This is a genomic window from Streptomyces sp. NPDC048696, from assembly GCF_043198895.1.
Taxonomy (GTDB): Bacteria; Actinomycetota; Actinomycetes; order Streptomycetales; family Streptomycetaceae; genus Streptomyces.
Window position 1 is genome coordinate 112,555 of sequence record NZ_JBICVJ010000012.1, and the last position, 56,425, is coordinate 168,979.

General features: G+C 69.6%; 53 protein-coding genes, 3 tRNA genes and 1 pseudogene. 22 read left to right on the top strand and 35 right to left on the bottom strand.

Annotated features, from left to right (window positions below; genetic code table 11):
- Positions 1–119: 119 nt before the first annotated feature.
- Complete coding sequence (locus ACGFRG_RS25230; protein WP_361428888.1) at positions 120–779, bottom strand: pirin family protein; 660 nt, start codon at positions 777–779, stop codon at positions 120–122.
- Between the two features lie 93 nt (positions 780–872).
- Here ACGFRG_RS25230 and ACGFRG_RS25235 point away from each other — a divergent pair, with 93 nt between their 5' ends.
- The 5 genes from ACGFRG_RS25235 to fabF all read left to right on the top strand — a co-directional run bounded on the left by ACGFRG_RS25235 (position 873) and on the right by fabF (position 5,724).
- Positions 873–2,069, top strand: coding sequence for a helix-turn-helix domain-containing protein (locus ACGFRG_RS25235; protein ID WP_361428890.1), 1,197 nt, complete (start codon positions 873–875; stop codon positions 2,067–2,069).
- 89 nt (positions 2,070–2,158) lie between these two features.
- Positions 2,159–3,073, top strand: a complete 915-nt coding sequence (locus ACGFRG_RS25240) for an ACP S-malonyltransferase (RefSeq protein ID WP_361428892.1) — start codon at positions 2,159–2,161, stop codon at positions 3,071–3,073.
- 13 nt (positions 3,074–3,086) lie between these two features.
- Positions 3,087–4,085, top strand: a complete 999-nt coding sequence (locus tag ACGFRG_RS25245) for a ketoacyl-ACP synthase III (protein ID WP_361428894.1) — start codon at positions 3,087–3,089, stop codon at positions 4,083–4,085.
- Positions 4,086–4,141: 56 nt separating this feature from the next.
- Positions 4,142–4,390: an acyl carrier protein gene (locus ACGFRG_RS25250; RefSeq protein WP_188277950.1), complete on the top strand. Its 249-nt coding sequence runs from the start codon at positions 4,142–4,144 to the stop codon at positions 4,388–4,390.
- 71 nt (positions 4,391–4,461) lie between these two features.
- On the top strand, positions 4,462–5,724 hold the full coding sequence (gene fabF / locus ACGFRG_RS25255) for a beta-ketoacyl-ACP synthase II (protein WP_361428896.1): 1,263 nt from the start codon (positions 4,462–4,464) through the stop codon (positions 5,722–5,724).
- An 84-nt stretch (positions 5,725–5,808) separates the two neighbouring features.
- On the opposite strand, the gene ACGFRG_RS25260 is transcribed toward fabF, so the two are convergent.
- Positions 5,809–6,303 (bottom strand): DUF3145 domain-containing protein, encoded by a 495-nt coding sequence (locus ACGFRG_RS25260; RefSeq protein WP_188277952.1) that lies wholly within the window; start codon positions 6,301–6,303, stop codon positions 5,809–5,811.
- A gap of 315 nt (positions 6,304–6,618) precedes the next feature.
- Here ACGFRG_RS25260 and ACGFRG_RS25265 point away from each other — a divergent pair, with 315 nt between their 5' ends.
- The 3 genes from ACGFRG_RS25265 (at position 6,619) to ACGFRG_RS25275 (ending at position 10,199) form a co-directional block, all read left to right on the top strand.
- The gene (locus tag ACGFRG_RS25265) at positions 6,619–7,542 is read left to right on the top strand and encodes an SGNH/GDSL hydrolase family protein (protein ID WP_361428899.1); all 924 of its coding nucleotides are present in this window, start codon (positions 6,619–6,621) and stop codon (positions 7,540–7,542) included.
- Positions 7,543–7,842: 300 nt separating this feature from the next.
- Positions 7,843–8,820 (top strand): aldose epimerase family protein, encoded by a 978-nt coding sequence (locus ACGFRG_RS25270; protein WP_393267664.1) that lies wholly within the window; start codon positions 7,843–7,845, stop codon positions 8,818–8,820.
- 167 nt (positions 8,821–8,987) lie between these two features.
- Positions 8,988–10,199, top strand: coding sequence for a pyroglutamyl peptidase (locus ACGFRG_RS25275; RefSeq protein ID WP_393267667.1), 1,212 nt, complete (start codon positions 8,988–8,990; stop codon positions 10,197–10,199).
- A 90-nt stretch (positions 10,200–10,289) separates the two neighbouring features.
- On the opposite strand, the gene ACGFRG_RS25280 is transcribed toward ACGFRG_RS25275, so the two are convergent.
- From ACGFRG_RS25280 to ACGFRG_RS25290, 3 genes are all read right to left on the bottom strand, one after another.
- Positions 10,290–11,093, bottom strand: coding sequence for an EI24 domain-containing protein (locus tag ACGFRG_RS25280; RefSeq protein WP_393267446.1), 804 nt, complete (start codon positions 11,091–11,093; stop codon positions 10,290–10,292).
- A gap of 208 nt (positions 11,094–11,301) precedes the next feature.
- Complete coding sequence (locus ACGFRG_RS25285; RefSeq protein WP_361428903.1) at positions 11,302–11,727, bottom strand: organic hydroperoxide resistance protein; 426 nt, start codon at positions 11,725–11,727, stop codon at positions 11,302–11,304.
- A gap of 125 nt (positions 11,728–11,852) precedes the next feature.
- Entirely contained in the window at positions 11,853–12,881 is a 1,029-nt protein-coding gene (locus ACGFRG_RS25290; protein ID WP_393267449.1) for an NADP-dependent oxidoreductase, read from the bottom strand.
- Between the two features lie 92 nt (positions 12,882–12,973).
- On the opposite strand from ACGFRG_RS25290, the gene ACGFRG_RS25295 reads away from it, so the two are divergent.
- Positions 12,974–13,399, top strand: a complete 426-nt coding sequence (locus ACGFRG_RS25295) for a MarR family transcriptional regulator (protein ID WP_361428907.1) — start codon at positions 12,974–12,976, stop codon at positions 13,397–13,399.
- A 151-nt stretch (positions 13,400–13,550) separates the two neighbouring features.
- Here ACGFRG_RS25295 and ACGFRG_RS25300 read toward each other — a convergent pair whose 3' ends face one another.
- Positions 13,551–14,264 carry a hypothetical protein gene (locus ACGFRG_RS25300; RefSeq protein ID WP_393267452.1) on the bottom strand — a complete coding sequence of 238 codons (714 nt, stop codon included), beginning with the start codon at positions 14,262–14,264 and terminating at the stop codon, positions 13,551–13,553.
- Positions 14,265–14,409: 145 nt separating this feature from the next.
- Here ACGFRG_RS25300 and ACGFRG_RS25305 point away from each other — a divergent pair, with 145 nt between their 5' ends.
- The 5 genes from ACGFRG_RS25305 (at position 14,410) to ACGFRG_RS25325 (ending at position 20,743) form a co-directional block, all read left to right on the top strand.
- Positions 14,410–15,000 (top strand): hypothetical protein, encoded by a 591-nt coding sequence (locus ACGFRG_RS25305; protein WP_393267455.1) that lies wholly within the window; start codon positions 14,410–14,412, stop codon positions 14,998–15,000.
- A gap of 259 nt (positions 15,001–15,259) precedes the next feature.
- Positions 15,260–16,297 (top strand): rod shape-determining protein, encoded by a 1,038-nt coding sequence (locus ACGFRG_RS25310; protein WP_361428913.1) that lies wholly within the window; start codon positions 15,260–15,262, stop codon positions 16,295–16,297.
- Entirely contained in the window at positions 16,294–17,850 is a 1,557-nt protein-coding gene (locus ACGFRG_RS25315) for a GAF domain-containing protein (protein ID WP_393267458.1), read from the top strand. The genes ACGFRG_RS25310 and ACGFRG_RS25315 overlap by 4 nt, the downstream gene beginning before the upstream one ends.
- 72 nt (positions 17,851–17,922) lie before the next feature.
- Positions 17,923–19,374: an acyl-CoA synthetase gene (locus ACGFRG_RS25320; RefSeq protein WP_361428917.1), complete on the top strand. Its 1,452-nt coding sequence runs from the start codon at positions 17,923–17,925 to the stop codon at positions 19,372–19,374.
- A gap of 28 nt (positions 19,375–19,402) precedes the next feature.
- Complete coding sequence (locus ACGFRG_RS25325) at positions 19,403–20,743, top strand: carboxyl transferase domain-containing protein (protein WP_393267670.1); 1,341 nt, start codon at positions 19,403–19,405, stop codon at positions 20,741–20,743.
- Positions 20,744–21,064: 321 nt separating this feature from the next.
- Here ACGFRG_RS25325 and ACGFRG_RS25330 read toward each other — a convergent pair whose 3' ends face one another.
- The 5 genes from ACGFRG_RS25330 to ACGFRG_RS25350 form a co-directional block, all read right to left on the bottom strand.
- Positions 21,065–22,288: an MFS transporter gene (locus ACGFRG_RS25330; protein ID WP_393267672.1), complete on the bottom strand. Its 1,224-nt coding sequence runs from the start codon at positions 22,286–22,288 to the stop codon at positions 21,065–21,067.
- A 221-nt stretch (positions 22,289–22,509) separates the two neighbouring features.
- Positions 22,510–23,250: a class I SAM-dependent methyltransferase gene (locus tag ACGFRG_RS25335; RefSeq protein ID WP_393267461.1), complete on the bottom strand. Its 741-nt coding sequence runs from the start codon at positions 23,248–23,250 to the stop codon at positions 22,510–22,512.
- 722 nt (positions 23,251–23,972) lie between these two features.
- Positions 23,973–24,046: transfer RNA gene (locus ACGFRG_RS25340), tRNA-Ile, on the bottom strand.
- A gap of 165 nt (positions 24,047–24,211) precedes the next feature.
- Positions 24,212–24,284 (bottom strand) — tRNA-Asn (locus ACGFRG_RS25345).
- A 5-nt stretch (positions 24,285–24,289) separates the two neighbouring features.
- Positions 24,290–24,362 (bottom strand) — tRNA-Asn (locus ACGFRG_RS25350).
- Positions 24,363–24,557: 195 nt separating this feature from the next.
- Here ACGFRG_RS25350 and ACGFRG_RS25355 point away from each other — a divergent pair.
- From ACGFRG_RS25355 to ACGFRG_RS25370, 4 genes are all read left to right on the top strand, one after another.
- Entirely contained in the window at positions 24,558–24,869 is a 312-nt protein-coding gene (locus ACGFRG_RS25355; protein ID WP_361428923.1) for a YtxH domain-containing protein, read from the top strand.
- A gap of 103 nt (positions 24,870–24,972) precedes the next feature.
- Positions 24,973–26,424, top strand: a complete 1,452-nt coding sequence (locus tag ACGFRG_RS25360) for an FGGY family carbohydrate kinase (protein WP_361428925.1) — start codon at positions 24,973–24,975, stop codon at positions 26,422–26,424.
- A 189-nt stretch (positions 26,425–26,613) separates the two neighbouring features.
- Positions 26,614–28,347, top strand: a complete 1,734-nt coding sequence (locus ACGFRG_RS25365; RefSeq protein WP_361428926.1) for an ABC transporter ATP-binding protein — start codon at positions 26,614–26,616, stop codon at positions 28,345–28,347.
- Positions 28,344–30,272, top strand: coding sequence for an ABC transporter ATP-binding protein (locus ACGFRG_RS25370; protein ID WP_393267466.1), 1,929 nt, complete (start codon positions 28,344–28,346; stop codon positions 30,270–30,272). Before ACGFRG_RS25365 ends, ACGFRG_RS25370 begins: the two co-directional genes overlap by 4 nt.
- A 35-nt stretch (positions 30,273–30,307) precedes the next feature.
- Here the strand turns inward: ACGFRG_RS25370 and ACGFRG_RS25375 are convergent, their stop codons facing one another.
- From ACGFRG_RS25375 to ACGFRG_RS25395, 5 genes are all read right to left on the bottom strand, one after another.
- Positions 30,308–31,540: an RNA polymerase sigma factor gene (locus ACGFRG_RS25375; RefSeq protein WP_361428930.1), complete on the bottom strand. Its 1,233-nt coding sequence runs from the start codon at positions 31,538–31,540 to the stop codon at positions 30,308–30,310.
- A gap of 177 nt (positions 31,541–31,717) precedes the next feature.
- Positions 31,718–33,613: a DNA primase gene (gene dnaG / locus ACGFRG_RS25380; protein WP_393267471.1), complete on the bottom strand. Its 1,896-nt coding sequence runs from the start codon at positions 33,611–33,613 to the stop codon at positions 31,718–31,720.
- Positions 33,614–33,670: 57 nt separating this feature from the next.
- Positions 33,671–34,951, bottom strand: coding sequence for an NAD(P)/FAD-dependent oxidoreductase (locus ACGFRG_RS25385; protein WP_393267474.1), 1,281 nt, complete (start codon positions 34,949–34,951; stop codon positions 33,671–33,673).
- 153 nt (positions 34,952–35,104) lie between these two features.
- Positions 35,105–36,406, bottom strand: a complete 1,302-nt coding sequence (locus tag ACGFRG_RS25390; protein ID WP_393267477.1) for a deoxyguanosinetriphosphate triphosphohydrolase — start codon at positions 36,404–36,406, stop codon at positions 35,105–35,107.
- A gap of 47 nt (positions 36,407–36,453) precedes the next feature.
- A complete protein-coding gene (locus ACGFRG_RS25395; protein ID WP_393267480.1) occupies positions 36,454–37,380 on the bottom strand; it encodes a sirohydrochlorin chelatase in 927 nt (308 codons plus the stop codon).
- 197 nt (positions 37,381–37,577) lie between these two features.
- Here ACGFRG_RS25395 and ACGFRG_RS25400 point away from each other — a divergent pair.
- Positions 37,578–37,982 (top strand): annotated as a pseudogene (locus tag ACGFRG_RS25400) (vancomycin high temperature exclusion protein); the annotation flags it as partial.
- A 106-nt stretch (positions 37,983–38,088) separates the two neighbouring features.
- Here ACGFRG_RS25400 and ACGFRG_RS25405 read toward each other — a convergent pair.
- The gene (locus tag ACGFRG_RS25405) at positions 38,089–38,523 is read right to left on the bottom strand and encodes a DUF732 domain-containing protein (RefSeq protein WP_393267482.1); all 435 of its coding nucleotides are present in this window, start codon (positions 38,521–38,523) and stop codon (positions 38,089–38,091) included.
- 286 nt (positions 38,524–38,809) lie between these two features.
- Positions 38,810–38,989, bottom strand: coding sequence for a hypothetical protein (locus ACGFRG_RS25410; RefSeq protein WP_393267485.1), 180 nt, complete (start codon positions 38,987–38,989; stop codon positions 38,810–38,812).
- A gap of 347 nt (positions 38,990–39,336) precedes the next feature.
- On the opposite strand from ACGFRG_RS25410, the gene ACGFRG_RS25415 reads away from it, so the two are divergent.
- Positions 39,337–39,624, top strand: coding sequence for a GntR family transcriptional regulator (locus ACGFRG_RS25415; protein ID WP_393267488.1), 288 nt, complete (start codon positions 39,337–39,339; stop codon positions 39,622–39,624).
- A 50-nt stretch (positions 39,625–39,674) separates the two neighbouring features.
- On the opposite strand, the gene ACGFRG_RS25420 is transcribed toward ACGFRG_RS25415, so the two are convergent.
- From ACGFRG_RS25420 to ACGFRG_RS25435, 4 genes are all read right to left on the bottom strand, one after another.
- Positions 39,675–40,418 (bottom strand): class I SAM-dependent methyltransferase, encoded by a 744-nt coding sequence (locus ACGFRG_RS25420; RefSeq protein WP_393267491.1) that lies wholly within the window; start codon positions 40,416–40,418, stop codon positions 39,675–39,677.
- On the bottom strand, positions 40,415–41,782 hold the full coding sequence (locus ACGFRG_RS25425) for an asparagine synthase-related protein (RefSeq protein WP_393267494.1): 1,368 nt from the start codon (positions 41,780–41,782) through the stop codon (positions 40,415–40,417). Before ACGFRG_RS25425 ends, ACGFRG_RS25420 begins: the two co-directional genes overlap by 4 nt.
- Positions 41,783–41,956: 174 nt before the next feature.
- Positions 41,957–42,079, bottom strand: coding sequence for a hypothetical protein (locus ACGFRG_RS25430; protein ID WP_386134912.1), 123 nt, complete (start codon positions 42,077–42,079; stop codon positions 41,957–41,959).
- Between the two features lie 337 nt (positions 42,080–42,416).
- Entirely contained in the window at positions 42,417–42,920 is a 504-nt protein-coding gene (locus ACGFRG_RS25435; RefSeq protein ID WP_393267497.1) for a hypothetical protein, read from the bottom strand.
- Positions 42,921–43,077: 157 nt separating this feature from the next.
- Between ACGFRG_RS25435 and ACGFRG_RS25440 the strand changes: the two genes are divergently transcribed.
- The gene (locus tag ACGFRG_RS25440; RefSeq protein WP_393267500.1) at positions 43,078–44,382 is read left to right on the top strand and encodes a multiprotein-bridging factor 1 family protein; all 1,305 of its coding nucleotides are present in this window, start codon (positions 43,078–43,080) and stop codon (positions 44,380–44,382) included.
- 17 nt (positions 44,383–44,399) lie between these two features.
- On the top strand, positions 44,400–44,759 hold the full coding sequence (locus ACGFRG_RS25445; RefSeq protein WP_393267503.1) for a hypothetical protein: 360 nt from the start codon (positions 44,400–44,402) through the stop codon (positions 44,757–44,759).
- A gap of 57 nt (positions 44,760–44,816) precedes the next feature.
- Here ACGFRG_RS25445 and ACGFRG_RS25450 read toward each other — a convergent pair whose 3' ends face one another.
- The 13 genes from ACGFRG_RS25450 to ACGFRG_RS25510 all read right to left on the bottom strand — a co-directional run bounded on the left by ACGFRG_RS25450 (position 44,817) and on the right by ACGFRG_RS25510 (position 56,261).
- The gene (locus ACGFRG_RS25450) at positions 44,817–45,053 is read right to left on the bottom strand and encodes a hypothetical protein (protein ID WP_393267506.1); all 237 of its coding nucleotides are present in this window, start codon (positions 45,051–45,053) and stop codon (positions 44,817–44,819) included.
- A complete protein-coding gene (locus ACGFRG_RS25455) occupies positions 45,050–45,226 on the bottom strand; it encodes a hypothetical protein (RefSeq protein WP_393267509.1) in 177 nt (58 codons plus the stop codon). Before ACGFRG_RS25455 ends, ACGFRG_RS25450 begins: the two co-directional genes overlap by 4 nt.
- A 636-nt stretch (positions 45,227–45,862) precedes the next feature.
- A complete protein-coding gene (locus ACGFRG_RS25460; protein ID WP_393267512.1) occupies positions 45,863–46,672 on the bottom strand; it encodes a sigma-70 family RNA polymerase sigma factor in 810 nt (269 codons plus the stop codon).
- Between the two features lie 501 nt (positions 46,673–47,173).
- Positions 47,174–49,027: a DNA polymerase gene (locus tag ACGFRG_RS25465; protein WP_393267515.1), complete on the bottom strand. Its 1,854-nt coding sequence runs from the start codon at positions 49,025–49,027 to the stop codon at positions 47,174–47,176.
- Between the two features lie 67 nt (positions 49,028–49,094).
- Positions 49,095–51,530, bottom strand: a complete 2,436-nt coding sequence (locus tag ACGFRG_RS25470) for a phage/plasmid primase, P4 family (RefSeq protein WP_393267518.1) — start codon at positions 51,528–51,530, stop codon at positions 49,095–49,097.
- Positions 51,517–52,050, bottom strand: coding sequence for a hypothetical protein (locus tag ACGFRG_RS25475; RefSeq protein WP_393267520.1), 534 nt, complete (start codon positions 52,048–52,050; stop codon positions 51,517–51,519). Before ACGFRG_RS25475 ends, ACGFRG_RS25470 begins: the two co-directional genes overlap by 14 nt.
- Positions 52,051–52,295: 245 nt before the next feature.
- Complete coding sequence (locus ACGFRG_RS25480; protein WP_393267523.1) at positions 52,296–52,580, bottom strand: hypothetical protein; 285 nt, start codon at positions 52,578–52,580, stop codon at positions 52,296–52,298.
- Positions 52,573–53,055 carry a DNA (cytosine-5-)-methyltransferase gene (locus ACGFRG_RS25485; RefSeq protein ID WP_393267526.1) on the bottom strand — a complete coding sequence of 161 codons (483 nt, stop codon included), beginning with the start codon at positions 53,053–53,055 and terminating at the stop codon, positions 52,573–52,575. The genes ACGFRG_RS25480 and ACGFRG_RS25485 overlap by 8 nt, the downstream gene beginning before the upstream one ends.
- 52 nt (positions 53,056–53,107) lie before the next feature.
- A complete protein-coding gene (locus ACGFRG_RS25490; protein WP_393267528.1) occupies positions 53,108–53,572 on the bottom strand; it encodes a DNA cytosine methyltransferase in 465 nt (154 codons plus the stop codon).
- Positions 53,573–53,686: 114 nt separating this feature from the next.
- Positions 53,687–54,382, bottom strand: a complete 696-nt coding sequence (locus ACGFRG_RS25495) for a hypothetical protein (RefSeq protein WP_393267531.1) — start codon at positions 54,380–54,382, stop codon at positions 53,687–53,689.
- Between the two features lie 81 nt (positions 54,383–54,463).
- Positions 54,464–55,300 carry a hypothetical protein gene (locus ACGFRG_RS25500; protein ID WP_393267534.1) on the bottom strand — a complete coding sequence of 279 codons (837 nt, stop codon included), beginning with the start codon at positions 55,298–55,300 and terminating at the stop codon, positions 54,464–54,466.
- Between the two features lie 146 nt (positions 55,301–55,446).
- Positions 55,447–56,028 (bottom strand): hypothetical protein, encoded by a 582-nt coding sequence (locus ACGFRG_RS25505; RefSeq protein ID WP_393267536.1) that lies wholly within the window; start codon positions 56,026–56,028, stop codon positions 55,447–55,449.
- Positions 56,025–56,261, bottom strand: a complete 237-nt coding sequence (locus ACGFRG_RS25510) for a hypothetical protein (RefSeq protein WP_393267539.1) — start codon at positions 56,259–56,261, stop codon at positions 56,025–56,027. The genes ACGFRG_RS25505 and ACGFRG_RS25510 overlap by 4 nt, the downstream gene beginning before the upstream one ends.
- Positions 56,262–56,425 lie beyond the last annotated feature (164 nt).

The following is a 56,425-nucleotide window of genomic DNA, read 5'->3' on the forward strand; positions in this document are numbered from 1 at the left end:
GCCGGGGTATTCGGCTGCGGACCGTGCCGGGTTGCTCGCGCCCACGCGGCGGAGCCGCACAATGTCACAGCCCCGCGCCCCTGAATACCTGTGGCTGAGCCGGTCGAAAACGCCGCCCCCTACACCTCGTTCAGTTCCCAGAACAGCAGCTCCGCCGGGGTTTCGGCGGTCAGGGCCAGGCCGAGTTCGGCGGTGAGCCGGGCCGAGTCGCCGGGGCCGAGTCGCTCGCCCCGCAGCGCGACCTCGCCCCGGACCACGTGGACGTACACGCCGGGCGCGTCCGGCACCGCCGTGCGCTCCCCGGCCGCGAGGCGGCGGACGTACAGCATCGCCCCGGCCGCCAGCACCGCGTACGGCGTCGAGTCGGCTATGCCCCGGACGATCTCGTACGACGGGGTGCCGCCGGGCTCCCGGGGGGCCAGCCACATCTGGACGAAGACCAGCGGGCCGGAGCCGTCGTTGCGTTCCTCGTGCCGCACGCCCCCGGCCGAACTGAGGTGCTGGACGTCCCCCGCCCGTACGACCGTCGCGTGGCCCGCCGAGTCGCGGTGGGTGAGCTCGCCCGCCACGACCCAGGTGACGATCTCGGTATGGCTGTGCGGGTGCTCGTCGAAGCCCGCGCCCGGCGCCAGGCGCTCCTCGTTGCAGGCCAGGACCGGGCCGAAGCGCAGGTTGTCCGGGTCGTAGAAACGGCCGAAGGAGAAGGCGTGCAGGGACTCGATGCCGGCCGCCGCCTCACCGCCCCGGTAGCGCTCGTCGGCGCGCCTCACGGAAATCACGGGATCCACGGTAGCCCCGGCCCCGGGCCACTGAAACGCCCCATGAACCCCCGGCAGGGCACGTACCCGTCCTGATAAGGCAGTCTTGTCCCCGTGCCCGAACCCGAATCGCCACCCCCGCCGAACGCCGCCCATCCGCACGCAGCGACCCTGAAGCGTCTTGAGCAGTCGTCCGGCAGGCTCGCCGCGAACGCCATCGCCCGCATGGACGAGACGCTGCCGTGGTACCGGGCGATGCCGCCGGAGAACCGGTCCTGGATCGGTCTGGTCGCCCAGGCCGGCATCGCCGCCTTCACCGAGTGGTTCCGGCATCCCGACACCCCGCAGGCGATCTCCACGGACGTCTTCGGGACCGCTCCGCGCGAGCTGACCCGGGCGATCACCCTGCGCCAGACCGTGGAGATGGTGCGCACCACGATCGAGGTCATGGAGGCCGCGATCGAGGAGGTGGCGGCGCCCGGCGACGAGTCGACGCTGCGCGAGGCGCTGCTCGTCTACGCCCGCGAGATCGCCTTCGCCACCGCCCAGGTCTACGCCCAGGCCGCCGAGGCACGCGGTGCCTGGGACGCCCGCCTGGAGTCGCTGGTCGTCAACGCGGTGCTCTCCGGCGAGGCCGACGAGGGCGCGGTCTCCCGTGCCGCCGCCCTCGGCTGGAACTCGCCCGAACACGTCTGCGTCGTCCTCGGCACCGCCCCCGACGGCGACAGCGAGCTCACCGTCGAGGCGATCCGGCGGGCCGCCCGGCACGCCAAGCTCCAGGTCCTCACCGGTGTGCTCGGCGACCGCCTGGTGGTCATCGCGGGCGGCAGCGACAACCCGCTCCAGGTCGCCAAGGCCCTGATCGGGCCGTACGCGGCCGGTCCCGTGGTGGCCGGTCCGGTGGTGCCGGACCTGCTGGCCGCCACCCGGTCCGCGCAGGCCGCGGCCGCCGGGCTCAAGGCGTGCTTCGCCTGGCAGGACGCTCCCCGGCCCGTGCTGGCGGACGACCTCCTGCCGGAGCGCGCGATCGCCTCCGATCCGGCCGCGCGCGACCAGCTGGTGGAGGAGATCTACAGACCGCTGGAGGAAGCCGGCTCCGCGCTCCTGGAGACCCTGAGTGTCTATCTGGAGCAGGCGAGCAGCCTGGAGGGGGCGGCCCGGATGCTCTTCGTGCATCCCAACACCGTGCGCTACCGGCTGCGACGTGTGACCGACGTCACCGGCTGGTCCCCCTCCGATGTACGTTCCGCCTTCACGCTCAGGATCGCGCTGATCCTGGGGCGTCTGGCCGACGGAGATCCACAGTCCTAGACTTTTGTCGGACACCCACAATTCCCCCGACGGTTCTTCGTCCCTGTCCCCACGGGCGAGCAGGGCCGTCCACAAGAGAGAGTGTGAGAGTGCTCGTACTCGTCGCTCCCGGCCAAGGCGCTCAGACGCCCGGCTTCCTGACTCCCTGGCTCGAACTGCCCGGCGCCGCCGACCGGCTCGCCGCGTGGTCCGACGCCATCGGGCTCGACCTCGTCCACTACGGCACGCAGGCAGACGCGGACGCCATCCGCGACACCGCCGTGGCCCAGCCCCTGCTGGTCGCCGCCGGTCTGCTCTCCGCCGCGGCACTGGGTGACATCGCGCCCGGCGCGGTAGCCGGCCACAGCGTGGGCGAGATCACCGCCACCGCGTACGCCGGTGTGCTCTCCGAAGAGGCCGCGCTCGGCTTCGTCCGCAAGCGGGGTCTCGGCATGGCCGACGCCGCCGCCGTCACCGAGACCGGTATGTCCGCGCTGCTCGGCGGCGATCCCGAGATCGTCTTCCCGCACCTGGAGAAGCTCGGTCTCACCCCGGCCAACGTGAACGGCGCGGGCCAGGTCGTGGCCGCGGGCACCCTGGAGCAGCTGGCCGCCCTGGCCGAGGACAAGCCCGAGGGCGTACGCAAGGTCGTGGCCCTGAAGGTGGCCGGCGCGTTCCACACGCACCACATGGCCCCGGCGGTCGCGGCGCTGGACGAGGCGTCGCGCGCCCTGGAGATCGCCGACCCGAAGTTCACGTACGTCTCGAACGCCGACGGCAAGACCGTCGCCACCGGCACCGAGATCGTCAGCCGCCTGGTGAACCAGGTTTCGAACCCCGTCCGCTGGGACCTCTGCATGGAGACGTTCCAGGAGCTGGGTGCCACCGCGCTGATCGAGGTCTGCCCCGGCGGCACCCTGACCGGGCTCGCCAAGCGCGCGCTGCCCGGTGTGAAGACCGTCGCCCTGAAGTCCCCGGACGACCTCGAAGCGGCCCGCGCGCTCATCGCCGAGCACGCCGGATAAGGAGCCGTAGCGCATGTCGAAGATCAAGCCCAGCAAGGGCGCGCCGTTCGCCCGGATCATGGGCGTCGGCGGCTACCGGCCGACCAGGGTGGTCCCCAACGAGGTCATCCTGGAGAAGATCGACTCGTCCGACGAGTGGATCCGCTCCCGTTCCGGCATCGCCACCCGGCACTGGGCCTCCGACCAGGAGACCGTGTCGGCGATGTCGGTGGAGGCCGCGGGCAAGGCCATCGCGAACGCCGGGCTCACCCCCGAGCAGATCGGTGGCGTGATCGTCTCCACGGTCTCGCACTTCAAGCAGACCCCGGCCGTCGCCACCGAGATCGCGGACAAGATCGGCGCGATCAAGCCGGCCGCGTTCGACATCTCCGCCGGCTGCGCGGGCTTCGGCTACGGCCTGACCCTCGCCAAGGGCATGATCGTCGAGGGTTCGGCCGAGTACGTGCTGGTCATCGGCGTCGAGCGGCTCAGCGACCTGACCGACCTGGAGGACCGCGCGACGGCCTTCCTGTTCGGCGACGGCGCGGGCGCGGTCGTGGTCGGCCCCGCCGACGAGCCGGGCATCGCCCGTACCGTCTGGGGCTCCGAGGGCGACAAGTCCGAGACCATCAAGCAGACCGTGCCGTGGAACGAGTACGACAGCTCGGCCGGTAAGTTCCCTGCGATCACGCAGGAGGGCCAGGCGGTGTTCCGCTGGGCCGTGTTCGAGATGGCGAAGGTCGCCCAGCAGGCGCTGGACGCGGCCGGAATCAGCGCGGACGACCTGGACGTCTTCATTCCGCACCAGGCCAATATGCGGATCATCGACTCGATGGTGAAGACTCTCAAACTGCCGGAGCACGTCACGGTCGCGCGTGACGTGGAGACCACCGGCAACACCTCGGCCGCCTCGATCCCGCTCGCGATGGAGCGGCTTCTGGCGACCGGACAGGCGAAGAGCGGCGACACCGCGCTCGTCATCGGCTTCGGGGCGGGTCTCGTGTACGCCGCGACGGTCGTTACCCTCCCCTAGGCACACCGGATCTTCCGGATGCCCACAAACCCGTAAAAACACCGAAGGAGCGCCACATGGCCGCCACCGAGAAGGAGATCGTCGACGGTCTCGCCGAGATCGTCAACGAGATCGCCGGCATCCCCGTCGAGGACGTTCAGCTGGACAAGTCCTTCACGGACGACCTGGACGTCGACTCGCTGTCCATGGTCGAGGTCGTCGTCGCCGCCGAAGAGCGCTTCGACGTCAAGATCCCGGACGAGGACGTCAAGAACCTCAAGACCGTCGGCGACGCCGCGGGCTACATCCTGAAGCACCAGGCCTGATCTCAGGCACGGTCTGCCACCCGGCGGTGGCGCCGCTGTTCACGCCTCTTACACACGTGGAGAAATTTCCTGTGAGCTCGACCAATCGCACCGTGGTCGTCACCGGTATCGGCGCAACCACACCGCTGGGTGGCGACACCGCCTCGACCTGGGAAGGTCTGCTGGCGGGCCGTTCCGGCGTCCGGCCCCTGGAGGACGAGCGCTTCGCCGACCTCCCGGTCCGCATCGCCGCCACCGCCGCCGTGGACCCGGGCGAGGTTCTGCCCCGCCCGCTCGCCCGCAAGCTGGACCGCTCGGCGCAGTTCGCGCTGATCGCGGCCAAGGAGGCATGGGCCGACGCGGGCTACACCGCTCCCGCCGGTGACGACCAGCCGATCGCCCCCGAGCGGCTCGGCACGGTCATCGCCTCCGGCATCGGCGGTGTGACCACCCTGCTCGACCAGTACGACGTGCTCAAGGAGAAGGGCGTACGCCGCGTCTCCCCGCACACCGTGCCGATGCTGATGCCCAACTCCCCCTCGGCCAACGTCGGCCTTGAGGTGAACGCCCGGGCCGGCGTGCACACCCCCGTCTCCGCCTGCGCGTCGGGCGCCGAGGCGATCGGCTACGCCGTCGAGATGATCCGCACCGGCCGCGCCGATGTCGTGGTCGCCGGCGGTACCGAGGCGGCCATCCACCCGCTGCCGGTGGCCGCGTTCGCCAACATGATGGCGATGTCCAAGAACAACGAGAACCCCGAGCAGGCCTCGCGCCCGTACGACAAGGCCCGGGACGGCTTCGTCCTCGGCGAGGGCGCCGGTGTCGTGATCCTGGAGTCGGCCGAGCACGCCGCCGCGCGCGGCGCCCGGGTCTACTGCGAGGTGCTGGGCCAGGGCCTGTCGGCCGACAGCCACCACATCGCGCAGCCCGAGCCGACCGGCCGAGGCGTCGCCGCGGCCCTGCAGAACCTGCTGGACTCCACGGACCTCAAGCCGTCCGAGGTCGTCCACCTCAACGCGCACGCGACGTCCACGCCGCAGGGCGACAGCGCCGAGATCAAGGCGCTGCGCAAGGTCCTCGGCGACGACATGGACCACATCGCGGTCTCCGCGACCAAGTCCATGACCGGGCATCTGCTCGGCGGCGCCGGTGGCATCGAGACCGTCGCCACGGTGCTCGCGCTGTACCACCGCACGGCGCCCCCGACCATCAACGTCGACGACATCGACGACGACATCGAGGCGGACATCGTGCGCGGCGAGCCGCGCGAGCTGCCGTCCGGCTCGATCGCCGCGATCAACAACTCGTTCGGCTTCGGCGGCCACAACGTGGTGCTGGCGTTCCGTTCCGTCTGAGTACCCACGCATACGTAACGCGACGGGCCCCCACCGATCGGTGGGGGCCCTTCCGTATACGTACCGGCCGTATGCCCGCCGGCCTCAGACGACCTGGTGCAGCCAGCGCACCGGCGCGCCCTCGCCCGCGTACCGGAACGGCTCCAGCTCGTCGTCCCACGGCTTGCCGAGCAGGCGGGCGATCTCGGCCTCCAGGTCGGTCTCGCCGCGCACCGAGCGGGCCAGCGCCGCGCGCAGCCGGTCCTCGGGGATCAGGATGTCGCCGTGGATGCCGGTGACCGCGTGGAAGATGCCCAGGTCGGGCGTGGCGCTGTAGCGCTCGCCCTCGGCTCTCGCGCACGGCTCGGCCGTGACCTCGAAGCGCAGCATCTGCCAGCCGCGCAGCGCCGAGGCCAGCTTGGAGGCCGTGCCGGTCTCGGCCTGCCAGGAGAACTCGGCTCTCCAGGTGCCGGGCGAGGCGGGCTGGCGGATCCAGTCGAGCTGGACGCGCACACCGAGAACGCCCGCCACCGCCCATTCGACGTGCGGGCACAGCGCGCGCGGGGCGGAGTGGATGTACAGAACTCCACGTGTCGTCACCGGGACCTCCAGTGCGGTTCGAGGTTCGCCTTCCCCAGCGGCCTCGCGCCCCTACCGGTCTCGGTCAGGACAGCACCTGTCATTCTGCCCCGGGGATCAACAGTAAACAGCATCGGGAGGTAATCTCCTGAAAGGGGACAGTATGTGACGTGATGTAATTTACCGGAGCCGTCTGGCGTGGTTCCTCTGGCTGGACGGGCCAAAGCTACCGCGCGGAGCGGACAGAAGGGTGTCGTACGGCCGGTCCTGGGCCCGGGAAACACGAAGCTTTCACTCGCCAGGACGCCCGCCGCACCCGAGGGAGGGGAGCAGGGGATGGACCAGGGGACGTTGCCACCGCGCCGAAGCCGCCCCGCGCGGGCCCGCACCGCCGCGGCGGCCCTCGCGGCGACCGCGCTCGCCGTCACGGCGGGCTGTACGAGTTCGGGCGCGCCCGGCGCCCCGCACGCGCAGGTTCCGAACCGGCCGGCGCCGACGCCCGCCGTGCACTGGAACCCGCGCCCCGCCTCGATCGCGGCCGTCGGCGACTCCATCACCCGGGGCTTCGACGCCTGCATGGTGCTCTCCGACTGCCCCGAGGCGTCCTGGGCGACCGGCACCGACACCGACGTGCGCTCGCTGGCCACCCGGCTGCTCGGCGAGGAGTCGGCCGCCGACCGCAGCTGGAACTACGCCAGGACCGGCGCCCGGATGGCGGACCTGCCGGACCAGCTGACCCGGGCCGCCGCCCACCGCCCGGAGCTGGTGACGGTCATGGTCGGCGGCAACGACGCCTGCCGGGACTCGGTCGACGGCATGACGTCGGTGGCGGACTTCACGGCGGGCTTCGAGACGTCCCTGCGGCGGCTGCGCACCACGCTGCCCAAGACCCAGGTGTACGTGTCGAGCGTGCCGGACCTCAAGCGCCTGTGGTCGACCGGGCGCGGCAACGCGCTCGGCAAGCAGATCTGGAAGCTGGGCATCTGCCGCTCGATGCTGAGCGACGCGGACGACCTGGGGGCGGCGGCGGTCGAGCGCCGCGACGAGGTCTACCAGCGGGTGGTGGCGTACAACAAGGCGCTCAAGGACGTGTGCGCGAAGGACCGTTACTGCCGTTACGACGGAGGCGCGGTGTTCGACTTCCGCTTCACCGACGACCAGTTGAGCCACTGGGACTGGTTCCACCCCAGCAAGGACGGCCAGGGCCGGCTGGCGGAGATCGCCTACCGCAATGTGACGGCGGCGCGGCCCCCCGCGTAGGGCCTGTCCGGTGGATCTGGCCGCCTTCGGTGCGGGTCGCCGTTTCGGTGCTGGTGAGCGGGGTCGTGGTGCTTCCCCAAGCTCTCAACTTCGTTCGAGCAGGGGAGACCCCAATGCTGCAAGGCGGAGGAGGGCGGCGACGCGTGGGGGTGCCCCCTGGTCGAGCGGAGCCGAGAGCTTGGGGGAGTCGGCAACCGACGACAACGCCGCAGATGCGCGTGCCACGACCCCGCGGCCCAGGCAAGATCCACCGGACAGGCCCTAGGTCCCGGGCGGCCCCGGACAGGCCCTAGGCTTCCGATCATGGAACTCTTCGGGACCCTCGACGACGGTACGGCCGTGCACCGCTGGACGCTGGAGCGCGGCGGTACGCGCGCCCGCGTGCTGACGTACGGCGGGATCCTCCAGTCGGTCGAGATCCCGGACCGGGACGGCGTCCTGGACGAGGTGGCCCTCGGCTACGACAAGCCGGCGGGCTATCTGGCGGACCCGGGCCCGTACTACGGAGCCCTGGTGGGCCGGTACGCGAACCGCATCGCGCACGGCTCGTTCGTCCTGGACGGCGTCCGCCACGACCTGGCCCGCAACGGCGGCCCGCACAGCCTGCACGGCGGCGCGCGCGGCTTCGACAAGCGGGTGTGGGACGCCGAGGCGCTCTCCCCGTACGCGGTGCGGCTCTCGCGGGTCTCCCCGGCCGGGGAGGAGGGCTTCCCGGGCCGCCTCGACGTGTCGGTGACGTACGAGCTGGACGCGACGGGCGCGCTGCGGATCGGCTACGAGGCGGCGGTGAGCGAGGCGGCGACGGTGGTGAACCTGACGAACCACGCGTACTGGCGGCTGGGCCCCGGCCCGCACACGCTGCGCGTGCACGCCGCGCGCTACACCCCGGTGGACCCGACGCTCATCCCCACCGGCGAGCTCGCACCGGTGGCGGGCACACGCTTCGACCTGCGCGAAGGGCGGGTCGTGGACACCTCCTACGACCACAACCTCGTCCTGGACGAGGAAGTGCTCCTGGACAGCTCGTACGACCTCGACGGCGCCCTGGACGAGGAAGCCACGGCCGCTGAGCTGTACTGCCCCGCCTCGGGCCGGCTCCTGACGGTGACGACCTCGGAGCCGGGCCTCCAGGTGTTCACGGGCGGCCCCCGGGGCGGAGTCGCCCTGGAGACCCAGCACTTCCCGGACTCCCCCAACCGCCCCGAGTTCCCGAGCACGGTGGTGCGGCCGGGCGAGGTGTACAGGTCGCGGACGGTGTACGGGTTCGGCGTGCGCTGACCACAACCGTCTCGTGCGCTGACCACAATCGCCTCCTGAGTCGCCCCGAATCCCCCTGTTCACAAGGGAGTTCCTTCCCGATACTGGCCGCCCACGCCTTGACGGAAGGATGCCCAGTGGTACGTGTACGGGTACGGGGAGCGCGGCTCGCCCTGGTGATCGCTTCGATGACGTTCGGCGCGGTGCTCGCGCCGGTGCAGGCACAGGCACAGCCGCACGCGCCGGCCACGACGGGGGCGCCGCCCACCGTCGAGGAACAGCGCCTCGACGGGGCCGTGCCGCAGGAGATCCTGCGCCGCTCCGGATTCGACGACGCGGCGCCGCGGTTCACGCGCGCGTTGGCGGACGTACGGTCCTACCGCCAGGCCGACCGCCTGGTCGAGCGGGAGGGCGCGCGACTGTGGCGGCGGGCCGTGGACCGGGCGCAGGGACGCGGCCCCGCGGGCGGCGACCTGAGCCGGGACGACGACCGGCCGCTGTACTGGGCACGGCTCGGGATGACCCGCGAACTGCGCGGCTGGGAACCGGAGTTCGGCCTCACCGAGGCACGGCGGGCCGCGCTGCTCGACCGCCTGGAGCGCTCCTCTCGGGGCCAGGACTCGATCACGTATCCCTCGGGAACGGGCTTCAAGCGGATCCTGGTCACCGGCTTCGATCCGTTCACCCTCGACCGTGACATCCGGATCAGCAATCCGTCGGGCGCGACCGCGCTCGCCCTGGACGGCACCTGGATCCGGACGGCGGACGGGCCGGCGTGGATCGAGACGGCCATGTTCCCGGTGCGCTACGGGGACTTCGCGGCGGGCACGGTCGAGCGCGCGCTGGGACCGGTGCTGCCGCAGGTGGACCTGTTCACCACGGTGAGCCAGGGACGGGTGGGGCGGATCGACGTCGAGCACTTCAACGGGGCCTGGCGGGGCGGGTTCCCGGACAACGAGAACGTGTCGCGGACGGAGACGGTGCCGGTCTCCGACCCGGCGTCGCAGCCGCAGTGGACCACGACGACCCTCCCGTACAAGGCGATCGTGGCGGCGAACACCGGACCGTACCCGGTGTACGACCACACCTCGGTGACCGAGATCCCGGCGGGCGGGACGGACCCGGTGGTCCGGGACGACGGTCCCACGGCCGGGTCGACGGCCCGGGAGGGCGGTGGCGGCGACTACCTGTCCAACGAGATCGCGTACCGGGCGACGCTGCTGCGGGACCGCCTCGGCCTCACGATCCCGGGCGGGCACGTCCACACGCCGGTGCTCCAGTTCGGCACGGGCAACACCGATCCGGCGACGGGCTCGGTCACGGACCCGGAGTTCGTCCGCAACCGGCTCGCCATCATCGCGCAGATCCGGGAGATCGTGGGGGTGGCGGCGGCGAGCTGACCGCGCTCACCAGGGCCTGTCCGCGTCCCGGGCGGGATCCACCGGGCAGGCCCCGGGCCCCGGGCCCCGGCGGCCGGACGCCTTCACCGATCAGAGGGTTTGCGGCTGCCGGGCCCCGGCCGGCGCGGGCTCGGCGTCGTCCGCCGGGTCCGCCGCTTCCCCGGTCAGGTCCCGCACCAACAGCGTGGCGCCCGCCACCGCCCCCGGCATCAGGAACACCGCGACGAACGGCACCAGGAAGGCCAGCGTCAGCGGGACGCCGAAGCCGAGCACGAGCATCCGCCGCCCGCGCAGCAGGGCCAGCCGCTCCCGCAGCTCCACGCCCCGGCGCTGGAGCGCCACCGCCGTCAGCTCCTCGGCGAGGAAGAACCCGGAGACACAGAAGCCGATCGCGGGGATCACGGTCTGCCCGATCACCGGCAGAAAGCCCAGGCCGAACAGGACAACGCCGTACGCGGCCACCCGCACCAGGATCCGCAGGGAGTCCCGGGCGGAGATCCACAGCTCGCGCCAGAGCGGCAGCCCGGACTCGGGCGCGTCCCCGCCGCTCTCGGCCCGGTCCACGTCCTCGGACAGCTTCTCGTAGAAGGGCTGGCCGATGAGCAGGGTGACGGCGGTGAAGGTGACGACCGCGAGGAACAGGCCCATGGCGAAGACCAGCGCGGTCATAAAGCCCCGGAACAGCGCCTGCCAGGGCGAGGACCAGCCGTCGGCGAACGGCGTCGCCCAGCCCACGAAGTCGTCCGCGCCGTACGCGAGGCCGATCAGCGCGGCCGCGTACAGGATGAGCGTCACCAGCCCCGGCAGCAGCCCGAACCCGAAGGACCGGCCGTTCCCGGCCACCCATCGCTGCCCTTTGACCAGATATCCGAAGCCCGCCCCGAGATCACGCATGGCCGGATTCTATCGACCGGTAACCGCCCCTCCGGACGGGAATTCCGGTGCCCGTCACGTTCGTTCAGATCGCGAGCGAGCACGCGATCGGGCACGCGATCGGGCACGCGATCGAGGCGGCTTCGTCACGACGCCCACGACGCACGAAGGGCCGCACCCCGCCGAGTGCGGCCCTTCGCGGGTGACAAGCGCCTTGCGCGGCGTACGGTCAGGCGACCGCGAGGTCGACCGTGATGTTGCCGCGGGTGGCCTTCGAGTACGGGCAGACCTGGTGCGCCTTCTCGATCAGGGCGCGCGCGGTGGCCTCGTCCACGTTCGGGATGGCCGCGGCGATCTTCACGATGATGCCGAAGCCGTCGTCGTTCTTGCCGATGCCGACCTCGGCGGTGACCGTCGAGCCGGATATGTCGGCGTTCTCCTGGCGTGCGACGACGCCGAGCGCACCCTGGAAGCAGGCGCTGTAACCGGCCGCGAACAGCTGCTCGGGGTTGGTGCCCGCGCCGCTGCCGCCCATCGCCTTCGGCGGGTTGACGACGACGTCGAGCGAGCCGTCGTCGGTGGCGACGCGGCCGTCGCGGCCGTTCTCGGCGGTGGCGACGGCGGTGTACAGAACGTCGGACTGCTGGATGGACATGCTGGGTGCTCCTCCTGCTCGTTCCCGGCCGCTCGCGCCCACGACAGCCGTGATGTGGAAAGACCTTATCGGATGACGGAAGTCACCCGATAAGGTCTCTCAGCAAGCCGTCGCTATGTTCTGGATCACTCGCCCAGCGAGACGACCATCTTTCCGGTGTTCTCACCGCGGAGCATGCCCAGGAACGCGTCCACGCCGTTCTCGATGCCCTCGACGACCGTCTCGCCGTACTTGAGCTCACCGGAGGCGATCCAGCCGGCCACGTCCTGGACGAACTGCGGCTGGAGCGCCGCATGGTCGCCGACGAGGATGCCCTGGAGGCGCAGACGCTTGCCGATGATCATGGCCATGTTGCGCGGGCCCGGGGTCGGCTCGGTGTCGTTGTAGCCCGCGATCATGCCGCAGATGGTGGCGCGGCCATGCACGTTCATCGAGGAGATCGCGGCTTCGAGGTGGTCGCCGCCGACGTTGTCGAAGTAGACGTCGACGCCGTCCGGGGCCGCCTCGCGCAGCTGGTCGCGGACCGGGCCCTTCTTGTAGTTGAAGGCGGCGTCGAAGCCGAGCTCCTCCACCAGCCACTTCACCTTGTCGTCGGAACCGGCCGAGCCGATGACCCGCGACGCACCCTTGATCCGGGCCATCTGGCCGACCTGGCTGCCGACGGCGCCGGCCGCGCCCGAGACGAACACGGAGTCGCCCTCCTTGAAGGAGGCAACGTCGAAGAGACCCGCGTACGCGGTCAGACCGGTCATGCCGAGCACGCCGAGGTACGCGGAGAGCGGGGCGAGGGAGGCGTCGACCTTGGTGGCGTGCTTGGCGTCCACGTCGGCGTACTCGCGCCAGCCGAGACCGTGCAGGACGTGGTCACCGACGGCGAAGCGCTCGTCGGCCGAGGTCACGACCACACCGACCGCGCCGCCGTCCATCGGCTTGCCGAGCGCGAACGGCGGGATGTACGACTTCACGTCGTTCATGCGGCCGCGCATGTACGGGTCGACGGACATGAAGAGGTTGCGCACCAGGATCCGGCCGGCGGCGGGCGCCACGACCGGAGCCTGCGCCAGCGCGAAGTCGGTCGGGACGGGCCAGCCGTGCGGGCGGGCGACGAGGTGCCATTCGCGGCCGGTGGCGGGGAGTGCGGACGGTACGGACATGAGAGCTGCGCCCTTCCTGGATTACTTCAGGTACTGAAACAACCATGCTCCTGGATATTTGAGATTGTCAAGTAACTGGGTACCCTGTATTCATGGCCCCACGTATGGATCCCCTGAGTCTCGAAGTCGTCGAGCTGATCGGCACGGTGGTGGCCCGCTACCACGAGGAGTACGAGCGGGCCGCCGCCGAGCACGAGCTGACCGGCGCCCAGGCGCGCGTCCTGCGCGTGCTCTCCCTGGGGCCGGTCCCGATGCGGCAGATCGCCCGCAACCTGAAGTGCGAGCCGTCGAACGTGACGGGCATCATCGACCGCCTGGAGGCCCGGGGCCTGGCGGAACGCCGCCCCGACCCGGCCGACCGCCGCGTAAAACTGGCGGCCCCGACCGAGGAGGGCCTCCGCACGGCAACCCACCTCGGCGACTCCCTGGACTTCGCCCGCGAGCCCTTGGCAGAACTGTCAACGGAAGAGCGAACGGCGCTACGGGACCTGCTCAGGCGAATGCTGGGGGCGACCTGACGGTCCGGGTCCACCTACCAGGGGCGCGGGGAACTGCGCGACCAGCCACGCACGGTCCGCAGCCGAACAACCCGCCCACCCTCGCACGCACGGTCCGCAGCCGAATCGCCCCCCGGCCCCCCACGCGGAGCTCATCGCCCCCCACGCGAAGCTAGACGCACCACCACAGGAACTTGGTGCACGAGGTCTTCGTAGGCGAGGCTGAAGGCGACGGGACAGGCGCAGGCTGTCCGGGCCGCGGCGGCGCCGAATCCGACGCGGACGGCGAAGGCGCCCCGGACGGCAAAGGCGACGCACTGCCACCCGTCGCACCGGACGGCGGCACCGACGCCGACGGCCCCGTACGCCCACGCGCACCACCAGGCACCGAAACCCCACTCGCCCCCGGCCACGGCCGCGCGCCTCCGGCCTTGGGGTGCGACTTGCGCCCCGTCCCCACCGGTACCGCACTGGGCTGCCGAGGCCCACCCTCGCTCGGATCGGGCGCAGGCGCGGCAGTCTGCTGCGAGATCTGCTCCTCGTCGTGGACGGCCGTCGCCGCACCCCGATCGTTCGCGGGCGGCTCGATGGCCAGCTCCGCAAGCCCCAGCGCACCGGCCGCGAGCACCACACCCGCCGACCCGAACAGCACGAGGCGCCCGCGCCGCTTCCGGGCCCGGCGGCGCGTACGCACCCGGGGCTGCTCGCGCTCGCGGCGCGCCCGGCGGTTCCCGGTCGGGGCGGCGTCGGAGGCACCGGCCGCGGCGGTGTCGTACACCCCGAGGTCGATGATGTCGGGCTGCCGCAGTTCCTCTGCGGGGGTGCCGCATCCGGCGCAGGCCAGTGCGCCGTTGAGGTGCCGTCGGCAGACGTGGCAGTAATCCATGGCCAACGGAGGCTATGCGCGTACGCGTCAACAATTGGGGCCCGGAGTGTGTGGATCGTGTGTGGAACCCGATCTTCCATGGCGTGTCCCCCGTACGAACCCGGGCGTTCGGTGCGTTGTCAGTGGTGCCGGGCAGGATGGGGTCATGACGGACGCACAGCCGCATTCCACCGGCCCGGCGCGGCCCGGTTCCTTCGGCCCGCTCGACTTCCAGCTCGTCCTGCTGCGGCGGATGGCCGACCACCAGCCGGACCTGGTGGAAGACGCCCGCCGCGAGCTCGGGGTGTCGATAGCCGACATGCGCGAGGCCAACCGGCGCTGGCAGGCGATGGTCCGCTCGCCGCGCTCGCGCGGCGCGGCGGCCCGGTACCGGTCGGTGCTCGGCGAGCCGGAGCGCGTGCTGCCGCGGAAGGTCGGCGACCTGGAGTGCGAGGCGCGGCTGTGGCCGGTGCCGTTCTGGCCGACCCTGCGGTTCGAGGTGCTGGCCGGGCCGGACGGGACGGTGTGGAACGAGTGGCTGATCCGGGCGCCCGGCGAGCCGGGTCCCGCGCTCACGTCGGTGGCCGACCTGCGGCCGTGGTCCTGCACGGTCGACGAGGCCGCGCGGGCGTTCGGGCCGGCCCGCCCGATGGAGGGCAGCGCGCCCACGCGCTGGCAACTGGAACTGACGGTGCCGGGCGGCGACAAGTGCGTGGCAGAGTTCTCGTGGGGCCTGCTGCAACGCCTGTTGCCGTAGGGGCACGGATCTCGACCGCGAGCCGACGGGGGCTGGTCGCGCCCACGCTCTTGAAGAGCAGGGGGACCCCCATCGGTCCGCAGCCGTACCGCACGCCGACAGTGCGGCACGCCGCAACGCGCCGCACTGTCCCCCGATCGGCCCCGCCTCCGGCGGGTTTGGCACTCAGTCAGCCGACGCCCGACCGGCGCAGCCCAGCGCGCGCCGGGCGCGCCGGGAACGGACGATTCGATCAAGAGCCCCATTCGGGAGGATCGCCGTGAGCGTCAGTCTGGAACAGTTGCGCCGTTGCCATGTAGCCGTAGACCTCGGGGCCGCGAGGACGCGTGTGTTCGTCAAGGGACTGGGACTCGTCGTGGACGAGCCCAGTGTCGCGGCCGTCAACACCCAAACCGGCGCGCTGATCGCCGTCGGCACGTTCGCCGAGAAGATGACGGGCCGTACGCCGGACTACATCCGGGTCGCCCGTCCCGTGTCCGGCGGCACCGTCGTCGACATCGAGATGGCCCAGCGCATGCTGCGCCATCTGATCGGCGAGAAGCTGCGGCGCCAGCTGCGCCGCAAGCCCCGGCTGCGGGCCGCCGCCTGCACCCCGCACGAGGCCGACCCGCTCGCCCAGCGCGCCACCATCGAGACGCTGGTGGGGCTCGGCGCCCGCCGGGTCGAGCTGGTCGACACCCTGATCGCGGCGGCCGTCGGCTGCGGACTCCCGGTCGAGCAGCCGACCGCCACCATGATCATGGTGTGCGGGGCGGCCACGACGCAGATCGCGGTGCTCTCGCTCGGCGCGATCGTCACCGCCGAGCGCATCCCGGTCGGCGGCGACGCGATCGACCACGCGGTCATCCAGCACCTGCGCCACCAGCACGAACTGATGCTGCCGAGCCAGTCCGTACGCCCGCTTCAACTCGCCCTCAGCGGCAACGGTCTGACCCCGCAGGGCCCGGCCTCCACCGAGATCCACGGCCGTGACGTCGCCACGGGCCTGGCCCGCTCGGTCCAGGTCGACACGGCGGCCGTCCGCAACGCCATCCACACCCCGCTGACCGCCGTCCTCGACGGCATCGGCAAGGTCCTGCGCGACTGCCCGCCCGACCTGGTCGCCGACCTCGCGGACCGGGGGATCATGATGGTCGGCGGCAGCGCGCTGCTCCCGGGCCTGGACCAGATGCTGCGCAAGGCGACGGGGATGCCGGTGGCCATCGCCGAACGCCCGGACATCTGCGCCATCCTCGGCCTCGGCTCGATGCTGGACGGCAAGATCGAGCCGCTGGTCCTGGACCCGCTCGCGGAGTGACAAGACCGTCCCCCCGGCTCCCGGTGCTCCTCGACGCCGTCCTCAGCGTCGGGTCCGAGCTGGAACTGCGCACCACGCTCCAGCACATCGTGGACACCGCGGCCGACCTGACCGAGGCGCGCTACGGCGCCCTCGGCGTGGTCGACCCCGAGCGCGGGCGGCTCACCGAGCTGTTCACGACCGGGCTCACCGACGCCGAGCGGGAGCGGATCGGGGCGCTCCCCGACGGGCGCGCCGGACTCATCGGCGCGCTCGTCCACGACCCGCGCCCCCTGCGTCTCGCGGACCTGACCGCCGACCCGCGCTCGTCGGGCGTGCCGCCGGGCCACCCGCCGATGCGGTCGTTCCTGGGCGTCCCCATCCGCGTGCACACCGAGGTGTTCGGCAACCTCTACCTCACCGAGAAGCGCGGCGGTCCGTTCACCGAGGAGGATCTGGCGCTGCTGCGCGTGCTCGCCTCGCAGGCGGGGATCGCGATCGGCAACGCCCGGCTGTACGAGACGGCCCGGCGGCGCGAGCGGTGGATCGAGGGCGCGGCCGCCGTCACCACGTCGCTGCTGACCGGCGACACGGCGGCGGACGCGCTGATGACGGTCGCCGAGCGGGCCCGGCTGCTCGCGGACGCGGCCGCCGGGGTGGTGCTCCAGCCCACCGAGGCGGGCGGGATGGAGATCGTCGCCGCCTCCGCGCCCGACGACCCGGCCGACTTCATGGGCACCACCATCGAGCCCGGCTCGCCCGTACTGGTCCAACTGCTCAGTGGTGAGCCGGTGTTCATCGAGGACTCGGCGACCGATCCCCGGATGACCACGCACGTACGCACCCGGTTCGGGCCGAGCATGATGCTGCCGCTGCAGAGCGGCGGCAAGCTGATCGGCACGCTCGCGCTCCCCCGGCGGCGCGGCGGCCAGCCGTACTCGGCGGTGGACCGGCTGCTGGCCGCCCAGTTCGCCTCGCAGGCCGCGCTCGCGCTGGTCCTGGCGGACGCGCAGCACAACCGCGAGCGGCTCGCGGTGTACGAGGACCGCGACCGGATCGCGCGCGATCTGCACGACCTGGTCGTCCAGCGGCTGTTCGCGACCGAGATGATGCTGGAGTCGACAAGGCGCCGCGCCGCGAAGGCGACCGGCGACGACACGGACGAGCTGCTGACCCGGGCCGTGGACGAGCTGGACTCCACGATCCAGGAGGTCCGCACCGCCATCTTCGCCCTCCAGCAGCCGCCCGCCGACGCGCCGACGACCCTGCGCGGGCGGGTGCTGCGCGAGACCGACGGGGCGGGGGCGCTGCTCGGGTTCCGGCCGTCGGTGCGGTTCGAGGGGGCGGTGGACGCGCTGGTCGACGAGCCCACCGCCGCCCGGCTGGTCGCCGCCCTGCGCACGGCCCTGGCCACCGCGCACCGCCGTACGGGCATCTCGTCCGCCCAGGTCACGGTGGACGCCACGGCGACCCTGCCGGACGGCCGCCCGGGGGTCCGCCTCACCGTCACGGACGACGGCCTGCGCGACGACGGGACGCCCGGCGGCGAGACGGTGTGGCAGGCGCCCCGGTAGGTCCGTCCGTCCGCGTAGGGTTTCCGCAGGCCGGTGGAGGGCCGGCGCCGTCGACCGCGAGGAGCCCCGTTCGTGTCGTCTCTCTTTCCCGCCCTGCTGACCGCAGGATCCAAGCAGGCGCTCCGGTTCGACGAACGCGCCCTCACCTACGCGGAACTCGCCGGTACGGCGGGCTCCTTGGCGCCCCGGATCGCCGGGGCCGGACGGGTCGCGGTCTGGGCGACCCCGTCACTGGAGACGGCCGTGGGCGTGATCGCGGCACTGCTGGCCGGGGTACCGGCCGTACCGCTGAACCCGAGGACGGGCGAGCGGGAACTGGCGCACATCCTGAAGGACAGCGCACCCACGACGGTCCTGGCGGCCCCGGGCGACCAGCTCCCGCCCGCACTGGCCCAGTTGACCCGTATCGAGGTGACGGCAGCGGCCCCGGGCGAGGCCGCCCCGGCTCCAGAGGGAACACTTCCGCAGGGCGTCGAACAGTCCACCCTCGACCCCGAATCCCCCGCCCTGATCGTCTACACCTCCGGCACCACCGGCCCGCCCAAGGGCGCGGTCCTCCCCCGCCGGGCGATCGCCACCACGCTCGACGCGCTGGCGGACGTCTGGGGCTGGACGGCCGACGACGTGCTCGTCCACGCCCTGCCCCTCTTCCACGTACACGGCCTGATCCTCGGCATCCTCGGCCCGCTGCGGCGCGGCGGTTCGGTGCGCCACCTCGGCAGGTTCTCGGTCGAGGGCGTGGCCCGCGAGCTGTCGTCGGGCGCGACCATGCTCTTCGGCGTACCGACGATGTACCACCGGATCGCCGAATCGCTCGACTCCGACCGGGAGTTGACCAAGGCGCTGGCCGGGGCGCGGCTACTGGTGTCGGGGTCGGCCGCGCTGCCCGTGCACGACCACCGCCGGATCACGGCGGCGACCGGCCGTGCGGTGGTCGAGCGGTACGGGATGACCGAGACGCTGATGAACACGAGCGTGCGGGCGGACGGCGACCCGCGCCCCGGCACGGTCGGCGTACCGCTGCCGGGTGTACAGCTGCGGCTCGCGGACGAGGCGGACGGCATCGGCGAGATCCAGGTGCGCGGCCCGAACCTGTTCAGCGGCTATCTCAACCGGCCGGACGCGACGGCCGCGGCCTTCACCGAGGACGGCTGGTTCCGCACCGGCGACATGGCGAGCCTGGACGCGGACGGCTACGTACGGATCGTGGGCCGCAAGGCCACCGACCTGATCAAGAGCGGTGGGTACAAGATCGGGGCGGGCGAGATCGAGAACGCCCTGCTCGACCACCCCGGGGTGCGCGAGGCGGCGGTCACCGGCGAGCCGGACGCCGACCTCGGGGAGCGGGTGGTGGCTTGGGTCGTCCCGGCGGACCCCCAATCGCCGCCCAGGGCACAGGAGTTGGCGGACCACGTGGCCGCCCAGCTGGCCCCGCACAAGCGCCCGCGCGTGGTCCACTACCTCGACGCGCTGCCCCGCAACGACATGGGCAAGATCATGAAGCGGGCGCTGAAGAGTGGCTGAGGGGAACCGCCGCCCGAGCGCCCGGCACATGGTCGCCGCCGTCACGGACGACTTCACCGAGCTGTTCCCGCCCGAACGCGAGACGGCGCCCGACGGCCCGCTCGGCTGGGAGGGGTACGCGGCGTCGAGGGCCCGCGCGACGGAACGTACGGGTGAGCGCGAATCCGTGATCCATGGCGTGGCGCGGGTGTCGGGCCACCCCTGCGTCCTCATCTCCTTCGAATTCGGCTTCCTGGGCGGGTCGTTGGGCGAGCGGACCGGGGACCGGCTGGAAGCCGCGTACGCGACGGCCCGGGAGCGGCGGCTGCCGCTGGTCTCGCTGATCGCGACCGGCGGCAGCCGGATGCAGGAGGGCATGGTCGCCCTCACCCAACTCCAGCGCGTGGCCCGCCAGTCCGCCCTGCTGCGCACCGCCGGACTCCCCCAGCTCGCGGTCCTGCGCGACCCGACGACGGGCGGCGGCTGGGCCACGCTGGGCGCGGGCGCGGACGTGATCCTCGCGCTGCCCGACGCCCAAGTGGGCTTCGCGGGCTCCCGGGTCCGCCCCCCGGACGCGGACCCGACGGCGTACACGGCCGAGGGTCAGCTGGCGGCGGGGGCGGTGGACGCGGTGGTGCCGGTGGCGGAGCTGCGGGGGGTACTGGGGAGGTGGCTGCGGCTGCTGGGGCCGGGGGGCGGCGCCGACGCGCGTGTCGCGGTGCCCGCCGACGTGCCGGACGCGCTCTCGGACACCGCGCTGCCCGCCACCGGCTGGGACGCGGTTCGTGCGGCCCGGGCGGCGGGGCGGCCGCGGGCCTCGGCGTACCTGGACGCGTACTTCGCCGCCGGCTCGCGGATGGCGCTGAGCGGGGACCGGTGCGGGGGTGTGGACGACGGGATGCTCTGCGGGTTCGGGCTGCGGGACGGGCGTACGGTCGCGTACGCGGCGCAGGCCGGCACCGCGACGCGGCCCGCGGGCTACCGCGCCGCCGCCCGGCTGATCCGGCTCGCCGACCGGCTCGGCGTGCCCGTCCTGACCCTGGTCGACACGCCCGGCGCGGCGAACGACGCGGCGGCGGAACGTGCCGGGCAGGGTGCCGCCATCGCCGACTGCTTCGCGGCGGTGGCGTCGGTGGGGGTGCCGGTGACGTCGCTGGTGATCGGGGAGGGCGGCTCGGGCGGCGCGCTCGCCCTGTCGGCCCCTTCCCGTACGTGGGTCACGGCCGACAGCTACTTCTCCGTCATCGCGCCGGAGCCGGCGGCGGCGATCTTGAAGCGGGGGGCGGGGGAGGTGCGGTCCACGGCGGACGAGCTGCGGGTGCGGCCGCAGGACCTGGTGGAGCTGGGGGTGGCGCGGGGGGTGATCTCCCCCACCCCACCCCTTCCCTGAACCCTCCGGGGGCGGGTGGGGGTCGAGGAGGGCTTCCCGGGGGCTGCGCCCCCGGACCCCTTCGCGGGGGCTGCGCCCCCCTGCACCCCGGCTGGGCGGGTGGGTACGCGGGGCTGCGCCCCTGCACCCCGCTTTCGTCTGCGGGCCGTGCTGGGTTGCTCGCGCAGTTCCCCGCGCCCCTTAGATGGGCCCTGCGGGCCCTCCTTCAGGGGCGCGGGGAACTGCGCGACCGGCCCCCACCGAGCCGCAGACGAAACGACAACCGCCGGAGGCTTTCGGGAAGGGGCGGGGTGGGGAAAACGCCCGCCGCAGGCGGGGCGCTCACGCCTCCGGGGCGCGGGCGTCGTATCGGGCGAAGCGGCGCCGGGTCAGGCCGAGGACCGTCACCGCGACCACACACGCCACCCCACCCCCCGTAACAGCAACACCCGGCGACGCCAGGTCCGCCGTGGTCCCCGCGAGGAAGTCCCCGAGCCGCGGCCCACCCGCGACCACCACGATGAACACCCCCTGCAACCGCCCCCGCATCTCATCCGGCGCAGCCACCTGCATCATCGTGTTCCGGAACACCATGGACACGGTGTCCGCGCACCCCGCGAGGGCGAGGAAGACCAGCCCGAGCCAGAGTTCGCGGGTCAGCCCGAAGACCGCGATCGCCGCACCCCACGCGCCCACCGAGAGCAGAATCGCCAGCCCGTGCCGGTGGACGCGGCTCAGCCACCCCGAGAACACCGCGCCGAGCAGCGCCCCGAACGCGGGCGCGGCGACGAGGAGTCCGGTCGTCCGCGCGTCCCCGCCGTACCAGAGCACCGCGACCGCCGGGAACAGCGCGCGCGGATGCGCGAGGATCATCGCGCAGAAGTCGGAGAAGAAGGTCATCCGCAGGTTGGGCCGGGTCGCGAGGAAGCGGAACCCGTCGAGCACGGAGGCCCGCTTCGCGGTCGTACGGTCCCGGTCGGGCAGCATCGACGGCAGCCGCCACATCGCGTACAGCGCGGCGGTGAAGCTCACCGCGTCCAGCAGATACGCCGACTGGTATCCGGCGAACCCGACCATCAGCCCGCCCAGCATGGGCCCGACGAGGGTCCCGGAGGTGGTGGTGATCGAGCTCAGCGCGTTGGCGGCGGGCAGCTGTTCCGGCGGCAGCAGCCGGGGGATCATCGAGGACCGGGCAGGCGCGTTGAGGGCCGCGCAGACCGACTGCAGCGCGACGATGCCGTACAGGAACCACACATGCGCGAACCCGGCGAAGGCGGCCGCCGCGAGCCCCGCCGACAGCACGGCGGACCCGGTCGCGCTGGCGAGCCCGAGCTTGCGCCGGTCGACGGTGTCGGCGATCGCACCGCCGTACAGCCCGAACACCATCAGCGGCACCAGCGAGAACAGCCCCACGAGTCCGACGGAGAAGCTGGACCCGGTGATGTCGTACACCTGGAGGGAGATCGCGAGAGCGGTCATGCCCTGCCCGACCCACGAGATCGTGTTGCCGAACCAGAGCCGCCGGTAGTGCGCGGAGGTCCGCAGGGGCGTGAGGTCGGCGAATATCCGGGTGCGGCCGTCGCCGTTTCGGCTACGGTCCTTCCCGTTACGGGCTTTGGCTTCGGGCTGCGCGGTCACGCGGGATGGTAACCGGGGCGGGTGGGACGGCGCGCCCCAGTTTCACGCCGGAAGCTCCCGAGGCGTACGCGGGCGCCCCGTTTCCACGGAAACCGGAGAAGAGGCGCCCTCGTACGCGTCGGTCACGTCACATATGACCCTCGTACGCGTCAGACGCGCTCCGCGTGGACGTACGACATCGGGTAGACGATCCGGCCCTTCTCGTCCACGTCGAACGCCTCGGGGTCGAACGGCAGCGTGCCGCCCGCCTCGACGCGCTGCTTCTCGAAGTACTCACGGGTGTGGTTGGTGGTGCAGAGGCTCTCCTCGATGGAGAGGATCCGCCACTGGCCCTCGCCCTCCAGGTTCAGCCGGAAGTTCTCCTTGCTGACCCGCAGCTGCTGCGGCGGCAGGCCCTTGAGCTCGGACTCGGCGAAACCGTACACGTGCAGGTGAGCGCCGGGGGCGGTCACCCGGTGCAGGGCGGCGGCGTACGCGCGCCGCTGCTCGTCGTTGAGGACGTGGTAGAGCCCATAATCGAGAACGGTCTCGAAGCCGCCCTCGACACCCTCGAACTTGGTGGCATCGGCGACGGCGAAGTTGACGTCGAGCCCCCGCTCACGGGCGCGCTCCTGCGCCTGCCCGATGGCGGAGGGCGAGAAGTCCAGGCCGGTGACGGCGTGGCCGCGGCTCGCCAGGTGGAGCGAGTTCTGCCCGGTGCCGCACCCCGCGTCCAGCACCTTCCCGCGGAACGCGCCGGACGCCTCCAGGGCCACCACGACCGGCTGCGGCTCGGGGATGTTCCAGGGCGCGAAGTCGAACTTCATCCCCAGGCCCTCGGTCCCCACCTTCCCCGCGTACAGCGGGTCGAAGTTGGCGCTGCCCGCCGTGTAGACCTGCTCCGTGCTCACGTGGTGCCTCCCGTTGTGCGCTGCGCGGAAATTAAGTGATGCGGTCAATCTCCCGGACCGAATCACCTCCGGACAAGCCTGAACGGGCGTATTGCGGCGACCTGTACGTTCAAACGCGGGAATTCCGCGGTTGCACACCGCCCTTGACAAATTGGCCGCGGGCACGCGCCCCGGACGCGTGCCGCACGCTCGACGGCCCGGGGAGCACACGGCCCGCGCCCACGGCCCGGGCGGGCGCCCCGCCTGGCCCGACGCCGTACGGGCGGCGCCTCCACCCTCGGGGCCGCGGATCCGGAAGCGTCCGCTCCCCCGCCGCCTCCCCTTTCCCGAACGAATTCGGAATTCCGCCCGCGCTCTTCACGTACGTACGGAATTCGACATTCAGCATTCGGCGGGGGCGGGAAGAAGAAAGAGTCTGCTGTCTGCTGTCTGCTGACGGATCGCGGTCGGGGATCGGGGATCACGAATCCCTGGTTCCGGATCACTGATTCGCGCGTGCCGCGCACCGCGCCCGTCGGCGCCTCGGCACCGGCCACCCGCTCGGTGCCCGCTTCCCGGCTCGCCGCCGGGGCCGGTGGAGGTCACCGAAGCGATATGTCGATCCGGTCGGCGGATCGGCCGACGATCCCCGCTGTCTCCATGTTCGCCGCGCGGCGACCCCGCCCTCCGTCAGGAGAGCGGGGAACACCCAGGCTGAACGTTTCTGCGAAGGAGGCGCAGAGTGGGGCGGGTGGGACTCGAACCCACGGCCGACGGATTATGAGTCCGCTGCTCTAACCGGCTGAGCTACCGCCCCTAACGGCGCGTCGCGCACATTTGTGCGCGCCGTCTGCCGCAGCATAGCCGCTCATACGATCTCCTGCCTCGGATGGTCGGCAACGCACGACCATGAGGACCGCGCTGCGGGCTGCCCGGTTCCCCCGGGCATGAAAAAGGACCCTCAAGGGGTCCTTTTCCACTGCTCTCCCGACTGGACTCGAACCAGTAACCTGCCGGTTAACAGCCGGCTGCTCTGCCAATTGAGCTACAGGAGATCGAGCTCCCCCGACTGGACTCGAACCAGTAACCTGCCGGTTAACAGCCGGCTGCTCTGCCAATTGAGCTACAGGGGAATGCCTCGTTTGCATCGAACGTACCTACCCCGGGTGTCCCCGGGCGGCGTGCGCTCGCTGCGACACATACATTAGCGCAAGCAGGGGGGTGCTCCGCCAATCGGTTCCGCCCCGGGTGATCACAGGGCTGCACGGGTAGGCGCAGCACACGACGCCGCAGCGACGTCAGACAGACGCCACAGAAGGGTGACCGCCATGCGCTACCGGCTCACGTTCGCCGCCGGACTCGTCGTCGGGTACGTGCTCGGGACCCGGGCCGGGCGCGAGCGCTACGAGCAGCTGAAGAAGTCCGTACGGCAGGTCGCGCAGAACCCGGCCGTCCGCAACACCGCCGAGTCGGCGGCCCAGAACGGACGCGCGTACGCGGGCAAGGCGTTCAGCGCGGTGAGCGACAAGGTGTCGGAGAAGGTCGGGGAGAAGATGCCGGGGCCGGTCGCCGACCGGGTGCGGTCGCTGCGCGAGCGCGGCCAGGGCTCCGACGACGACTGGGGCACCAGCAACACCTGACCGCACGCGAGCGACGCCCGCCCGCGCCGGCGACACCCGTCCCGGGCAACACCTCACCCACGCGTGGCCTCCGGCGCCCCGGGCGTGATGCAGAATCGTGCGCATGGGGATAGTCGCCGGGCTGGACAGCTCTTCCGCCTTCACTCGCATCGTCGTCTGTGACACCGACACCGGTGCCGTCCTGCGGCAGGGGTACGCCCCGCATCCCGTGGATCCGAAGGCCACCGAGGTCGATCCGCAGGCCTGGCTGCTCTCGCTCGGCGAGGCCGCGGCCGGCGGGCTGCTCGAAGGTGTGCAGGCCATCGGCGTCGCCGCCCAGCAGCACGCGCTGATCGCGCTCGACGGACAGGGCGCGCTCGTACGGGCCGCGCTGACCGGCAACGACAAGCGTGCCCAGGTCGCCGCCGCCGACCTCGCCGACTCGCTCGGCGGGCGCGAGGCGTGGGCCAAGGCCGTGGGATGCGTGCCGCAGGCCGCCCAGGCCGTGGCCAAGCTGCGCTGGCTGGCGCGCAACGAACCCGAGGCCGCCCAGCGCACCGCCGGGATCGTGCAGGCTCACGACTGGCTGGTGTGGCAGCTGCTCGGCCGCCCCGCGCGCCGCACCACCGACCGGGGCGCCGCCTCCGGCACCGGGTACTGGTCCGCCGCGACCGGCTTCTACCGGCCCGACCTGGTGGAGCTCGCGCTCGGCCACCAGGTGGCCCTGCCCGAGGTCCTGGGCCCCTCCGACGCCGCCGGCACCACCCCCGAGGGGCTGCTGATCTCGGCCGGCACCGGCGAGACCATGGCCGCCGCCTTCGGGCTCGGCGTCGGGCCCGGCGACGCGGTCGTCTCGCTCGGCGCCTCGGGTTCCGTCATGGCCGTGCATCACGAGGCGCTGGCCGACCCGGCCGGGATGATTACGTCGTTCGCCGACGCCACCGGCCGCCATCTGCCCGTCGTGCATACGAGCAACGCCGTACGGGCCCTGCGCGGCACGGCCGAGATGCTCGGCGCGGAGAGCCTGGAGGAGCTGTCCGCCCTCGCGCTGAAGTCGACGCCGGGCGCCAGCGGGCTCGTGCTGCTGCCGTACCTGGAGGGCGAGCGCACGCCCCGGCTGCCGCACGCCGCGGGCACGCTCGCCGGGCTGCGCCGCGAGTCGATGAAGCCCGAGCACCTGGCCCGGGCCGCGTTCGAGGGCATGCTCTGCTCGCTGGCGGACGCGCTGGACGTGCTGCGGATGCGCGGCGTCGAGGTCCGCCGGGTCTTCCTGCTGGGCGCGGCGGCCGAACTGCCCGCCGTGCAGGCGGCCGCGCCCGCGATCCTGGGCACGCAGGTGGTCGTGCCGCAGCCCGCCGAGTACGCGGCGCTCGGCGCCGCCCGCCAGGCGGCCTGGGCGCTCGGCGTCTCGCAGGGCACCCTCGCCCCGCACACCCCGCCGGCCTGGCAGGGCGCGGCCGCGCAGGTCTTCGAGCCGGGCGAGGAGCTGGCCGTGGGGCAGGCGGTGCGCCAGCAGTACATCGCCATCCGGGACGAGATCCACCCGGGCGCGTTCGGCGGCGCCGGGGCCTCCTGACCCCTCGCACACAGGGCCGTACGGAGGATTCGTACAGCGTTCCCCGGCGTGGCGACTTGACTACGCCGGAGGTCCGCTCTTGACTCATCCTTTTGACTCGCCCTTGGCTTAATCGCTTGGGGTTGCGGGGGTGGTGTGTCGCAAGATGGGGTTCGATACCCCGATCTTGCCGACCCGGAGAGCCCCCACGTGCTCATACGACTTCTGCGGACCCATCTGGTTCCGTACAAGAAACCGATCGCGCTCCTGGTGCTGCTCCAGCTGCTCCAGACCTGCGCGACCCTCTACTTGCCGACCCTGAACGCCGACATCATCGACAACGGTGTCGTCAGCGGGGACACCGGCTACATCCTGGAGTACGGCGGCGTCATGATCGCCGTCAGCCTGGTGCAGGTCGTCTGCAATGTCGGCGCCGTCTTCTTCGGCGCGCGCACCGCCGCCGCCGTGGGCCGGGACATCCGGGCGGCGGTCTTCGGGCGCGTCCAGTCGTTCTCCGCGCGCGAGGTGGGCCACTTCGGGGCGCCGTCCCTGATCACCCGGACCACCAACGACGTCCAGCAGGTCCAGATGCTGACGCTGATGACGTTCACGCTGATGGTCTCCGCGCCGATCATGTGCGTCGGCGGCATCATCATGGCGCTCGGCCAGGACGTGCCGCTCTCCGCGGTGCTGCTGGCCGTGGTGCCGGTGCTCGGCATCTCCGTGTCGCTGATCATCCGCAAGATGCGGCCGCTGTTCCGCACCATGCAGACCCGCCTGGACACGGTGAACCGCGTGCTGCGCGAGCAGATCACCGGCAACCGTGTGATCAGGGCGTTCGTGAAGGACGACTACGAGAAGAAGCGCTTCGGCGGCGCCAACACCGAGCTGACCGAGGTGTCGCTCGGCACCGGCCGGCTGATGGCCCTGATGTTCCCGACCGTGATGACGGTCGTGAACGTGTCGTCCGTGGCCGTGGTGTGGTTCGGCGCCCACCGGATCGACAACGGGTCGCTGCAGATCGGCCAGTTGACCGCGTTCCTCACGTATCTGATGCAGATCGTGATGGCCGTGATGATGGCCACCTTCATGTTCATGATGGTGCCGCGCGCCGAGGTTTGCGCCGAGCGCATCGAGGAGGTGCTGGGCACCGAGACCAGCGTGGTGCCGCCGAAGGCCCCCGTGCGCGAGCTGCGCCGCAGCGGTCATCTGGAGGTGCGCGGCGCCGACTTCACCTATCCGGGCGCCGAGGAGGCCGTCCTCGACGGCGTGGATCTGGTGGCCCGGCCCGGCGAGACGACCGCGATCATCGGGTCGACGGGCAGCGGCAAGTCGACCCTGCTCGGGCTCGTACCGCGGCTGTTCGACGTGACCGACGGATCGGTCCTGGTCGACGGCGAGGACGTGCGCACGCTCGATCCCGTACTGCTCGCCAAGACGGTCTCGATGGTGCCGCAGAAGCCGTACCTGTTCTCCGGGACGGTCGCGACCAACCTCCGGTACGGCAACCCGGACGCCACCGACGACGAGCTGTGGCACGCGCTGGAGGTCGCGCAGGCCAAGGAGTTCGTGAGCAAGCTGGAGGGCGGGCTGAACGCGCCGATCGCCCAGGGCGGCACCAACGTCTCCGGCGGCCAGCGCCAGCGGCTCGCGATCGCGCGCACGCTGGTGCAGCGCCCGGAGATCTATCTCTTCGACGACTCGTTCTCGGCGCTCGACTACGCGACGGACGCGGCGCTGCGGGCCGCGCTCGGGCGCGAGACCCGGGAGGCGACCGTGGTGATCGTCGCCCAGCGGGTCTCCACGATCCGCGACGCCGACCGGATCGTCGTCCTGGACGAGGGCCGGGTCGTCGGGACCGGCCGCCATCACGAGCTGATGGCCGAGAACGAAACGTACCGGGAGATCGTGCTCTCCCAGCTGACGGAGGCTGAGGCGGCATGAGCGGCGGACCCATGGCGCGGATGATGGGCGGCGGCGACGCCCAGCGCTCGATGGACTTCAAGGGCTCCTCCAAGCGGCTGCTGCGCCAGCTCGCACCGGAGAGGCGCACCCTCTGGGTGATGCTCGGAGCCGGTGTGCTCAGCGTCGCCGCCTCGGTGGTCGGCCCCAAGATCCTCGGCAAGGCGACCGACCTGGTCTTCGCGGGCGTCGTCGGCCGGCAGATGCCGGACGGCGCCACCAAGGACGCGGCCCTGTCGGGCCTGCGCAGGAAGGGCGAGGGCGGCCTCGCCGACATGCTCTCCGGGGTGGACTTCACACCCGGCCAGGGCATCGACTTCGGCGCGGTCGGCCGGGTGCTGCTGCTCGCGCTCGCGGTGTACGTGGCCGCGGGCCTCCTGATGCTGGTGGCGACCCGGCTCTCCAACCGGGCCATCAACCGCACGGTGTACCGGATGCGCGAGGAGGTGCAGGCGAAGCTGTCGCGGCTGCCGCTGTCGTACTTCGACCGGGCCAAGCGCGGCGAGGTGCTGAGCCGGGCGACCAACGACATCGACAACATCTCGCAGACGATGCAGCAGACGATGGGCCAGCTCATCAACTCGCTGCTGACCATCGTCGGCGTACTCGCGATGATGTTCTGGATCTCGCCGCTGCTCGCCCTGGTGGCGCTGGCGACCGTACCGCTGTCGGTGTTCGTGGCGACCAAGGTCGGCAAGCGCTCGCAGCCGCAGTTCGTGCAGCAGTGGAAGACCACGGGCAAGCTGAACGCGCACATCGAGGAGATGTACACCGGGCACACCCTGGTGAAGGTGTTCGGGCGCCAGGAGGAGTCGGCGCGGCTGTTCGCCGAGCAGAACGACGCGCTGTACGAGGCCGGGTTCAAGGCGCAGTTCAACAGCGGTGTGATGCAGCCGCTGATGATGTTCATCTCGAACCTGAACTACGTCCTGGTGGCGGTCGTCGGCGGTCTCCGGGTCGCCTCCGGCTCCCTGTCGATCGGTGATGTGCAGGCGTTCATCCAGTACTCGCGCCAGTTCTCGATGCCGCTCACCCAGGTCGCCTCGATGGCCAACCTGGTGCAGTCGGGTGTCGCGTCCGCCGAGCGGATCTTCGAGCTCCTGGACGCGGAGGAGCAGGAGCCGGACGCGGCGGCGGGCGAGCGGCCGGTGGAGCGGCGCGGCGCGGTCACCCTGGAGAAGGTGGCGTTCCGCTACGAGCCGGACAAGCCGCTCATCGACGATCTGTCGCTGAAGGTGGAGCCGGGCCAGACGGTCGCGATCGTCGGCCCGACCGGCGCGGGCAAGACCACGCTGGTCAATCTGCTGATGCGGTTCTACGAGGTGACGGACGGGCGGATCACCCTGGACGGGGTGGACGCGGCCAAGATGTCGCGCGAGGAGCTGCGCGCGGGCATCGGCATGGTCCTCCAGGACACCTGGCTGTTCGGCGGTTCCATCGCGGACAACATCGCGTACGGGACGGACCGGGCGGTCACCCGCGAGGAGATCGAGGAGGCGGCCCGGGCCGCGCACGCGGACCGGTTCATCCGGACGCTGCCGGACGGGTACGACACGGTGATAGACGACGAGGGGACGGGGGTCAGCGCGGGCGAGAAGCAGCTGATCACCATCGCCCGGGCGTTCCTTTCCGACCCGGTGATCCTGGTGCTCGACGAGGCGACGAGCTCCGTGGACACCCGCACCGAGGTGCTGATCCAGAAGGCGATGGCCCGCCTCGCGCACGGCCGTACGTCGTTCGTCATCGCGCACCGGCTCTCCACGATCCGCGACGCCGACGTCATCCTCGTGATGGAGAACGGCTCGATCGTCGAGCAGGGCACGCACGACGAACTCCTGGCCGCCGAGGGCGCGTACGCGCGCCTGTACGCGGCGCAGTTCGCGCAGGCGGTGGCGGAGGTCGACTAAGGGCGTGCGGGGAGCGGGCCGCGGCCCGCTCCCCCTCAGTCGAGGTAGCCCCTCAACTGGTCCGCGAAGGCGTGGTCGCGGAGTTTGTTGAGCGTCTTGGACTCGATCTGGCGGATGCGTTCGCGCGTCACGCCGAAGATGCGGCCGATCTCCTCAAGGGTGCGCGGCCGCCCGTCCGCGAGGCCGTAGCGGAGCTGGACCACCTTGCGCTCGCGCTCGCCCAGCGTGGACAGCACCGCCTCCAGGTGCTCGCGCAGCAGCAGGAAGGCCGCGGACTCCACGGGGGACGCGGCGTCGCCGTCCTCGATGAGGTCGCCGAGCGCCACGTCGTCCTCCTCACCGACCGGCGCGTGCAGCGAGACGGGCTCCTGGGCGAGCCGCAGCACCTCGCTGACGCGCTCCGGCGGCAGATCGAGGTGGGCTGCCACTTCCTCCGGCGTCGGCTCGTAGCCGCGCTCCTGGAGCATCCGGCGCTGCACCCGCACGACCCGGTTGATCAGCTCCACCACGTGCACGGGGACGCGGATCGTACGGGCCTGGTCGGCCAGGGCGCGGGACATGGCCTGGCGGATCCACCAGGTCGCGTACGTGGAGAACTTGTAGCCCCGGGCGTAGTCGAACTTCTCGACGGCCCGGATCAGTCCGAGGTTTCCCTCCTGGACCAGGTCGAGCATGGTGAGCCCGCGCCCGACGTAGCGCTTGGCGACGGAGACGACCAGGCGCAGGTTCGCCTCGATCAGGCGGCGCTTGGCCATCCGGCCCATGACCACCAACTTGTCGAGATCCACGGCGAGTTGGGAGTCCGGATCGGGGGTGGTGCTGAGCTTCTCCTCGGCGAACAGGCCCGCTTCGACCCGGCGGGCGAGCTCGACCTCCTCGACGGCGGTGAGCAGCGGGATCCGCCCGATCTCCCGCAGGTACTGCCGGAAGAGGTCGGAGGACGGTCCGCCGGTGTCCACCCGCCCCGGCACCCGCTCGGGCGGTTCGGGCACCTCCACCACCTCGTCGACGAGCGGTTCGACGGCGGGCGCGTCGGCCTCGGGGTGGAGCACGGCCCGGGCCTGCGGGGGCACGGTGGCGACGTCCGTATCGGTCAGGGTCTGGGTCTGCACGGGGGCGACCTCCAGGGTGATCGCTGCCGGATCGGGGGCGTGCGGCAGCGGGACGGGGGCGGCCGGGCCGCTGTCCGTCCCGTACACGATGAGCGGATCCGCGGGGGTGAGGTACCCACCTTCGGTGGGCCGGCCGCGCTCCGAGGACTCAGGCACCGCACCCCAGTGTGGGGTAAGACACATCTCCGCCACGAGGGGCGTGCGATGACTTTTTGAAGCCGGTCCGTGACCGGGCGGTTACCCGTGCGGCAGCGGCTCCGCGCCGCCCTGACTGCGGTACGGGTACCCCGTGGCGGTCCCGCTACGCCGGGGCGCGCAGGTCCGGGCCGGGACTCAGAGTGCCTGCGCGCCCCGGTTGCGCAGCGCCTGGCCGTACTGCTGGAGGACCCACAGCTCGTTCTGCACCGCGCTGAGGCGGGCCGGGTCGCCGTTCTGGCCGAGGCGGGCCAGGGTGCCCTGGATGTCCAGGAGGCGGCGGTCGACCGCACGGCGGCGCACCCACACCAACTGCTCGCCCGCGTACGCCTCGTCGACCACGCGCGCGTGGATGGCCTCCACGGCGAGCTCCGTGACGAGGGCGCGGACCGTGTCGTCCGGCGCCGCGTCCATGACCGCGGGGAGGTAGTCGGAGGGGGCGCCGGTGGCGCCGCCGGCGTCCATGATGCACTGGCGCACCGCCGCGTACGGCGGGGCCGTGAACTCGTCCACGCCGTACGCGTCGAAGGCCGGGGAGACCAGGTTCGGGTACTGGAGCGCCAGCTTCAGCAGCTCGCGCTCGGTGCGGTGGGCGGGGCTGCGCAGGTTGAGGGCGGGGCCGGAGGCGGCGGCGGGGGCCCGCACGTCGCCGTACTCGCGCGTGCGCTGCCGGTCGGGGGCGGGGCCCTTGCCGCCCCGGTCGCGGGCCCAACGGGCCAGCTGGGCCACCCGCTTGACCACGAACTGGGTGTCCAGGATGCCGAGGATGCCCGCCAGCTGGACGGCCACCTCGTGCTGGGACGCCACGTTCTTGATGCGGGCGACGATCGGGGCGGCCTCGTCCAGGGCGGCCGCGCGGCCCGCCGGGGTCTCCAGGTCGTAGCGCTGGACGATCTGGCGGATCGCGAACTCGAAGAGCGGGGTGCGGGGCTGGACCAGGTCCGCGACCGCCTCGTCGCCCGCGGCCAGCCGCAGGTCGCAGGGGTCCATGCCGTCGGGGGCGATCGCGATGTAGGTCTCGGCGGCGAACTTCTGGTCGTCCTCGAAGGCCCGCAGGGCGGCCTTCTGGCCCGCCGCGTCACCGTCGAAGGTGAAGATCACGCGCGCGCTCCCGTTGTCCATCAGGAGGCGGCGCAGGATCTTGATGTGGTCGCCGCCGAAGGCGGTGCCGCAGGTGGCGATGGCGGTCGTGACCCCGGCCAGATGACAGGCCATCACATCGGTGTAGCCCTCGACCACGACCGCGCGGCTCGCCTTGGCGATGTCCTTCTTGGCGAGGTCGATCCCGTACAGGACCTGGGACTTCTTGTAGATGGGGGTCTCGGGGGTGTTGAGGTACTTCGGGCCGTTGTCGTCGTCGCGGAGCTTTCGGGCGCCGAAGCCGACGACCTCGCCGCCGACGTCGCGGATCGGCCACATCAGGCGGCCCCGGAACCGGTCGATCGGGTTGCGCCGGGACTCCTGGGCCAGGCCCGAGAGCAGCAGCTCCTTGTCGGAGAAGCCCTTGCCGCGCAGGAAGCGGGTGAGGTGGTCCCAGCCGGCCGGGCTGTAGCCGACGCCGAAGTGGGCGGCGGCGGCCTGGTCGAAGCCGCGCTCGGCGAGGAAGGCGCGGCCGATCTCGGCCTCGGGGCTGGTGGTCAGCTGCTCGATGTAGAACTGCGCGGCGATCTTGTGCGCCTCGACCAGCCGGATGCGCTCGCCGCGCTGGTGGGACGGGTTGTAGCCGCCCTCCTCGTAGCGCAGGGTGATGCCCGCGGTGGCGGCCAGGCGCTCGACCGCCTCGGAGAACGACAGGTGGTCGATCTTCCGGACGAAGGCGATCGTGTCGCCGCCTTCCTGGCAGCCGAAGCAGTGGAAGAGACCCTTGCTGGGGCTGACCTGGAAGGACGGGGACTTCTCGTCGTGGAAGGGGCACAGGCCCTTGAGGTTGCCGCCGCCCGCGTTGCGCAGCTGGAGGTACTCGGACACGACGGCATCGATCGGGACCGCGTCCCGGACCGCCTTCACGTCGTCATCGTTGATCCGTCCTGCCACGCAGTGAGTCTACGGTGCCGCGCCGACTCTCCGGGGGGCGTGAAAGGGCCGCCCCGGTCAGGGCGCCTCCGGTGCCAGGTCCGTCAGGGGCGTGGAGGGGTCCGCCAGGGCGTCGGGGTCGATCTGGACACCCTTGCTTCCGGCCCGGATCAGCCGCTGGATCGGGTCTGTGACGTCCCACACATTCACGTTCATCCCGGCCAGCACCCGCCGCTCCTTGAGCCAGAACGCGATGAACTCGCGCTTGCCCGCGTCGCCCCGGAGCACCACCTGGTCGTAACTGCCGGGCGGCGCCCAGCCCGAGTACTCCAGGCCCAGGTCGTACTGGTCGGAGAAGAAGTACGGAATCCGGTCGTAGGAGACCTCCTGGCCCAGCATCGCGCGCGCGGCGGCCGGGCCGCCGTTGAGGGCGTTGGCCCAGTGCTCCACGCGCAGCCGGGTGTCGAGCAGCGGGTGGTGGGCGGCCGCCACGTCACCGGCGGCGAAGATGTCCGGGTCGGAGGTGCGCAGGGTGGCGTCGACGGCGACGCCGCCGCCGTCGGCGCGGTCGACGAGGGCCAGACCCGCGTTCTCGGCGAGCGCGGTGCGCGGGGCCGCGCCGATCGCGGCCAGCACGTCGTGCGCCGGGTGCTCCTCGCCGTCGTCGGTGCGGGCCGCGAGGACCATGCCGTCCTGGCCGGTGATCTCGGTGAGCCTGGCGCCGAAGTGGAAGCGGACGCCGTGCTCGGCGTGCAGATCGGTGAAGATCTGGCCGAGCTCGGGGCCGATGACCTGGTGCAGCGGGGTCGGCTCGGGCTCGACGACGGTGACCTCGGCGCCGTAGCCGCGCGCGGCGGCGGCGACCTCCAGGCCGATCCAGCCGGCCCCCGCGATCACGAGGTGGCCGTTGTCGCGGCCGAGCGCCTTGAGGACGTTGCGCAGCCGCTCGGAGTGGGCGAGGCGGCGCAGGTGGTGGACGCCCGCGAGACCGGTGCCGGGGATGTCGAGGCGGCGGGGCTCGGAGCCGGTGGCGAGCAGGAGCTTGTCGTAGCCGACGAGGGTGCCGTCCCCCAGGCGTACGGTTTTGGCCGCGCGGTCGATGGCGGTGACGGTCTGGCCGAGGTGCAGCTCCACGTCGTTCTGCGCGTACCAGGCGGGCTCGTGGACGAAGACGCTGTCGCGCTCCTCCTTGCCGGAGAGGAACCCCTTGGACAGGGGAGGCCGTTCGTACGGGTGCTCCCGCTCGTCGCCGATGAGGATCACCCGGCCGTTGAAACCCTCCGCGCGCAGGGTCTCGGCGGCCTTGGCCCCGGCCAGTCCTCCACCGACAATGACAAATGTCCGGTCTGCGTCGACCACTTGATGCCTCCTCGTTGCTCAACCGCCATCAGCGAGCGTCCCGCACGGAGCGTGATGGGGGAAGGGGGCTTGCTCCGTTGGGGGCGCCGAGTGGCCGGGCTTCATCGGTGCGACAGACGCCCGGCCGGTACCTGTCGATGCCTCATGGGTACGTCATCGGTGACGTGCTGTGAGTCTGGCGTGCAGCGACAGGGCGGCCGCGTCCGTCAAGGACGCGATCTGGTCGACGATGACCCGTTTGCGCGCCCGGTCGTCACCGGCGGTCGCGAACAGCGCGCGGAACTGCGGGTCAAGACCGTCCGCCGGGGCGCGCGCCGTGAGCGCTTCGGCCAGTTCGGCCAGAATCACGCGCTGGTCGGCGCGCAGCCGCTCCTGTTCGTCGCGCTGCATCACATACCGGTCGGCCACCGCCTTCAGGACCGCGCACTCGTTGCGGGTCGCGCGCGGCACGACCAGTTCCGCCCCGTACCGGCTGAGCCGGCCCGAGCCCCAGCGCCTGCGGGTGGCGCCCTCGGCCGCCAGACAGAACCGGCCGATCAACTGGCTGGTGGCGTCCTTCAGGCGGGCCTGGGCGACCGCCGACCCGTCGTACCCGTGCGGCCACCACTCCTCGCCGATCAGCCGGTCGAGCGCGTCGGCGAGCTCCTGCGGATCGGTGTCGCCCGGCACGTACCGCCCGATCGCGACGCGCCAGATGTCCGCGCGCTCCGGCTCGGAGAAGAGCATGTTGGGGTCGATGTGCCCGGCGTGCAGCCCGTCCTCGAAGTCGTGGACCGAGTACGCCACGTCGTCCGACCAGTCCATGACCTGGGCCTCGAAGCACTTGCGGTACGGCTCGGCGCCCTGGCGCACCCAGTCGAAGACCGGCAGGTCGTCCTCGTACACCCCGAACTTCACGGACCGTGGGTCGGTGGGGTGGGCGCCGCGCGGCCAGGGGTACTTGGTGGCCGCGTCGAGCGCGGCGCGTGTCAGGTTGAGGCCGACGCTGACCGGCTCGCCGCCGCGCTCGCCGCGGACGAACCGCTTGGGCTCAAGGCGGGTCAGCAGGCGCAGCGACTGCGCGTTTCCCTCGAAGCCGCCGCAGTCCTTGGCGAAGTCGTTGAGCGCCTGCTCGCCGTTGTGACCGAACGGCGGGTGGCCCATGTCGTGCGAGAGGCAGGCGGCCTCGACCAGGTCGGGGTCGCAGCCGAGGGCGGCGCCGAGCTCGCGGCCGACCTGGGCGCACTCCAGCGAGTGCGTCAGCCGGGTGCGCGGGCTCGCGTCCCACAACTGGCCCGTCACCCCGGGCGTCACGACCTGCGTCTTGCCCGCGAGACGGCGCAGCGCGCCGGAGTGGAGCACCCGCGCGCGGTCGCGCTGGAAGGCGGTGCGGCCTGGTCGTTTGTCCGGCTCGGCGGCCCAGCGCTCGACGTCGGACGGGTCGTATCCCGGGTGGTGTCCTTGGATGCCTTCCATGCACCGACAGTAAACGGAACCACTGACAAGCGGCGTTCCCCGGGCGATCAGGCCGTGGCGAGTTCGCGCCGCAGCTCGCCGAAGGGGGCTGCGGCGAGCGCCTGCTCGTAGCGGTTGAGAACCAGTCTGGCGACGGCCGGGTGCGCGCCGAGCGGGGCCGCGACGACCCCGCGCGCGTAGCCCGCGCACTGGGTGGCGAACCGGCCGGGCGCGGTGAAGTACGAGGCGATGGCGGTCCGGTGGCGGCCGCGCGCGGCGAGCGCGCGCAGCGCGTCGGGGACGGTGGGCGCGGCGGCCGAGGCGTACGCGGGTATCACCGGCACCCCGCCGAGGCGTTCGCTCAGCATCTCGGCGGTGCGGCGGGTGTCGGCGGCCGACTCGGGGTCGCGCGAACCGGCCCCGGCCAGCACCACGCCGCCGGTGCGACGCGCGCGTGGCTCGTCCTGCCACCCGGCCTCGACCAGCCGCTCGTACAGCGCCTCGATCAGGAGCGGGTGCGGGCCGAGCGGCTGCGCGGTGCGGGCGCGCAGCCTCGGGGCGGCCGCGACGGCCGCCGGAACGTCCTGCTTGACGTGGAAACCACGGCTGAGCAGCAGCGGTACGAGGACGGCGCGGCCCGCGCCGAGCGCGGCGAGCGTGTCGGGCAGCGCGGGCTCGTCGATCTCGATGTGGCCCAGGCGTACGTCGAGTCCGGGGCGCAGCTCGCGGACCAGGTCGAGCAGCGCGCCCACGGTCCGCAGCGCCCGGGGATCGCGACTGCCGTGCGCGACCGCGACCAGGGTGGGCCGGGCCGCGTCGGGGAGGTCGGTCGGGGGCATCGGCTTGCGGCTTCCGTTCAGTCGGACGTGGCTGAGCTGGCTGCCCAGTTGGGCGGTGATACGGGTGAGGAGCTCGGCCGTGCTGTCCAGGGGCAGCGAGTGGCGGGCGGGCAGGGGCTGCGCGTGCTTGTCCGTCTCCGTCTCCGTCTCCGTCATGAACCGATCCTGCCGGGCCCACATTGCCACGCCGTTGCGCCCCGGTGACGAGTGTTTTCCGCCGCCTCACGCACCGGCCGACGGACCGGGGAAACACGCCCGGAGAACCGTTTCGGCCCTCCCCCGCGTCCGAGCACTCGGACCAGCGATCGTTCAGTGCTCGGTCCAGTGGAGACAGTCGACCCAGGGGGACCCTCATGCGCCTGCCGCGCTTTCGCATCCGGATCGGGCTGCCGCGCACCCGCACGGCGCAGCGCCGGCTCGTGCAGGGCGTCGCCGCCGCCTGTGTCCTCGCGCTCGCCCCTGCGGCCTGGGTGTTCGCCGCGGCCGACGGCAAGGTCGGGACGGTCGCGCAGGCGCCCGCGTCCGGGGTCGCGGTGGTCTTCGGGGCCGGGCTGTGGAAGGGCGAGCCGTCGCCGTACCTGGCGCACCGGCTGGACGCGGCGATCGAGCTGTACCGGGCCCACAAGGTCAGGGCCGTGCTCGTGACCGGGGACAACGGGCGGGCCGAGTACGACGAGCCCGACGCCATGCGCGCCTACCTCGTCAAGCACGGCGTCCCCGACAAACAGGTGGTCAGCGACTTCGCCGGGTTCGACACCGCCAACCCCCTCTATACAGAGTCTAGCGAACGAGCCTGACAGCCGCTCCGCAGGAACAACAAAACCCCGCCCGGCACTGGCCGAACGGGGCTTGTCTGGTGGGGCGTTACGAGCAGAACGACGACCGTACGGCGGTCACGATGTTCGCGGCCTGGTCGTCGGTGAGGCTCGGCACCGTACCGCCCTCGTACCGGGCTTTGGCGAGGCTTTTGACCTTGGCGTCATCCATGCCGCTCTTGATGTCCGAGCACATGTTCCGGGCTCGGTTCACGGCGCGGTCTTCCTTGGCGACCAATCCGGGCTCGATGGTTCGGAGCGCTCGTATCAGTGCCTCGCGCTGCGCTGCGTCGGGCGAAGGGGTGTCCGAAGGCTTGGACGCTGCCTCGCTCGGCTTGTCGGCGGGCTTGGCGGGTGCCGTGGTGGTCTTGGGCTTGGCGTCCGCTTCGGCTTTGTCGTTGTCGTCTTGGAACAGCGAGAGCACTCCGCCGAACGCGACTACGGCAACGCCCGCGATGATCCAATTACGCTTCTTCCGCTCCATGGCGGTCCCTCCCCTGGGTGTACACAAGATCAGCACTTGACTATCACGTTGCTTGGCCTTTACGGGCTCCTTTCGGCCGGTCATCGGCGCATTGCGGGCAGTTGGTCCCACTGCGCCCGCTGCGGGTAGCGGTGTACACAGTCGGGGCACACGTAGTGGGTGTATCCGGCTCCGCCGCTCATGCTCTGCACGTGACCCACGACAACGGGGGCGCCGGTCCAGTGCCCGCAGATTCCGCGTACGGGCCGCGCAGGCTCGGGGGTCTCATCGGTGAGCGCGTCGCGGGTCATGCGCACACCGCCGCGTACTCGTCGTACCGCTCGGGGTTGGGGTAGTGGTAGCCCATGCTCGCGGCGACCAGGGCGACGCAGCGCTGACGCTGACGCTCTATCTCGTCCTCTTGCCGCTGGACCCATGCACGGAGATAGGGCGGGATGCGGGGTCCGCCCTTCTCGACTTCCGGCATGGTCCGGTCGGGGACGACCAACGTAATGGGTGCCGTGGGCGCGCAGATTACGAACGTGATTGGGGTGGGGGGCTGTGGCGGGGTCGGTGTGGTGGTGGCGCTGTGTCGCCCTCGGGCGGGCAGTAACAAACGCAGCACCCAGGTAAGGGCGCGGGCGATAGCATCGCGCATAAGTCGTTCAGCTCCCGTAGCTAGCTGTTCGGCGGAGCCCCGGCAAACCGGTCCTACGCGGTCTGTCGGGGCGTTTTCGTGTTCGACGGTAAGCCAACCTGTATAGGTCCGTCTAGGCGCGTTCAACCCTGTCTAGGCTGCATTCATGGGTTGGCGTGTTGTCTACGCTTCGCCGTATGGCAGCGCGCGAAATCGACCCCCGGGCCCCCGAGCCCCCTTACCGGCAGATCGCTGCCGATCTCGCGGAAGAGATCGAGCGGGAAGGCTCGGACCTCCCTCCGGGCAGTCCGCTCCCCTCGGAGAAAGAGCTAGTGGAGCGGTACGGGGTCGCCCGGAGCACGGCACGGTCCGCCCTCGCAGTCCTGCGGGAACGGGGACTCGTCTATACCGTCCCGGGGCGGGGAACGTACGTCACGGACCGCAGCGAGCCCGTCGGCGAGGACGCGCACCAGGGCGACGCGTAGCGAAGGTGCCCCACCCATGCGCCACAGGGGCGGCACACGGACTGAGCCGCTTAGCGAGTGAAGCGAGCCACGGTGTACGCGGTCGGCCCTGACAGTCCGCCGCCGGACTCGTTCGCCATGTCCACCAGCTCAAAGCCCGCACCGTTGGCGTACTGCTCCAGTTCGCGGGGGAAGAGCACTCGTCGCCGGATCACGTCGCATACGTCCTCGCCCGAGGGCAGGACCCAATGCCGATGCATGGTGTTGATCTGAGTCCGCAAGTCCCACTCGTATTGGATGGTGACCGCTGCGAGCCCGTCCGGGGTCGCTACCTCGGCACTGGTCGGCTCGGGCTGGACGATGGGCCACACGGGCGAGCAGAGCACCAGCAGCGCCCCCGCGCGGGCATGTGCCGCGAACGTGGCGAACACTTCGCCGACCGCCCTGTTGTCGTGCACGTAGGCAAGGGAGTTGCCAAGACAGGTCACCACGTCTGCGCGTCGCCACAGTCGCACGGTGCGCATGTCGCCGGCCCGGATGTCGAGCCCCGGGCGTGCTTGGCGCGCGTAGTCGACCATTCCCGGCTGTAGGTCCACGCCGGTGCACTCGAACCGCTTCGCCAGGATCTCTAGGTCTCGCCCCGTGCCGCATCCGAAGTCCACCAGCGTTGCCGCGTCGGGGCGGTGCTGCTCGATCAGGGCTTGACAGCTCTCGGCGGTGCTGCTGTCCGCTTGCACCGCGTCGTACAGCGCGGGGTCCCGGTAGAAAAGGTTTGTCTCTTCCACGTGCTTCGCTTCCACGTCGGGGCTGGTCATGCGAGGGACCGCAGTCCCATTTCCAGTGCGATCACGTCACACAGGAGGTCAGGCACCACAGGGGCGTGCTCGGCGCGCTCGCCGGCTCGGGAGAGCGCCACGGGGTCCACATATCCGAGGTCCACGAGCACCGATTCCCGCAGCATGTCACCCAACATCGGCAGCCCGTATGCGCGCAGCCCGTATTCCATGACTCCTAGGAAGTTCTCAGGCTCACTCGGCGAGGCAACCGACTCGGGCAGTCCCGCGCGCCGTAGCCGCTCCCGGAACAGCGCCTTCCCCCGCTTGTGCTCAACGGGTAGCTGTTCCATGAACCGCACGATGCGAGGGTGCACCAGCGGGTTGACGGGCCAGACACCCACGCGCAGATAGCCGGGGTTGTGCAGTCCGCACGCCATGAGCGTAGGCACGGGCAGGACTGGAATCGGCGCTAGGTTCTCGTCCACGTCGGCAAGGGCTTCCGTTGCTTTGCTTCCGAGCCATGGGACCGGTTCCGGCGAGGGCAGCACGGCACTCGTCCGTGAGTGGTGAGAGTTGACCTCGTCGCCGCCGCATCCCGTAAAGATCACCTCACAGCCCCGTGCGGCCACTTGCTCGCGCACAGCGTCGAACGCCTCTTGATAGAACGCGCCTGCGGGATCGTGCGGCAACCCACGGGCACGCACCCCGCCCGGCACAAACGGGGGATGCTGCATGGCAGGAATGGCGGTGTCCCGGAAACCGAAACAGTCGACCAACGCCCGTCTCCTGTCGCGCTGTTGAGCGCCAAGACTTCCACTCATGAGCAGCCCGAAGCTGTGCACCTGGTCGTAGCTGGCCATGCTGACCGACATAGCGACATTGCCCGAGTCGGCACCGCCGGACAGCTCGACCCCAACGCACCCAGTCGCCGCGGGTGCCCCGTGCACTGCCTCAAGCAACAGGGAGTCGAACGCGTCCAGCGGATGCACCCCCCGCACGAGGGCCCGGGGCTCTAGAACGTGCTCGGCGGGCTCCGGGTAGGTCACCGTAAGACCCGAGGACGTGAACACGGCCGATGCGCGCTCGGTCAGTCGGTAGACCCCCTCAAAAAGCGTGTCCGCGGTGTACCGATGCTGCCTGGTCAACGTGCGGACAACAGCGCGCGGTACGAGCCGATCCGTCCGCAGGAGCGGGTACAGGTCTACGAGATCCCATGACCCGTGCAGCACCTCACCAGCCACCATGAGATACAGCGGGGCAGTGCCGAACACCCCTGCTGAGAGTTGAGCTTCCCCCGGTTTCATCTGAACCGACGTAACGTCCGCCTCGCCTTCCTTGTGCTCTCGAACGATGAGGCTCACGCACTTCGGATCGTCATCGGTCACGGTGACGAGCGCCGACACCCTCGCGGGCATGATCCAGCTTTCTCCGCAAGCCCAACGCCCATACTCCCAATGCCAGTTGGGCGACCCTAGATCTGCCAGACGGAGACGCAACGACAGCACGCGGTTACTCCTCTCATAAGTACGGCGGGGCGAGGCTTGGTCAGCCCCACCCCGCCGCACGTCAGGTTTCGATCACTTAGCGGAGCAGTGATCGCCGTTGTTGTCTCCGCCGCCCGGCATCTTGTCCATGAGCGCGGCGGACATAGCCGGAACCCCGGTGATCAGGTCTCCGGTGAACAGCTCGTCAACGTTCATCGCGTCGTTCTCCTAGGGTTGAAGCAGACTCCGCAGCGGGTGCTGCTGAGCGAGACCCATCCGGATGTCGACCGTCACAGTTGGGCATCCGGGCGGGGGCTTATCGGTGGTAGCGCTGCCGTGGTGGCAGCTCGGCCCCTTCACGCGGGGTTCCCCAACGCTCAACCACGGCGGCAGGCTCTCGCGGTTCGCGCTCGGCATCACGTACGGAGGTGGTCCTCACGCCCTGATCAGCGGACACGTTCACTGCCTCCCTCGGGGGTGGAGTCCCGCCACCAGTCGGGGGGTCGGTCGCCCTCGCCGGCCCAACCGGAAGCGGGAAGATCGGGGCAGCTCGTCAGCGAAAGTGCGCGAGCCAAGGGGACGTGCGTCGGGGCTTCGTGCGGCGGTGCCGATGTGTACGGGGCGACTCACTCGCAAGGCTTGCCGGAACGTCCACGGGGAGGATGGACAGGAAGAACGCTCCGTTGTGGTCGGTCGCGGAGAGCGTGAACGGGTGCCCGCTGCCTAGCTGGTCGTACGCGGCTTGCCTACTGGCGTTGTTCTCACACCAGCTACGCAAGTAGTGCGGTGCATCGGGAAGTCCCGACTGCACTTGTTGCGGAAACTCGCCGCCGAGCCACGGCACATCGGGGTTGGGGTCGAGTCCGTCAGCGATCCAGCGAGCCTGTCTCACCAGCCACCGCAGCGCGCGCCCCCGGTACGGCGTAGGGAACGTTCCAAGCACCATGCGGACTGTCTTGCCGCCCGCCGGGCCCTCGGCGAACACCTCCGCCCAGTAGGCCCGGGTGGTCGTCGACTCGTGCGGGCTCGTCTGCATCGCTACGCCATCCGTGACCATGGCAGTTCCTCGCGGGTCGGCCTGAGCTGTCGTTTCCCTAGGCAACTCCCAGCGGTTGAACAAGACCAGGGCGGACTCAATGCATTTGTCTTGCATCTCCAGTGCATTGGCCGTTCTGAGCTGGGAAGATGGCCGCGGACAGGTCGAAGGGGCAAGCATGGGACCACGAAAGGCTCTTGTGCGGCGCTGGAAAGCGCTCGGCTACAGTCAAGAGCGACTAGCTCAAGCCCTCGGGGTGGACACGACAACCGTCGGGCGATGGGGGCGGGGCCAAGGGGAGCCACAGGCGTACATCCGCCCGAAGCTTGCCGCGCGGCTGCAAGTCACGCTTGCCGAGCTGGACGAGTTACTGAAGCCAGAAGCGCCAGAGACCGAGTACCTACCCACTACGCACAAGGCGCAAGGGGCACTTGTCAGGTATGCAGCATCCGAGGACGACTTAGGTACGGGTGATCTTGACGAAATGATTCGGCGTGAGTTTCTACGATTGTTGACCGTCACGGGGACACTTGCCGCCCTACCGGTCACCAGCGACGCAGTCCCCGCCGATCACCCCTTGGCTACATCTGCAACCAACGACGTTGCAACGTACACCGCCGTGAACTCGCATCTGTGGCAGATCTTCGCCCTTGCCAAAACAAAGCGCACAACCCTACCGATGGTACATAGTCACGCGCGAGCCATTGCTGACAGCTTCGCCGACGTGCACACAGAAGGCGAACGGCAACAGCTCTGTTCCGTAGTCGGAGACCTATTTCAGCTAGCGGGCGAAATCCACTTCGATAGCAACAACTACACGGATGCCGCTCACTGTTACACCCTTGCGGCAAGTGCTGGTCGCGAGGCACGAAACCCAGACTTGTCAGCATGTGCGCTAACGCGCCATGCCTTCGTCAGCATCTACGAGCAGAGGCCCAGCGATGCCGCATCTCTACTCGCTGCCGCTGCCAAGGTAGCCAGCCAAGGTGACAGTCGACTATCAACCCGCCATTGGGTGGCAGCCGTCCAAGCAGAAGTATTCGCCAGTCTTGGCGACTTGAACGCTTGCAAGAGGGCGCTAGACCACGCCGAAGAAGTGCACACACTCAGCGGGCCGATACAGAACGGCGGATGGCTCCGGTTTGATGGGTCGCGCCTCGCCGAGGAGCGCGGCACATGCTACGTCAGACTTGGCCGTCTAGACCTGGCCGAGTTGGCACTAGCTGACGCACTCGGGCAGCCCATGTCTATGCGGCGACGCGGTAGCGTCCTAGCCGATCTCGCAACCCTAGGCGTTCAAAGGCGGGATATCGACCAGCTCGTTAGTTACGCGTCACAGGCCCTCGACCTAGCCTCACAGACCAAGTCCGGTTACATCGCACGTAAGTTGGAAGGCTTACAGGGGCAGCTACAACCCCTGCTGTCCGATAGACGCGTATCGGAGCTGAACGCCCAAATTTCGACACTCACCATGACCACCTGACCAACAAGGGAGCAGTCTTGCAGAGCGAGAACGGACGCATCTTCCGCGAGGCGTGGATTTCCGGCGTAACGAAGCATTACCCCGGAGAGCCGAAGTCGGGGTACGTCACCCCGTGGGAAGAGACCCCCGCGTGGGAGCGGGAAGCAGCCGCCGCGGTGTGCACGCAGGTGGCGGACTTCATCCGAGTAAGCAACGGGCAAACCTCCAAGCTATCCCGCGAACAGAAGGGGCGCTTCGTCGCCATTTGCTGGACTGCCCAAATCTACAAGCACTTTGAAGACCCTAAGCCGAGTTATGTCGCCGACTGGTCGGACCTGCCCGAGTGGCAACAGCAGACAGACGCAGACATCTTTGAAGCCATCGAACAAACCCGATAGCGACCAACCAGGCCCCGCCGCTTCCTCCCCCTTCGGAAGTGGCGGGGCTTCTCTGTGTCAGGCAGCGAGTCCGCTGGACTGGAACACCGCGCGGGCCCATGCGTCCGGCGGGCCCAGCTCGGGCGTGCGGTCGGTGACATAGACCCCCCAGCCCTTACGTCCGGGCACTCTGTGAACGCTGACCCCGTAGCGATCGGTCATGCCCGTGCGGCGCAGCGCAGCGGCGAGGCGGTGCATGTCGGCGACTGCCGCGGGTCTGGTCGTCCCGCCGAGGACGAGCATTCGCGCGCTCATGCCGCGAGCAGCAGGGTATGAGCGGGCATGTGCTGTCCGTACGCGCATCCCGTCCATGGCTCGTCCCACTGCACCCACATCCCCGTTTCGCTGCGGACCCACTCGACCGAGCCGGCGAGCCCTTCCGTCTGACGGTCCCGTGCCAGAACACGGAAACCGGTGTACTCGGCCATTGCACGCAGCAAACGAGCAACGGTCCCCCCTTGCGTCTCCAGGGCAACAGTCAGGTCCCGGCATGACCTGATACGCGTCTCCCCCAGCACGTCCGGCAGATCCGGACACTCCATCCACTTTCCCCCCGCGGTTCCCCCATGCGTCATGGGCACGATCACGGTTGCTCGAACACGGAACTCCTCGCAGTGCGTAACCATGATCCGACGTTAACCCACAGGTCTGACAACGGGAAGATCTTTACTTTCTGTGACTCAGGTCATGAACAGGTCATGCACAGGCAAGGTTCTGACCACGTACACGACGCCCTGCCTCGCGATTTGGTTGCGCAAGTCCGACATGACCTTGAGATCCGTAGCTTCAACAGAGTGTTGCACCGAACGCAGGAGACCCCCCGCCGAAGCGGGGGGCCATTACATAGAGTTACCTAGCCGGAATTGACTCACGGGGGAATGTTCGATTCGCGACCTGCGGCCTGACAGTCCGTCACATCTGGCGACTCAGGGAGCGTGTCACAGCCTCGCCGGTTCGACGCGTCACAGTGGCGACCGTCCGCCCCTCGGCATCCCGAACGTGAATATCCACCAGCGTGCCGCATCGCGTGATCTCGATGGTTCCGCCGTTGCGGGTCGGCAGGGTCACCACGACTGAGCCCCCGCCCGGTACAGCTCGGCGAAACGATTCTTCCCCTTCACGCGAGCTTGCTTGACCTGGTACGGCGTCACGCCCATGTCGTCGGCAAGCACCGCATCCGGCCCGTCCCCGTAGTACCCGACCGGCGCTATGCCGTGGTCGGCCTTGAGTACGTGGCGCTGCCGCTCGCTCAACAGCCCTAGAACGCGGTGGACTTGGGACCTGACTGCCTTACGTGTGGCGGTCTCATAGTCCCGCGGTTCCAGCAGATCCGCCGGTACGCCGATCTCGGACGCGAGCACGTCCCCAAGGGTTACGAGCTCGCCATCGGCGTCATCTTCGTACAGATGGTCAAGCGATTCCGTCCCGAGCCATGAGCGCAACGCAGCGTAGGCGCGATCTCGGGTCATCTTTCGCGGCCCCATGGCGTCCGTAATCGCGATTCGGACTGCTGCGTACGGGTCGCCGGCTGCGATCTCTATCGCCCGCTCAAAATCCTTTGCGGTGGCGGGGCTGACTCCGGGGCAGGTAATTTCACGACGGTGCTCCGTCATCGCGGAGCGCAAAGCCATCTCAACATAGTTCAGGAACTCGCCGCGCCCAGACCCTTCAAACTTTTCGAGTGATTCCCAGATGCGGATTCGACCCGCCTGCGCGAGATCGTCCACAATGTCATAATCGGTCCGCCCTCCACGGGTCGCATAGTCTAGGGCTCGACTGACAATGAGAGAATCCAATTTGTCTATCAGCGCAGATATTGCCGAACCATCGCTACCCTTGGCAGCAGAGATCATTTCCTCGGTCAGGTGCGTCATTGAGCATTGCTCCGTACTCGGGTGGCTTTGCTCTCACGGGAGAGCGGTGGTTTCCCGGAACGGGGCATGAGGGGTCCACAAAGACCCCAAGGCCATTACTCAATGCGCATGGATAAGGGCATGAAAAAGCCCCGTCCCGGGTGGTGCAGGACGGGGCTTGCGCATTGCCTTATCGCTGCTGAATTCAAGGTTTCGCCTGAAACGCAGACAGCGGCAAAGGTGTTACTACGGACTTACTGGGACAGATACGGGCAGAGCTTTCGACTTGTGACCCAAGTCGAGATCTTTCGGTCACACCGTGTGAAAATTCCGTGTGCGCATCCTTCCTAGGGATGATCTGACAGCTTGGTCACCAGGACTTGAGCACGACAAAAGGCCCCCGCAGTGATCTATCTGTGATCTTGATGGATGCAACCGCGGGGGCCGTTCATTGGTCTTACTTGTTCACTTTTTGGTGACTCTCGGTGCTGGATATCCGGCGGTAACGCGAACGGACCGTGACTAGTAGTCGGCTCCATAGAGGCTGCCCCACGACCGTCCGCCTATCTCTGCTGCTGCCTCGATGGGGACTCCGTACAGAGTCCACGTCATGCACCGCTCGAACTCCCGGGCGATCTCTTCCGCTTCCTTCCGCGGCGCTGACGCCAACAGCTCGTCATGAATAGGCAAGCGACAGAATTCGAGCAGGCCAGCAGACTCAACATTCAGCATGGCTTGCCCGAGAACGTCTCTCGCGACGCTTTGGCAGGCGTAATTGACTACGGCGTATGTGCGGTCCCGGTCGAGCGGTAGCCGACGCCCCGTTGCCGACACGAAAACCATGCCGTTCTGGAATGCCTGACGCTGCCAGCGCGAGGACGCGCGTTTGATCTCAGGAAAAGCTCTGTCATAGGCGGCTACAGCCTGTGCAATCTCGTCTTCAGTGGCACCGGTCTGCCTCGCAATCGTCCGGATGCCACCACCGTAAACCTTCCCGAAACCCGCCCCCTTGAATACCTTCCGATCCTTGGGGGTGGCAGCGTCGCCCTTGATCAGGCGAGCGGTATAGGCGTGAATATCGAACTTCTCGCCACCGCTAAGGAATCCCTCTTTCATCTTGCGCACGTCCGCAAGGGCAGCCAAGACCCGCATTTCGATTGCCTGAAAGTCGGTGCTGATCATGACGTGTCCGGGCTCGGCGAGGATCGCGCGCCGGATGACGTGATCCGAACTCGGAAGCTGGTGCAGCCCGTCCGTCACCGACATACGGCCTGTGCGCGCCGCGAGGGGCGATATCACCGGGTGGATGCGTCCCGCGGCGGACAGCTTGTTCATGAACCGGTCGGCGTAGCTGGTGCCCCACTTGCTTGCCCGCTTGGCCCGAAGTACCGCGTACGCCAACGGATTTGGCTCGCGGGCCCCGATGCGCTGCCAGTCCCGGTCAAGGTCGGCGAGCGGCAACAGGACGTGTTTGTCTACCTTGAGCGCGCCCGCGTCAGTCCGCTCGGTCAGCGTCTCGCCCATGCCTTGCAGCGCTTCCGCCACTTGGGCAGGGCTGCCGACCGACGCGACTCCGTACCGGGCTGCAACCGCGCCGTACTTCGCTGTCTCCTCGGCGAGCCGGCGAGCGAGCGGGGCCGCATAGTCCTGGTCCACCAGTAGCCCCGTGCGCTGCATGACCGCGCACAGCCTCGCTATTTCGTGCTCGTACGTGACGAGCTGGTCCCGCACGCCGAGCCGCACCAGCTCGCGCCGCAGTACGGGGGCGAGCCGAGCCGTCAGGATCACGTCGAGACCGGCGTAAAGGAGGTAGGTCGGGTGGGTGAGCGGGATTCCGGCCCATCCGGTGTCTTTGGTCAGCCCGAGCGAGTTGAAGACCTTTGTAAGCCCGCCCTGAGTATCCGGGGCCGCGGGGTCAATCCACTTCGCCGAAAGGGGCTTGAGCGCCGTTCCTGCCCCGCCCTCTTGGGGCTGCCTCGGATCGCAGAGCGCCGCAAGGATGCGGGTATCTGTGGTCGATTCGGCGAGGTCTTCCAGAGGAATTCCCGCACACTGCCCCAGGACGAGCCAGTCAAACGACGCGTTGTGGATCATGATTTCCCGGCAACGCAGCAGCGCGTCACGGGCATAACTGGCGTGGTATCCGCCCCGCTCGTACAGCAATACCCACGCGTCTCGCTCGTCACCAAATTGCACCGTGCGGAGCCGAAACGACAGGCTGAATATCTCAAGACCCGTGGTTTCGGTGTCAATGGCGATCGGGCCCCGTTCCCGTGCCTCATATAGCCACTTCCAGAACTCGCCGAGATCTTCCGTCGTCTCGGGCACGCGGACGGTCACGTGCTCGCCGGCTATCTCGTGTCGAAGTGTGATCATGCTTCCCCCCTGAAAACAAAAATGGGGCCGCCCACCTGGTGTAGGTGAACGGCCCCGAGTGCGCGCGTTAGTTGGCGAAGATCCCCGGCCCGACCGCATCGGGGCTCGCGTCAGCGAGGCGTAGCCCGCCCAGAGAAATGCCCTTGTTGGTGCGCTTCTTTGTGGCTCCGCGTTCCTCCATTGCCGAGTAGAAAGCCTGACGAGTCCACCGTTCCTTAAGCGGAAGGTTCTCGGCCTCGCACCATTCGAGATACGTGTTAAAAACCTCGTTGCCGCTCATGGTCACCGCGTCGTCGGCCCATTCCAGAACCCCCGGCAGGAAGCCCGCGAGCGGGTCTGACGTCTCGCGGTACTCCTGGCTTGCACCCGTGATGAGCTGCGGGTCTTGCAGTCCGCCCCGGTACCACTCGACTGCCCCGCGTACCGCCCACGCGGCAATGCCCTCGGACTCGGCGAGCAGCTTCCTGTCTAGGGAAGGGTCGCGCTCGTCGGGGGCAAACCATCGCGTGAACGGAATCAATTTGACGCGTCGCCAAAGCCCCTCATCCTGTGACTTAAACTTGGGCTTATGGTTCGTAGCGAGGAGCAGCAGGAAGGACGGGCGGAACTCGAAATATTCCTGCCGCAGGAACCGGGCCGAGATCATGTCCTTACCGGTGACCCGCTTAAGGATGGATTCCGACATGGCCTTACCGGACTCGCCCTCGGACGCCATCACGAGCCGTGCCCCGCGGAGCGCTGCAATATCGTTCGGGATACCGCCGCTCTTGCGTTCCTCGAACGTGCTAAACGGCGTGGTGCGAGAGATCGCACGGAACACAGACGTAAGGGTGTCCACAAGTACCGACTTGCCGTTTGCACCCTTCCCCCAGAGCACGCCGAAACTCTGTTCCGTAGTGTGTCCGGTCACGCCGTACCCGACCATGCGTTGGATATAGGCGGGCATGTCGTCCATGCCGGGAAAGACTTCCTGTAGGAAGCTCTCCCATCGGGGACAGGTGGCGTTCGGGTTGTAGTTGAGATCGAGCCGGTACGTCAGTAGGTCGGCCTGGTCGTGCGGGCGCAGCAGACCCGTACGGAGATCTACGGTGCCGTTCTTGAAGTTGATCAGATCGGGCCGGTTGTCAAAGTCGGTGGCTTCAATGGACACGCTCGGCACAGAACACAACTCGGTCAGAAGCGCGTCAATGCGGGTCGTCATAGTGAATCCGCGCGCTAGCTGGTTCTGCCCCGCAAGAACGAGAGCGGCCCCCATACGGTGGATTTCCTGCCTCACCCGCAGATCGGAGCGCACCCATACCGAGCCGTTCCATGTGTAGAACCCGAGCCCCGGGGCGTGGCGAATGGTGCCGTTGGTGAACGCGACCAGGGCGTGAGCGTTCATGGCGTCGCTCTCGCCGTACTGGCCCACCAGGTCCGACAGGATGCGCGCCGCTTCGCTGCCCTGGTCGCGGGACACCGAGTCGGCTCCGGTGCGGTTGGCCAACTCCGCGGACCGCTCGGCCTCTTGAACCTCTGCGGTGTCCCTCGCGGGTCGGGCCGACTTGACCGCGCGGTGCAGCGCATCGGGAAACGCGGACGGGTCCCGCTCGCGCCATGCGGTCAGGTCGTCGCCCTGGTGCGGGATGTCGAGCACGTACGCCGTGACCCCGTGGGCGGACAGCCCCTCGGCGAGGCGGGCCGAAAACCCGTTGCCCGCACGGTCGTTGTCGCCGCACAGGATGACCAGCGAGCCCCGCAGACCCTCGGCAAGTTCGTGCACCAGCTCGGGCGAGCCGGCGAGCGAGGCACCGCGCACGGCCACCGCGTCATAGCCGACCCCTACGGCCGTGAGTCCGTCCCCGGGGCCCTCGGTGATCAGGACCGTGCCCCAACCGCCCGTGCCACGCATCACGCCGTACGGCGCCCAACGGTGCCCGCGAGGGTTGATCAGGGACAGCCACCGCCCCGGACACTTGCCGGTCAGGTCCCGTCCCTGTAGCCCCCGGGTCACTCCGTCGAATCCGACCAGGGGCACGGTCAGCCGTGCGAACGAGCGGTAGGCGCGGGAGAGATAGGGGAAGCCCTCGCCGGCTGTCCCGTCATCCACGCCGAGCCCGAGTTCCGCGGCGGTGTCCATGTCGAGCCCGAAGCGGTCAGTGAGATAGTCCCGGGCCCGCGCGGGCCACTCGGCCGCGTAGTCGCCGAGGGCGAGCGAGGCACGGTCCCCGTACGTGGCGAGTGCGGCAGTGAGCGCGACGGGGACGAGCTGCGGGCGCTCGGCCGGAACGGTCGCCCCGGGGCCGGTCGCGTCGAACAGGTCCCCCCATCCGAGCCGTACCGCTGCGATCACGTCGGCGGTGTCGCAGCCTGTCCGACAGGTCATGCGGACTTTGTTGTCCTCGCCCCGCCATATACGGAGTGAGGGGCGCGAGTCCTGGTGTGCGGGGCACAGTGCCGCATAGCCCCCGTCGCCCTCGGCGGTCACCTGGTCGAAGCGGTCGAGCAGATCAGCGAACAGCATGGGCCACCCCCGCGACCGGCACGTTGCGGCGGTAGTCGTCCACCAGGTGAGCGAAGTCCCGAAGCGTGGTCGTCAGATACCAGCGGCCCGAGTCGAGCCCGCGCAGCGAGACCGACCAGCCGTAGAGCGCCGCGAACTCATCCGTAGGCATCCCGAGGGCGAGCCGCATACGGGTCCACGTCCGGACCGACACATGCACACGGCCTACAGCGGTCCCGGAGCCGCGTACCTTCTGCGCGACCACTCCGAACGGGAATCCCGCGTGCACCGCCTCGACTTCCGCCTGTCGAATCCACGTCGGCACGGCGGTAGTTGCGGTGTTCTTCGCTTCCAGCACGAACGGAACACAGTGGATATCGCCCACGTCCCGAGCGCCTTCCTGCGCGGCACGGCGGACGTTGCCCGCGTGGAACGGGTCAAGGAACGCCCCGCGCTCGTCCACCAGGCCGAGAAAGCGGTTCAGGTAGTCGCGAATGCTCGACTCCCACGCGGTCCCCTTCTGCTTGTTCGGGTTAGCCAAGGTCGGCCCCCTGATGGATGACACAACCCCGGGCCATAGCGTGTGCTGCCGCAGCGAGATACCTAATCCAGTCCTCGCGCTGCTTCCATCCGGGCATGAGGAACAGCTCATCCCCTGCACTGAGTTCGCGAATGTCCCCAAGGGGTGGCGCATACTCGGCACTGATTTCGTAGATCATTGGTCCCCTCATGCGAAAGGGCCGGACAGCACCACATCGGGTACGTCCGGCCCTTCCTCGTTGCGTGTTACTGGTCGCGCTCGCCCGTCACGTTCGGAATCAGCAGACGGACATGTTCCGTAGTGATCCACTCCTTACGGAGTGAGCGGCGCTTGGCGAATCCGGATTCCGTACCGGTCGGCTGCACGCGCAGCATGGGCCGTAGCCGACCGTCCACCAGCCGCGTAGTCACTCGGTCAATGATTCCGTCGGCGACCCGGACCCGATTCCCCTGCCGCGAGCCGTAGTTGACGAGATCACCCCGGTACAGCTCCTCGCCCCCGTAGTCGGTGACGACCCCCCGTTTAGCCATGCTCGGACCCCTCCTTGTAGTTCAGTAGATGCAGGTAGGCAGCGAAAGCCTGTTGACTGACCACACCATTTCCAACCGCCTTTAGCTGTCTTGCGCGATTGAGCCCCGGGATATGCGTGATCCAGCCCCGCGGCAGCCCCATAAGCCACTCAGCAAACACGGACGCGAGACGACGACCACCGCGCGGGCCGAACTCAACCGGAATCGGAGCCGGCGAGCCCATCAGGGTTTCCCAACGGTGTACCGCTGGCCCGTACTCGGCCCACCATTCCGGCGGGCTGTGAAAAGCGCCCGGAGTTTCCTCGGCAACGTCTGGATCAACGGGCAACAGGAACGAAACCTCGTCATCGAGCGTCGGCCCATGACCGCCCGCACGCCGCTTATCCGGGTGTTGTGGCGCCCCGTTGCTGCCCAAATTCGCGGTCGGCGTCTTGAACAGCGTGTGTGCGCGTTCCTTGTCGAATAGCCGCGCCACGGCGGTAACGAGATCCTGCCCGCCGCTACCCTGCCGATCATCCCTCGCGAAATCAGGTCCCTTCGTGGCGTCCGACGCGAGCGGAGTCGGAAGCAGGGGTGGCGATGAGGAACCATCTATCTCGGTGGTGGGCGGCTCCAACTGCGGACGCCCGATGGCAACACCATCGCGTGTCATACCGTGCCTCGGCCAGTCCCGCGAGTACGTGCGCAAGGCCCCGGTTTCGGATGGCGGATACGTTCTCCAGGAAAACGAGCCGTGGTCGAAGAACGCGAATGGACCCGAGAACGCTTTCCCAGATACCCGACCTCTCGCCATGAATACCCGCCCTCTTCCCTGCATTGGAAATGTCCTGGCAGGGGAACCCTGCCGTAATGATGTCCACCTCTCCCGTGATGGTGGCCCAATCAAATTGGGTAATGTCTCCGATATTGCGTGCGTGCGGATAGCGGGTCGCCAGGATCAAAGACGCGTACGGATCAATCTCCGCGACGATCTTGATCCTGTCCCCGGTCATAGCCTCAACGGCCCGACCGATGCCCCCGTATCCGGCGCACAGCTCAAGAATTGGGATGCGCTTTCCCCTGTGAAAGAGGGGCCCCGAGATCAGTCCCGGGGGCCCCTCGGCTGGCTAGAACTTCGGCTCTGCAATCGCGTCATGCCACGACTTGAGAACGCGGATAGACGGCTTGCGGTAAGACACGTCACGGCCCTTCTTCGTGGTGTACTCGACCAGCTCTAGCGACAGCTCGGTGAGAGCTTCCCCGCTCACCTTGTTCAGGGCGTTCTCTACCTCGTGCAGGACTTCGGCGAGCTTCCACGAACCGGTCTGGAGACGGAAAACGCCAAGGTCGTAATCCTCGGCGAGCCGGAACGTTACGGAAATGGACGGACCCGGACCCCGCTTGGCCTTATGGGCTGCCTTGCGGTCCTCCATGAGCGGCGGGCAGCCGCACGGCTTGCCCTTGTCCAGTTCCGGGGAAAGGAACTCGATACCGTCGCAGTGGTGAATGAGAACGTTGCCGTTCCACAGCTTGAGGTCCGACGTAATAGCGTCCGGGCCGGAAAGAACGGCCTTGACCTTATCGGTGCCGGTCATGATCTCGATGTAGTTTTCCGACGTGGAATCCGTCTCGACCGGAGTTCCGCCGATGAGCTGCGCGATAGCCGCGGCAACGTCAGGGTCGCCGGTCGTCACACGCCACTCGGAAAGCGCGACCGGTACGCCGTTCTCCTGACGGCCGCCATGGAAGCGGCCCACGGTGTCATCGGAAAACGTTGACGTGGGCTTGGCGGACGGGTCGGTCTCGAAGATGCGAATAGCCATGTGGTGTGTTCCCCCTGGTTTTGGGCATGAAAAAAGGCGGACCGTGGATTACGGCTCGCCTGGTCTTGTGGTGCGGTGCTGCTATGCGGCTCGGCGCTGCGTTCCCGTGATGAGCCGGCGGACACTCTGCGCAATCGGGCTACCGAACACGGTCTTACTGATCTCACGGTCCCACTGGAAGACATGGCGCAGCGTCAGAAAGACATTGAAGATCTCTTCGTCAATCCGAACGGGCTTGAAAACCCAGCCTTCCGGAGTGATGTGGAGAACCGCCGCGCCGTCCACCTTCGGCATGGGCTCGGACGTGCCATCGGGCGCAATGATCCGGTCAGCGTGCGCATAGGCCGAGAGCTGTAGCGCAACGTCTGGATACGCCGACTTGCTCGTCTTCCAGTCCACCAAGAGCGTGTGCCACTCGCCATTTTCGTGGTCGGGCTTTCCGTCCTCGCCGAGCCGGACGCGCACCAGGGCGTCAAAGCTGCCCGCGTACTGGTGCTCGTCCGACCAACACACGTCCTCGGCCCGGATGAGCTGCGGGCGCACAGCGAGGAGAAATTCCGCGAACCCGAGCCGGTACGGCTCTAGGTCCGGGTGCACACGGCCGATCTCTTCCAGCCGGATCATGCGTTCAAAAAGGTCGTGCGCATCACTGCCAACCTTGGCGCGCAGACTGGTGTACCGCGTGTGCGCGTTGCGCAGGAAATCTACGGCGCCCGCGGGGTCGCGCTCGGCGATAGACCGCACAGCGTCCAGGTTATCGACCGCCGTTTCTGCGGTCATACGGGCGGCCCAGAAGGTCAGGAACGGCTTAGGAAGCATCCCGACGACGCTGGTTACTCCGGGCACCTTCTCGGCGCTCTGCGGGTCGATATAGAAGCGGCTACCACCGCGCTTGATAGTCCGGATGGTTCCGGGCATGGGTATCCCCTCGGGGTAGTTGGTTGGGTGGGTCCAGCAGAGCGAGGGGTGACAGAGTGACGAGTTCTCTAGCTTTTTTGGAACACCAAGAAAAACAAGAGAAAAAGGGAAGTTGGGGTCACTCTCGCCACCCCGTCACGCGCTGGTCAGCAGCGGGGAACAGCGAGGCGGTCCGCCATGGCGTACAGCTCGTCGAGCGAGCCCGTGTTGGTGACCGTCACGTCCGCTGGGTACGTGTCTAGGTCGAGTTCGGAGACGTGCCGTGCGGCCTCGCCCCCGGCGGTCGCCCCGGGCCGCTCGATCCGGACCATGAGCGCACCCGCCGCGCGCAGTGCATCCGCCTCGTTGGCGTAGCGCACATCGGAGACGACCACGGGCAGAGACCATTGGTCGGCGGTCGCCACTTTGTCCAGCGCCATGCGCAGCCAGAAACCGGGGTCCTCCCCGCGGACTGCCTCACCGAGTCGTTGCAGCGTCCGCCGTACCTCCGGATAGCTGTTCTTCGCGCGGTCCCATCCGTACCGTTTCACCACGTCAGACAGACGGATCGGAAGCGCACCGTAGGACGTGCCCTCGGCCCCGATGATCGGGTCTAGCCGCATCGCGGATTCCTTGAGCGGGTCGGCGAACGCGACGCGAACAAACTGGTGCCGCCGGACGAGCCGAGCGGCCACGGTGTCTTTGCCGGAGCCCGCTCGACCCATGAGAGCGACGTGCCGAAAGCTCACGCCGTGGGCTCGTCGTCGGCCTGGTGCTCGTCGGCCTGGTCGTCGTCCTCGCCGGCTACGGCGGTCTTACGGTCCTCGGTGCGCTGGACAGCCTCACCGGTACCGAGCACCGCGGCGACCAGGCCGAGGACGAGCGCGCTCGGCAGCTCGGGCACGTAGTGCGCCACCAGGGCAAGAGCGGCGACCGCCACGGCGTAGATACGGGCAGGGTGCTGCCGAATGAACGTGATCAAGGTGTCCCCCTTGTTGTTGCTGTGCGTGTGTAGAAGCGGGCCGAGCGGGTCAGCTGACAGCCGGTCGGAACCGGGGCAGCACGGACCACCGCTCGGCACGCTGTGTGATGGGTGTGGGCTTGTCGGCCCCGAGCTGGTCCCGGCAATTCGGGCAGCCGTGACGG

What these genes read in the sequence shown, in the direction of transcription:
- ACGFRG_RS25245 (WP_361428894.1), top strand. Translation starts at nt 3,087, where the DNA reads ATGTCGAAGATCAAGCCCAGCAAGGGCGCGCCGTTCGCCCGGATCATG.
- ACGFRG_RS25435 (WP_393267497.1), bottom strand. Translation starts at nt 42,920, where the DNA reads ATGGTCACGGATGGCGTAGCGATGCAGACGAGCCCGCACGAGTCGACG.
- ACGFRG_RS25355 (WP_361428923.1), top strand. Translation starts at nt 24,558, where the DNA reads ATGCGCTACCGGCTCACGTTCGCCGCCGGACTCGTCGTCGGGTACGTG.
- ACGFRG_RS25450 (WP_393267506.1), bottom strand. Translation starts at nt 45,053, where the DNA reads ATGAGCGCGCGAATGCTCGTCCTCGGCGGGACGACCAGACCCGCGGCA.
- ACGFRG_RS25300 (WP_393267452.1), bottom strand. Translation starts at nt 14,264, where the DNA reads ATGGATTACTGCCACGTCTGCCGACGGCACCTCAACGGCGCACTGGCC.
- ACGFRG_RS25455 (WP_393267509.1), bottom strand. Translation starts at nt 45,226, where the DNA reads ATGGCCGAGTACACCGGTTTCCGTGTTCTGGCACGGGACCGTCAGACG.
- ACGFRG_RS25495 (WP_393267531.1), bottom strand. Translation starts at nt 54,382, where the DNA reads ATGGCTATTCGCATCTTCGAGACCGACCCGTCCGCCAAGCCCACGTCA.
- ACGFRG_RS25370 (WP_393267466.1), top strand. Translation starts at nt 28,344, where the DNA reads ATGAGCGGCGGACCCATGGCGCGGATGATGGGCGGCGGCGACGCCCAG.
- ACGFRG_RS25395 (WP_393267480.1), bottom strand. Translation starts at nt 37,380, where the DNA reads ATGACGGAGACGGAGACGGAGACGGACAAGCACGCGCAGCCCCTGCCC.
- ACGFRG_RS25295 (WP_361428907.1), top strand. Translation starts at nt 12,974, where the DNA reads ATGGCCCCACGTATGGATCCCCTGAGTCTCGAAGTCGTCGAGCTGATC.
- ACGFRG_RS25285 (WP_361428903.1), bottom strand. Translation starts at nt 11,727, where the DNA reads ATGTCCATCCAGCAGTCCGACGTTCTGTACACCGCCGTCGCCACCGCC.
- ACGFRG_RS25275 (WP_393267667.1), top strand. Translation starts at nt 8,988, where the DNA reads ATGACGTTCGGCGCGGTGCTCGCGCCGGTGCAGGCACAGGCACAGCCG.
- ACGFRG_RS25305 (WP_393267455.1), top strand. Translation starts at nt 14,410, where the DNA reads ATGACGGACGCACAGCCGCATTCCACCGGCCCGGCGCGGCCCGGTTCC.
- ACGFRG_RS25265 (WP_361428899.1), top strand. Translation starts at nt 6,619, where the DNA reads ATGGACCAGGGGACGTTGCCACCGCGCCGAAGCCGCCCCGCGCGGGCC.
- ACGFRG_RS25430 (WP_386134912.1), bottom strand. Translation starts at nt 42,079, where the DNA reads ATGAACGTTGACGAGCTGTTCACCGGAGACCTGATCACCGGGGTTCCG.
- ACGFRG_RS25500 (WP_393267534.1), bottom strand. Translation starts at nt 55,300, where the DNA reads ATGCCCGGAACCATCCGGACTATCAAGCGCGGTGGTAGCCGCTTCTAT.
- ACGFRG_RS25325 (WP_393267670.1), top strand. Translation starts at nt 19,403, where the DNA reads ATGGTCGCCGCCGTCACGGACGACTTCACCGAGCTGTTCCCGCCCGAA.
- ACGFRG_RS25415 (WP_393267488.1), top strand. Translation starts at nt 39,337, where the DNA reads ATGGCAGCGCGCGAAATCGACCCCCGGGCCCCCGAGCCCCCTTACCGG.
- ACGFRG_RS25420 (WP_393267491.1), bottom strand. Translation starts at nt 40,418, where the DNA reads ATGACCAGCCCCGACGTGGAAGCGAAGCACGTGGAAGAGACAAACCTT.
- ACGFRG_RS25460 (WP_393267512.1), bottom strand. Translation starts at nt 46,672, where the DNA reads ATGACGCACCTGACCGAGGAAATGATCTCTGCTGCCAAGGGTAGCGAT.
- ACGFRG_RS25470 (WP_393267518.1), bottom strand. Translation starts at nt 51,530, where the DNA reads ATGCTGTTCGCTGATCTGCTCGACCGCTTCGACCAGGTGACCGCCGAG.
- ACGFRG_RS25410 (WP_393267485.1), bottom strand. Translation starts at nt 38,989, where the DNA reads ATGCCGGAAGTCGAGAAGGGCGGACCCCGCATCCCGCCCTATCTCCGT.
- ACGFRG_RS25490 (WP_393267528.1), bottom strand. Translation starts at nt 53,572, where the DNA reads ATGACCGGGGACAGGATCAAGATCGTCGCGGAGATTGATCCGTACGCG.
- ACGFRG_RS25480 (WP_393267523.1), bottom strand. Translation starts at nt 52,580, where the DNA reads ATGGCTAAACGGGGGGTCGTCACCGACTACGGGGGCGAGGAGCTGTAC.
- ACGFRG_RS25250 (WP_188277950.1), top strand. Translation starts at nt 4,142, where the DNA reads ATGGCCGCCACCGAGAAGGAGATCGTCGACGGTCTCGCCGAGATCGTC.
- ACGFRG_RS25405 (WP_393267482.1), bottom strand. Translation starts at nt 38,523, where the DNA reads ATGGAGCGGAAGAAGCGTAATTGGATCATCGCGGGCGTTGCCGTAGTC.
- ACGFRG_RS25390 (WP_393267477.1), bottom strand. Translation starts at nt 36,406, where the DNA reads ATGGAAGGCATCCAAGGACACCACCCGGGATACGACCCGTCCGACGTC.
- ACGFRG_RS25280 (WP_393267446.1), bottom strand. Translation starts at nt 11,093, where the DNA reads ATGCGTGATCTCGGGGCGGGCTTCGGATATCTGGTCAAAGGGCAGCGA.
- ACGFRG_RS25465 (WP_393267515.1), bottom strand. Translation starts at nt 49,027, where the DNA reads ATGATCACACTTCGACACGAGATAGCCGGCGAGCACGTGACCGTCCGC.
- ACGFRG_RS25360 (WP_361428925.1), top strand. Translation starts at nt 24,973, where the DNA reads ATGGGGATAGTCGCCGGGCTGGACAGCTCTTCCGCCTTCACTCGCATC.
- ACGFRG_RS25290 (WP_393267449.1), bottom strand. Translation starts at nt 12,881, where the DNA reads ATGTCCGTACCGTCCGCACTCCCCGCCACCGGCCGCGAATGGCACCTC.
- ACGFRG_RS25440 (WP_393267500.1), top strand. Translation starts at nt 43,078, where the DNA reads ATGGGACCACGAAAGGCTCTTGTGCGGCGCTGGAAAGCGCTCGGCTAC.